A 56,723-nucleotide genomic window follows, 5' to 3' on the forward strand; every position below is an offset into this window, starting at 1 on the left:
GTCTCCGGAGCGAAGACGACGTCCGCGCCCTCCTCCGCGCACAGCCGGGTGTCGCCGGGCAGGTCGCGCGGGTAGCGGTCGAGGTCCTCGTCCGGGCCGAACTGGAGCGGGTTGACGAAGATGCTCACCACCACGGTCTCGGCCCTGGTCCGGGCCAGGCGCATGAGGGAGCGGTGGCCCCCGTGGAGGGCGCCCATGGTGGGGACCAGTGCCACGCGTCCCGTACCGGCCAGGGCCCGGCGCAGTTCCTCAGGGGTGCGGACGACGAGGGGTTCCGCGGCGGTCTCGCGCGGAGCGGGTTCGGTCATGGTCGTACTCTCCTTGCTGGTCTGCCGGGTCGGCATCGTGTCCGGGCCGTGCCCGGTACCCGTGTCGGCCCCGGTGGACGCCGTGGCCGCGGTCACCGGCCGCTGCGGCCGGGGCGCCCCGTGTGCCGGGAGGGGTGGTCCGGGCCGTTCAGCGCCTGAGGACGTCGAGCAGGCGTGCGGCGTCCTCGGGTTTGAGCATCCCGGCGTTGATGGCGCGGTCCGCGGTGAGCCGCGCGAGTTCGACGTAGCTGGCGACGCTCTCGGGCGCGTTCTCCCGCAGCTGCTCGACGTGCCCGGCCACGGTTCCGGCGTCACCGCGCAGGACGGGGCCGCTGAGCCCGTGGATGCCCAGGCGCAGGGCGTTGTCCAGGGCCGCGCCGAGCATGGGCGCGAGCATACGGCCGGGCTCTGCCACCCCGGCCGCGGTGAGCAGGGAGGCGCTGTCGGCGACCAGGGTGACCAGGTGGTTCGCCCCGCCCGCGAGAGCCGCGTGGTACAGGGTGCGCTTGTCCTCGGCGATCCACACCGGTTCCGCACCCATCTCGACCACGAGGGCCTCGGCGATGGGCCGGAGCTGTTCCGGGGCGGTCACCCCGAACGCGCAGTTGGCGAGCCGGTCGAGGTCCTCGTCCCGGCCGGTGAAGGTCATGGCCGGGTGCAGCGCCAGGGGGAGGGCCCCGGCGACGGTCGCGGGGGCGAGGATCCCGTAGCCGTGGGCTCCGCTGGCGTGGACGAGGATCTTCCCCCGCAGGTCGGTGCCGGTGGAGGCGAGCCCTTCCACCAGGTCGGGGAGGGCGTCGTCGGGCACGGTCAGCAGGACGAGGTCACTGGCCTCGGCCACCCGGGCCGGTTCGAGGATCCGGGCTCCGGTCAGGCGTTCGGTGACCCGGGCCACCGAAGCGTCGGAAACCGCCGAGGCCGCCACGACCTTGTGCCCGGCCCGGGCAAGGGCGGCGCCGAGGACGGAGCCGACCCGGCCGGCCCCGATGACGCCGACACGCAGGCGGGCGGGACGCCCCTCTGTCGTCTCCATGTTCCGTGTCCCCTCGTGGTCCCGGCGCGTGCGTTTCTCCCGCGCCGTGGTCTGCGGGCCGTGTCCGGCGGATGCACGCCCTGCTGCGTACCACCCCACCGAAGACGCCCCAGCACACGATAGCCCTCCCGGACCGGTGACCTGCCGCCCTCCCCCGGGGGGAGGGGCCCGGAACGGCGTGGCGGCAGGTCCCGGACACGCGAACGGGGGTGGGCGCCTTCGCCCACCCCCGTGCCCGTCCCGCGGGGCCCGGCAGGGGCTGAGGGCGAAAGGGGTACTGCCCCGCCGGGCGGCCGGCCCTCGGGGAACGGAACCCGGGAGCCGGTACCGGTCAGTTCTGGATGATCACCCCGGAGTTGTAGCAGGAGCCCAGGGACTGGCCCAGGACGGCGCTGGAGTTGCCGCAGCCCTCGTTGCCGGCGTCCACTCCGTTGATGTAGGCGATGTTCCCGCTGACGTCGGAGCCGCCGTGGCCCGAGGTCCAGGCCCCGGCGTGCGCCGCGGCCGGGGCGGCGGAGAGGAGGACCCCGGCGGAGGCGAGGACCACGGCGCCGGCGGCGAGCGTCTTCTTCAGCACTACTTGTCTCCTTCTGTGTCCGGACGGGGGCCGACCGGACTTGCGGTGTCTCTTCGGTGGCACCCGGGGGGTACCGAGACAGAAGCTATCCGCGAACAAGCTCCGTGAACATGCCCTGAGCTGGATTGATCACAGAAAATCCAGCAATGTTCACCCTGGGTGCTGATGCATTCCGGAATCGTTCGGGGCAAAGAACCGGACTTCGCCGCGCCCCCGTGTACGCAGTGTCACCACGGGCCGGGGTTGCAGCCGGGCGCCAAACGGAGTTCCGGACACACGCAAGGACGCCGCCCCGTCATCACGGAGCGGCGTCCCCACACGGAAAGCCCACGGATCCCGGTCCGGGCGGTTCGACCGGGGCTCCCCGGCCGGACACCCCCGCCCGGCCGGGCCGGGAAGTCAGGCTGCTACCAGTTCTTCACCGTGGCGTCGGAGTCGGTGCAGTTGGCACCGGCCACGCCCAGGACGGCGATGGCGTTGCCGCAGACGTTGATCGGCACGTCCAGGTCGGCGACCAGCTGGTTGCCGCCGAGGATGCTGCCATTGCCGGAGGTGAAGACGTTGCTGTTGGCCATGGCAGGAGCGCCGGCGAACAGGACGCTGCCAGCGGCAGCCGCGATGGCCGTGGCGGCGAGAGTCTTCTTCAGCATGTGTTTTCTCCCGTCAGACCGGCGGGCGGGGGCGCCAACCGGTCGATAACGTTGACGATGTGTATGACAGTGAACACTCAACGTGTTCAACCACTATTTAGCCACACTCGGTCGCCCGCCGTGGCCGAAACACGAAAGTGTTTCGCGGCCCTGACCTGGAAGTATCACCATGAGTGGGAAGACATGTCGGACATGAAACCACCAACCGGAACCTCTTCAGCCCCACAATGTGACACACGACACAGTCAAGTCCCGGGGGTGTCTTTCGGAGCACCGATCGTCGGGCTTTCCGGTCCCCCTCCCCCGTCCCGCCCCGGCGCGGGCTCCCCGTGCATGGTCGACCGGGTGGCCCACCGTTCCGTGCCGGCGGAGGGCACCCGCGCCCGCCTCGCACGCTCCACCAGGGCGTCCAGGAACCGGCGGGCCTCGCCCGCCTCCCGGTCCCAGGCACGGGCGGCGACCGGCCCCGGGGGCGTGTCCACGTCGATGGTGGCCCTCCCCCTCAGCTGAGCGAGCGGCCCCGAGGACAGCCTCAGCGTCTGCATCCTCTCCACCGGGACGATCTCCGTCACCCGGCAGAACAGGCCGCGCACGCTCACGAACAACCGCTCGTCCACACCCGCCGCGTTCGCCAGCAGGTCGCGGTTGACCACCAGCGGCACCACCGCCGCATCACTGTCCGGGAACACCTCGTTCACCAGGGCGAACGCCCTCCCGCGCGGCGCGACCGGGAGCAGGTCCGCCGAGTCGCCCTGGCGGGCCCCCGCGTACCCGGCGACCGTGGCCTCCACCCGGGCCACGCCCAGGGCGCGCCACAGCAGGGGCTCGACCACCCGCACGGCCTGCACCCGTCCCGGCGGAACGGTCTGCATACGGCGCTGGAACATCCCGTAGCGCAGCCGCAGACCGTCCGAGGACAGCGAGGCGTAGAAGTCGGTGTAGCGGGCCAGCGGACCCCAGTAGTAGCGCAGGAGCCCCAGGACCAGCGGGACGGCACCACCCAGCGCCCCGGGTTCCAGGAAGACCGCGAACGCCGTGAGCAGCAGGAGCAGCAGGACGAACGACAACAGCACCGGCACCCGGAAGGTCAGCGCGCCGAGCAGCAGCAGGAAGGGGAGCCGGTAGAAGGGCCACTCCGGTGCCTCGGGCGACCGTCCGGACAACCCGGCCGCGTGCGCGAGCACCGCCGCCCTCAGCCTCTCCGCCAGCTTCCGGCGCAGGCAGCGCAGCCGGATGGCGCTTCCGTCGCCGCCCGCCAGTTCGATCCGCAGTTCCGCCAGCCCGAACACCTGCATCAGCAGGGGCTGGACCACGTCCACCGCCTGGAGGCGGCTCAGCGGGATCTCCCTGGAACTGCGCCTGATCAGCCCGCCGTGCACGACCAGATGGTCCTCGCGCAACCCGAAGGAGCCGTACCACCAGGCGGGCAGGGCATAGGCGAGGGAGCCGAACACCACGGCCACGGCCAGCACCAGGACCCAGGCGAAACCGAACTGGGTCAGGATCGGCCCGATCAGCGCGACGAACACCAGGGTGACAGCGAGGACCTGGAACGGGACGAGCAGCCAGTGCGCGCGGAAGACCCCGGTGGTGACGTCGTCCTCCGACCGCGGCCGGGGCGGCGGCGGAGGGGGCGGCGCGCCCCGGACCTGCTGCGGCGGCAGGAACGCGGGGCTCCAGCCGGGCGGCGGTGGCGGCCCGGGCTGCTGCGGCTGTCCGTGCACTTACAACCCCGTTGAGAAGCTCTCGCTGCGCGCCGCGAGCCGGTCGCGCAACTGGACGGCATCGGCGAGCGGGAGGCCCACCACCCGCGTGTCCGCGGTGCTCGCGGCGGTGCGCACACGCACCGTCGCGATACCCAGCGCCTGTTCGAGCAGGTCGGCGGTGACGTCCACGACCTGCATCCGGCCGTAGGGGACGACCACGAGCTGGCGGACCAGCACCCCGTAGGTGAGGTACAGCTCGGCGGGCGCCTCGGCGTACCCCCAGGAGCGCTGGAAGCCGCCGGCCAGGAACCACAGGACGACGGCGGCCGCCAGCGCCGCCCCCGCCCAGACCCCCGCCAGAAGCGGGATGTCCCACAGGAGGAGCGACAGCGCGCCCCCGGCGCCGACGGCAAGGCAGACCGCTCCGGTCACCAGTCGGCGGTACCAGGCCAGCGCCTTGGGTATCCGCCGCCAGGGTGTGCCCTCGGGCGCGGCGAAGGCCGTGTCCACGGCGCGGGGCGGCCGGGAGGCTCCCGTCGCGGGCGGTGGTGTCGGTTCACTGGTGTCCACGACCTCAGTCAACCATCAGCGGGCAAGCCCCGTCCGGAACGGCTCGGCCGGAGCCGGGAAAGGACCGCGCCGCCCCTGCGGCGGCGGAAGGCCCCCGGGACCGGCAGCGAGGACAGGCGGCGGGAACCGCCCCGAGCAGGCACTCCTACCTCGCTCCGGGCGTGTCATCGTCGTCGCCGTCGTCCTCGGGCACCCGGCAGGCGTTTTCCAGGTACAGGGCCGCGGCCAGCAGCAGAGCCGCGGAGGCCGCCGTACCCAGCGCGGTCAGGAACACCTCGCGGTGGCTGGCCAGCTCCAGCCGGTCGGACACGGACAGCGCCATCCCCGCGAAGAACCCCGCCGCCAGTGCGGAGAACAGCGCGCTCGCCTTGGCCAGGGCCAGCAGCCGGGCGGCGCTGAGCGGTTCCATCGGTTCCGTTCCCGGCGCCCGGCGGATCCGGCGCGCGGTGCGTCCGGCCGTGAAGGCCTCCGCGAAGGCCAGCAGCAGCAGCGTGGGAATCGCCGACCACGGCAGGAGCGGAAGACCCGTCACGGAGTTGGCGACCAGCAGCCCGGCCAGGGCTCCGAGGGCCGCCAGCAGGGACGGGACACGCCACCCGGTGGGGGTGAGCGTGCCCCTGCCGTCATCGGACACCGTCCGCCTCCCCGGGCAGCCGCAGTCGCAGGTCGTCCCGGCGCACCAGTTCCTGTTCACCGCCGGTGTCCGCTGCCTCGACCCCGGCCAGCAGCGCGGCGACCGGGGCCCGGCCGGGCAGGACCGCCGCGGGGTCCGTGTCCAACCAGGGGCGCAGCACGAACGCGCGCAGGTGGGCGCGCGGGTGCGGCAGGGTCAGGACCGGGTCCTCGTCGGTCAGGTCACCGAAGGCGATCACGTCCACGTCCAGGGTTCGCGGTCCCCACCGGACCTCGCGGACCCGTTCGAAGGCGCGTTCCGCGGCCTGGGCCAGGTCCAACAGTTCCTTCGGGTGGCCCTCGGTGTCGACGACCAGGACCGCGTTGAGGAAGGCGCCCTGTTCGGGCCCGCCCACCGGAGCGGTCTCGTAGACGGGTGAGACCGCCGCCGGTGTGACGCCCGGTCCGGCCGACAGCAGGTCCACGGCGCCCTGCAGGGTCGCCATCCGGTCTCCGAGGTTGGATCCCAGGGAGAGCACCGCGCGCGTCACCACTGGCCCCGCCTCCCCCGGGTCACGGTGACGGACACGTCCGAGAACTCGTGTTCGATGGGGGCCGACGGCTTGTGCACCGTCAGTTCCACCCCCTCGACCAGGGGCTCGGCCGTGCACTCGGCGGCCAGGCGCTCGGCCAGGGTCTCGATCAGGTTGACGGGCTCCCCCATCACCACCCGGACCAGGCGGTCGGCGAGCAGGCCGTAGTGCACGGTGTCGCCGACGTCGTCGCTGGCCGCGGCGGGCCCGGTGTCCAGGTACAGCACGGCGTCGACCACGAAGTCCTGGCCTTCGCGGCGCTCGAAGTCGAACACACCGTGGTGGCCCCGGGCGCGCAGGCCGCGGAGTTCGATGCGGTCCCGCATCAGCCCTCCGCCTCCGTCTCCTCGTCGTCCTCCATCAGCACCGGGGAGGCGTGGTGCGACCACAGCCGCCAACCCTGGTCGGTGTCGACGAACAGGTTGGTGGTCACCACCTGGCCGCCGGCCACGAACCCGGGGCTGCCGTCCTCGGCGGTCAGCACGTTCTCCTCACAGGTCACCATGGCGATGTCGCCGCCGACCCCGATGTGGGTCTCGGTGAGCACGTACTGGATGTAGGTGACGTTGGCCATGATCAGCGACCAGGCGCGCATGATCTCGGTGCGGCCGCGCAGCAGCGGCCACCCGGGGTTGACGCACACCAGGTCGGGGGCCTCGTGTTCCTCGGCCCAGACGGTGCGCATCAGGTCGATGTCACCGTTCTCGATCGCACTGTAGAACTGCGCGTTGGCCTCGCCGACGCGCTCCATGACTTCCTGGCGCGACTTCACAGGCCACTCCCGATGCTCTGGTCACGGCCTTGGTCGAGGCTGGCGCCGCCGTCGGCCCAGGCGGCCGCCACCCGTACCGCGTCGGCGTTGGGCCGGACGTCGTGTACCCGTACCGCCCAGGCGCCCCGGTGCGCGGACAGCGCGGTCACGGCCGCGGTGGCCGCGTCGCAATCGACGAAGGGCCGGTCCCGGCCCTCGGCGTCGCCGAGCAGGCGGCTGAGGAAGCGTTTGCGCGAACCCGCCACCAGGACGGGCCGGCCCAGTTCGTGGAACCGGTCGAGATGCTGGAGCAGCGCCCAGTTGTGCGCCTGTTCGGGACGCTTGGAGAATCCCAGCCCCGGGTCCAGAACGATCTGCCCGGGGTCGACACCTGCACTGATCATGGCCTCCATACGGTCGCGGAGCTCATCGAGGACCTCCTGGACAACATCCGTGTACACGGCACGGCTCTGCATGTCATGACTATGCCCGCGCCAGTGCATCAACACGTAGGCGACACCGGAAGAAGCGACGAGTCGGGCCATCTCCGGGTCGGCCAGCCCACCACTGACATCGTTGACCAGTACCGCGCCGGCGTCGACCGCCCGCGCGGCGACTTCGGCGCGCATGGTGTCGACACTGACCGCGACCCCGCGCGAGGCGAGTTCGCGCACGACCGGCTCGACCCGGCGCAGTTCCTCGGCGGCCTCGACCCGCTGCGCGCCGGGGCGGGTGGACTCACCGCCCACGTCGACGATGTCCGCGCCCTCCTCGACGAGGCGCAGGCCGTGTTCGACCGCGCGCTCGGGGTCGAACCAGGACCCTCCGTCGGAGAAGGAGTCGGGGGTGACGTTGACGACCCCCATGACCAGGCACCGCCCTCGGTCGGGCAGCCCCGGAAGTGTGTGTTTCGGCGCCATGCGCATCACCCTACGCGCACGCCGAGGGGCCGGGGGCACACGGCCCCCGACCCCTCGTCCGGTGTCGCGGGGACCCGGGCGTGTCCGTCTGACACGCCCGGGCCGACGGCTTCGGCGGCGGTCGGTTCAGCTCCTGCCGAGGATGAGGCTCATGGCCTCGGCCCGGGTGCGGTCGCTGCTCCGGAAGCTGCCCCGCACCGCGGAGGTGACCGTCTTGGCCCCGGGCTTGCGCACCCCGCGCATGGTCATGCACAGGTGTTCGGCCTCGATGACCACGATCACGCCGCGCGGGTCGAGGTGCTCCATGATCGCGTCGGAGACCTGACCGGTCAGACGCTCCTGCACCTGGGGGCGGCGGGCGTAGACGTCGACCAGCCGGGCGAGCTTGCTCAGCCCGGTGATGCGGCCGTGCGCCCCCGGGATGTAGCCCACGTGCGCGACCCCGTAGAACGGCACGAGGTGGTGTTCGCAGGTCGAGTACAGCTCGATGTCCTTGACCAGGACCATTTCCTCGTGGTCGGCCTCGAAGACCGTGGTGAGGACGTCCCCGGGCTTCTGGCCGAGTCCGGCGAACTGCTCCTCGTAGGCCCGGGCGACCCGCTCGGGGGTCTTGGTCAGTCCGTCGCGGTCGGGGTCCTCCCCGATGGCGATGAGGATCTCCCGGACGGCGCGGGCGATGCGCTCGCGGTCCACGGGTCTGGCGGGCAGGTCCTCGCTCACGCCTGGTCTCCTTCGGTGCTGGCGGGCTTGCCCGGGAGTTGGCCGTTGGCGGCGGAGCCCTGGACCTCGGCGCTGTTGAGCATGGCGAGCTCCTTCTTGGAGCGGACCGGGGGCCGCTCGGAGGGCTGGCGCTTGCCGTATCCGGTGTACGACCCGCGGGAGGGGCGCTTGCGGACCGGCGCGAAGATCTCCAGCACCTGGGTCTTGGTGAGCGTCTCCTTCTCCAGCAGCTGCACGACCAGCTCGTCGAGCACGTCCCGGTACTCGACGAGGACCTCGTAGGCCTCGTCGTGCGCGGACTCGATGAGGCGGCGCACCTCCTCGTCGATGATGGAGGCGATCTCCTCGGAGTACTCGCGTGCGTGGGACATCTCCCGGCCCAGGAACGGCTCGGAGTTGGCCGAACCGAACTTCCGGGCGCCCAGGCGCTCGCTCATGCCGTACTCGGTGACCATGTTCCGGGCAAGGTTGGTGGCCTTGTCGATGTCGTTGCCCGCGCCCGTGGTCGGCTCGTGGAAGACGAGCTCCTCGGAGGCGCGGCCGCCGAGCATCATGGCCAGCTGGTCCATCATCTGCGAGCGCGAGGTGAGGAACTTGTCCTCGGTCGGCACCGACATGGTGTAGCCGAGTGCCCGGCCGCGCGGCAGGATCGTGATCTTGTGCACGGGGTCCGCGTTGGGCAGCGCGTGGCCGACGAGGGCGTGTCCGCCCTCGTGGTAGGCGATGACCTTCTTCTCCCGGTCAGACATCACCCGCGACTTGCGTTCGGGGCCGGCCATCACGCGTTCGATGGCCTCCTCCAGGATGGCGTGGGTGATGACCTTGTTGTCCGCCCGCGCGGACAGCAGCGCGCCCTCGTTGATGACGTTGGCCAGGTCCGCACCGGTCATCCCGGCGGTCTGGCGGGCGATCACCGCGAAGTCGACGTCGTCGGCCATGGGCTTGCCCTTGGCGTGCACCTCGAGGATGTCGCGGCGGCCGTCCAGGTCGGGGCGGTCCACGACGACCTGCCGGTCGAAGCGGCCGGGGCGCAGCAGCGCGGGGTCGAGGATGTCGGGGCGGTTGGTGGCGGCGATGAGGATGACGCCGCCCTTGACGTCGAAGCCGTCCATCTCGACCAGCATCTGGTTGAGGGTCTGCTCGCGCTCGTCGTGGCCGCCGCCCATCCCGGCGCCGCGGTGGCGGCCGACGGCGTCGATCTCGTCGATGAAGATGATCGCCGGGGCGTTCGCCTTGGCCTGCTCGAACAGGTCGCGCACCCGGGAGGCGCCCACACCGACGAACATCTCGACGAAGTCCGAGCCGGAGATGGAGTAGAACGGGACCTCGGCCTCGCCGGCGACGGCGCGGGCCAGCAGGGTCTTACCTGTTCCGGGCGGCCCCATCAGCAGGACGCCCTTGGGGATCTTCGCCCCCATCGACTGGAACTTCTCCGGGCTCTGCAGGAACTCCTTGATCTCGTGGAGTTCCTCGATGGCCTCGTCCGCCCCGGCCACGTCGTCGAAGGTGTTCTTCGGGGTGTCCTTGGTGATGAGCTTGGCCTTGGACTTGCCGAACTGCATCACCCGCGAGCCGCCGCCCTGCATCTGGCTGAAGATGAACCAGAAGATGACGATGATGATGATCAGCGGCAGGAGGCTGAACAGGGCCGTCGTCCAGATCGGGGTGGTGGCGACCGAGACCTCGTAGGAGTCCAGGTTCCCGTCGGGGTTCTGGCTGGACTCCTGGAGCATGGTGGCGAGCTCCAGGCCCTGCCCCTCGACCCAGTAGGCCTCGTAGATGTCCTCGTCGACCGTGGTCAGCTGGATGCGCTGGTCCCGGTCGATGATCTCGGCGTTGTCCACCTGATCCTGTTCGATCAGCTGGTAGACGGTCGAGATGTCGGTTTCCTCGGGCTCCGGTCCGGCCCCTACGTCGAACACGCGGAAGCCGATGACGAGCATGAGGGCGACGACCAGGATCCAGATCCACGGGCCGCGGAAAAAACGCTTCAGATTCATGTGAGCGGAACCCTGTCGGGTCCGTCCCTCCTGACCAGGCCGCCCGCCCCAGAGGACTTTCCGAAGCAGGACCTATCGGACACGTGCTCCCTGCGATGACGCCGGGATATTCGACGGTACACCTCGCCGCGCGGAGCGGGCACACCGCTCGGGCCGGACACGGGGCCGTCATGGGGGCAACGACTGCGACCCGTCCGGTTGTTCCCGGTCGGCGCCGTACGGGCCGCAGGGACCCGCACGGCGGCCGTGACGCTACTCCTCGTAGACGTGCGGGGCGAGCGTGCCGATGAACGGCAGGTTGCGGTACTTCTCGGCGTAGTCGAGCCCGTAGCCGATGATGAACTCGTTGGGCAGGTCGAAGCCGATGTACTTGACGTCGAGGTCGACGTCGAAGGCCAGCGGTTTGCGGACCATGGTGCAGATCTCCACGGACTTCGGGCCGCGCGACTTCAGGTTGCCGACCAGCCAGGAGAGGGTCAGCCCGGAGTCGATGACGTCCTCGACGATCAGGACGTCGCGGTCCTTGATGTCGGTCTCCAGGTCCTTGAGGATGCGCACCACGCCCGACGAGGTGGTTCCCGCCCCGTAGGAGGAGACGGCCATCCAGTCCATGGCGACGGGGCTGTGCAGCGCCCGTGCGAGGTCGGCCATGACCATGACCGCGCCCTTGAGCACCCCGACGATCAGCAGGTCCCTGCCCGCGTAGTCCGCGTCGATCCGCGCTCCCAGCTCGGCCAGGCGCGCCTTGATCTCTTCCTCGGTGACCAGGACCTTCTCCAGGTCCTGACCCATGTCCTTAGCGTCCACGCTCACTGTCCTCGCTGCTGGTTTCCCCGTTTGCGGCAACCAGGATAAACGTGTCGAACGAGGCCATGGTGCCCGACACCTGGACCGGAGGCTCAGGTTCGGCGTTCGAAGAGGATCCGTCCGGCGGCCCGGCGGCCCCGGATCCCGCCGGGCAGGTCGATGTGGGCCTGCCCCCGCCACTCGGTGACCAGGCGATCCAACTCACGTACGTGACGTGCGTTCAACGCGCTGGCCGGGCAGCCCGCCCGGAGCGCGGCACGGTGCAGCACCCGGGAGCGCAGGGAGGGTTCGGCTCGCTCCAGCGGTTCCACGGCCAGGTCCTCGCCCTCCCCGCCCGCCAGGGCCCGCCCGTACAGGTCCGCGGCGAGCGCGTCCAGGGTGTCGGCGTCCGCGCGCAGCATGCCCGCGGTCCTGGCCAGGGCGGCGGCGATCCCGGGGCCCAGTGCCTTCTCCAGCGCGGGCAGCGCCTCGTGGCGCACCCGGGAGCGGGCGAAGCGCGGGTCGTGGTTGTGCGGGTCCTCCCAGGGGCTGAGCCCCATCAGGGAGCAGGCCGCACGGACCGTGGCACGGTCCAGGTCCAGCAGGGGGCGCAGGTAGCGGCCGGTGCGCGGGGCCATCCCGGCCAGGGAGCGGGCGCCCGAGCCCCGGGCCAGCCCGAGCAGGACCGTCTCCGCCTGGTCGTCGAGGGTGTGGCCGAGCAGGACCACCGCGGGTGCGTGTGCGGCGGCCGCCTCCCCGAGCGCCCCGTAGCGGGCGCGCCGTGCCGCGGCCTCGGGCCCGCCGCTGCCCCGGACCCGCACCGCGGCGGTCCGGACGGGGTCCAGACCGAGTTTGCGCAGGACGTCCGCCACGGCCTCGGCGCGTTCGGCCGAACCCTCCTGGAGGCCGTGGTCGACGGTGACCGCCCCCGCGGCCACCCCCGACCGGGGGGCCTCGAAGGCCACGGCACCGGCCAGGGCCAGGGAGTCGGCACCGCCGCTGCACGCCACCAGGGCGGTGGTCCCGTCGGGCAGGTCGGACAGCACCCGCCGGACCGCCGAGCGGACGGCGGCCACGGCGGGGGGCGGCCCGCTCACTCGGTGATGGCGGCGGGGCGCACGATCCGCTCGATCCACGTCGAGGGGTTGCGGATCTCCTCAAGCGTGGGCAGCGTCTCGGGCGAGGTCCACACCTTGTTGAACTCGGCCATCCCCACCTGGGCGACGACCTGCCGCACGAAGGCGGCACCCTCCTCGTACTGCTTCATCTTGAGGTCCATGCCCAGGAGCTGGCGCATGATCCGGTCGATGGGGTTGAGGGTCTGGCGCCGCTTCTGGAAGCGCTTCCGGATGGTCTCGACCGAGGGCACGACCTCCGGACCGACGGCGTCCATCACGTAGTCGCCGTGCCCCTCGGCCAGGCTCATGACCGCGGTGACCCGGTCCATGAGCGCCTTCTGCTCGGGGCTCTGGAAGGCGGTGATGAGATTGCCCTCGCCGCCCCGCACCGCGTCGGCCACGGCCTCGCCCGCCTGCCGGAGGCGGTCGATCAGGTCCGAGGCGTCCATCTCCGTGGAGAGCAGGAGTTCCTGCATGAGCTCCTGGACGTACGCCCGCAGCCACGGCGTGGCCGTGAACTGCATCCGGTGGGTCTCCTCGTGCAGGCAGACCCACAGGCGGAAGTCACGGGAGTCGACGTCCAGCTCACGTTCGGTGTTGACGATGTTGGGGGCCACCAGGGTCAGGCGCCCGGTCGGCGAGCTGCCGTCCGGGTCCGGCGGCAGGAAGAGTTCGTACTGGCCGAGGACCCGCCCGGCCAGGTAGGACAGGACCGCCCCGAGCTGCACCCCGGTGATCCGCGAACCGACCGCGCTGGTCAGGTTCCCGGCCGGGCTGTTGTTCAGCCGTTCGGCGCCCATCTGTTGGAGCACGGGTTCGAGCACCACCCGAAACCCGTCGACGTTGGCTCGAATCCAGCCCGGGCGGTCGACGACGACCGCCGGCCCGGAGGGTTCGAGGGGGTTCATTCCGGTGAATTCGCGCACATGCCCGGCCGCCACGGTGGAGAGCTCGCGCAACTGCGCCACGGCCTGCCGCGCGTCGGACAGGTCCACCTGCGGCCCAGGGCGCACGAGGCGGACACCGGTGTTGACGGCTACGTCCCAGTCGATCACAGTCACACGGCCAGCCTACCCACGCCAAGCCCGGCGGCACGGGGATCAGGGCTCTATTTCAGGGCAGGTCCGGGGTTAACCCCGAGAACGGCCGAGGCCCCGGACCCGAAACCCGCTCACCTCAGCCGTAGGGTCCCTCCCGGCTCAGCCACGGGAGAAACACCCTTCCACTCACCTCAGCCCCAGGGGGTACCCCTGCCCGCTTACCTTCGCCCCAGGGGGTGTTCTTTCGTTCGGGCGCGGGAGTGTTCTGCAAGACGAGTCAAGCCGCCAGCGAGGAACGAGCCAGGCGCGGACGAGGATGCTGTGCCTGCTACAACCCGAACACTCCCCTCAGGCGCCCGAACACGGTCCGAAGCGAAGCGGAGGACCCAAGCAAGCAGGAACACGGGCCGAAGCGAAGCGGAGGACCAAAACAAGCACTAAGAACACCCGCACTGGCTGAGCGCGGCCGCCAGGGTGTCCAGTTGGGGCCCGGAGGCGCCCGGGCTGTTGGCCATCAGGGCGAACACGAACACGTTGCCCTCCTGGTCGTGGATGGTCCCGGCCAGGGTGCTCACTCCGTTCAGGGTTCCGGTCTTGCCGCGGACCAGCCCTGCTGCGGGGCTGGAGCTGGAGTACTCGGAGTAGCGCCCGGCGAGGGTTCCGGTGGAGTGGGCGGTGGGCAGGCCCGTGATGGTCGCGTTGAGCCGCGGCTGCTCGGCGGCCGTGGTGACCAGTTCGACGAGGGCGCGGGGTGTGATGCGGTTCTCGGTGCTCAGGCCGCTGTTGTCGGACAGGCTGACCCCGTCGATGCCCAGGGAGTCCATCGTCCGGTGGGTGGCGGCCGCGGCCCCGGAGGCGTCGGGCTCCTCCCCCAGTTCGAGTGCGGCGACCCGGCCGAGGGACTCGGCCATGTTGTTGTCGCTGGCCAGCATCATGTGCTCGACCAGGGCGTGCATCGGCATGGAGTCGACGGCCGCGACCGGGTCGCCTGCGGCCTCCTCCTCGGTCGGGGTGCCCTCGACGGTCAGCCCGGCCTTCTCCAGTTGGTCGGCGAAGGCCTCCGCGGCGGCGAGGGGCGGGTTCGGTGAGCGGGTGGACACGTCCGGGTCCACCCGGCCGCTGTCGATCATCAGCGCGTGGATGGTGGCGGTGCTGCCTTCGGTGACGTAGTTGGGTTTCCAGCCGGGCGCGGTGTCCGGCCCGGTGAAGTGCGAGTCGTCGTACCCGACGGAGACGGTGTCCAGGCCCGGGTCGGCGAGGGCGGAGGCGGTGTCCTCGGCGAGCTCCTCCAGGGTGGCTACCTGCGGGTAAGCTGCGGAGTCGGCGGTCGCGGTCAGCGTCACGTCGCCCTCGCCGCGTAGCACCACGCGGTTCTGCGCCGGGTCGAAGTAGACCTCGGTCCGCAGCACGTGGTCGGGGCCGACGGCGTCCAGGACGGTGACGGCCGTGGCGATCTTCGTGGTCGACGCCGGGGTCACCGGGGCGTCCGCGTCCCGCTCGAAGAGCGTCTGTCCTGTTGCGCCGTCAATCACGTAACCGGAGAGGCCGTCCCCGAGCCCGGAAGCCGACATGGGATCATCAAGAACGTCCGCGATCCGATCCGGGTCCGCCGGGGTCGGGGCCGCGGGTGCAACCGCCGCCACGCCGTCGGCGTGCGTGACGGGGTTGGGCACCGCCGGAAGCGGCCGTGCCTCGATCACGTCCAGGGCGACGAACCCAGTGATCAGCACGAATATGTTGAGCAGGGCCAGCGCGAGGAACGCCTCGCCTCGTACCCGTCGCACCCGGGGCACCTGCCCTTCCTTCGGTGTCGCGGCCTGACGTTGTAGTTATACGGCGACATTAGTCGCATTGGGAGCCGAGATCAGCATGGAATTCGACGTTACGATCGAGATCCCCAAGGGGGAGCGCAACAAGTACGAGGTGGACCACGAGACAGGTCGTATCCGTCTCGACCGCATGCTGTTCACCTCCACGACCTACCCCGCCGACTACGGTTTCGTCGAGGGGACGCTCGGCGAGGACGGCGACCCCCTGGACGCTCTCGTCCTGCTCAAGGCCCCGACCTTCCCGGGCTGCCTGATCCGGGCGCGTGCCATCGGCATGTTCCGCATGCGTGACGAGGCGGGCGGCGACGACAAGCTGCTGTGCGTTCCGGCGACGGACCCGCGCCAGGAGCACCTGCGTGACATTCACCACGTCAACGAGTTCGAGCGCCTCGAGATCGAGCACTTCTTCACCGTGTACAAGGACCTTGAGCCCGGCAAGTCCGTGGAGGGCGCCAGCTGGGCCGGCCGCCACGACGCCGAGCAGGAGATCATCGCCTCGGTGAAGCGCGCCGAAGAGGCCGGCACTCACGGTGACGCATCGCACATCACCAGCGAGGGCAAGTAACCGGCAGCACCACACTCGTCTCGGTGTCTCGTAGGGCCCGGCAGGGGTTTCCCGCCGGGCCTTCGCCGTGCCCGCGAGGCCCGGGGCGACGCCCGGAGCGCCCCCGCCGCCTCCGGGGCCCTGCGGACGGGCCCGGGATCACGGGGCTCCGGCGCTCCGGGAGACCCCCGCCCCCAGTTCCCGCCCGGAGTCCCTGGCCAGCGCGTACCCGGCCAGCGCGAGCACCAGGATCGCGCACAGCACGGCGAGGGCGACGGGCAGCGCGGCCAGCAGTCCGCGTGAGACGTGCGGGGTGTCGGGGGGCAGCGGGAAGCCGTCGCGGCCGAAGCGGTCGGCCCGTGCCGCCACGTGCGTGCGGTAGCCGTCCAGTTCGGGGCCGCACATCGCCTTCAGCACCCGTATCCGGACCAGGTCCGTCCGCTCCGGCAGCGCGAGGTCGGGCGCGTCGTCCGCGGGGGGCATGCGCGCCCGGTGTCGTGCGCACTCCGCTTCGGCCAACGCGTGCAGCCACTCCCCCAGCCGGTCGGCGTCCGGCAGCCGCCGGATGTGCGCGTGGGCGGCGATCAGGGTGTCCCTGAGGACGACGTGCGCGGCGTCCCTGTCGCGGAGAACCAGGATGCAACGCCGGTACAGCTCCTCTCCGTAGGCGTCGAGGAGCCGCACGTAGGCGTCTGCCGACGGGGTCTGGCCGGAGCGCAGGGCGTGTAGAAGATCCTGGTCCGTCATAGCCCTAGAATCTACGCCGCGGACGGGACGGTGCTCTCCGGTTTGTCGAAAGACGCACCGTTCACCCGGAGTGGCTCGGGAGGTGTCTGCGGCACGGGGGCGTCGGGCCCGCCGGGGCCCGGTCGGGTCCGACGAACGGTGCGGCCCGGTGGGCGGGTTCGGTGCGACGGCCGGTTCAGTCCGGCGGGCGCCGGGGGTGCGGCGACCGGGGCGGGCCCTGCGGGGGTTTCGGTCCCCCGGGCGGCTCCTCGGACCCCTCTCCGTCGGCGCCCCGGCCCGGTTCGGGGAACAGGGACCGTGCGTACCTGGAACGCGCCCACAGGAGCACGTAGGTGAGCACGGTCAGGAAGGCCACCAGCAGCGCCGCCTCGGGCCCCAGGAAGCCGAGCGCCATCACGCCGGCGGTGGCCACGACGAGGGCACGCACCAGCACACGTGCCCACAGGCCCTGGGCCTCCGGGGTCAAGGCTGCCCTCTGGGGACGGACGGCTGCACGGCCACTCCTGTCACTACGGCTGTACTGGGGGGTGGGGCCCGGTCCGGCGGACACGCCGTGTTCTCGGGCTCCACATGTCACCACCACCGGACGCCGCCCGCAACACGTTCCGGACGGGCGGGTGAGCGGTACGACACGCACGATTCCCGGCGTTCGCTTGACTCACCACCGGCTTTGCTGGTCTCCTTACCTCCATGTATCCGCACACCCGCACCGACGCCACGGCTCGTACGACCCCCGGGGTCTCCTGCCACCTGGCCCGTGCGGCGTGTCCGTGTTGTCGTCACTGAGTCGTAGCCGAGGGGTCTTCGTCGACCGACCCCGCACGACCTGTCCGTGAGCGGCCTCCACCGTCCGGTGTGAGGGGTCCGCACGCGGCCTCCACCAGGGTGATTCTCCCCTCCGAACGCTCGTTCGGAGCGACTGGCCCTGCCGCCCCGGCGCCCCCGGGGTTCCCTGACGACATCCTCGCGGCCCCCGGCACCAGCCCCGGCCGCGCACACGTGAAGGATCTTCTCACGATGCCCCAGCAGGCCTCCGCCGTGACCGCCGTTCGCCCTGACTCGGCCGAACGCACCCCCCGTCCCCGCGCCACGGCCGTCTCCCTCGACGGGATCGGTGACGTGGTCGACGCCGGACGCCCCTCCGGCTACGCCCACCTGGGCGGCCTCCGGCTGCCCACCACCGGACAACTGGTCGCCGCCGCACGCGGAGCCGCCTCCGCCCTGCGCCGACCGACCCTGTGGCCGACCCGGCGCGGGCGCTGGCAGGCCGCTCCCCGCAGCGCCCGACGACACGCCAGCGGCCGTTTCCGGGTGACCACCGTGGCTCTGGAGCCGAACAGCTTCGTGCCCGGCCCGACGCAGCGCTCCGGCCGCCCGCACACCATGGAGGTCCTGCACCTGGTCAGCGGAAAGGCGCACCTGATCACTTCCGGCCCCGACGGCCAGATGCGCTCGGCCGCCGAGCTGGCCGTGGGACGGACCCGCGTGATGGGCGGCGTCGGCGCCCCCGACCGGGGCCACCACCACCTGGTCAACACCGGCGACGAGGTCGCCGTCCTGGTCCGGGTGACCGCCTGACCCAGGGGCGCACCGCGCCGACCGCTCACTCATGGTCCGACCGTTCCGGTGCCGACGCGCGCAGCGCGCCGTCCACGGCCTCGACGGAGCGCAGGACCCCGGCGGTGCGCCGCCCCTCGGCGAGGTAGGCGTTCATGACCTGGTCGAGGGCGTGCGGTGGCAGATGCTCGCGTAGGTCCACGCGGGCCGTGCGGTACCCCTCCCGGGCCGCCTCCAGCGCGGCGAGGACGTACTGGCGGGCCAGCCGGGAGAGGGCCACGGGGTGGCGCCGCAGAACCCCGTGCAGGCGGTAGTCGGCCGGCACCTGGTCGAACAGCCAGTCCAGGGCCGTCTGTTCGAAGGAGTCCGACCCGGGCGGGTGCACGCTCGCGGGCCAGTCCGACGTCAGGGGCTGATCGGGCATGCCCCACAGCATACCCGCCATTCGAAAGCATGTTCGATACCGAGTGCCGGGCCGCGGAGCCCTCCGGTCGTGCGGGGACGTCCGGTCAACCGGGCCTGTCGGACTCGGCGGAGACGTCGGACCCCTCGACCGGATCGGCCGTGTCGGCTTCCTCTGCCGCCCTCTTCTCCAGTTCCACCCTCAGGGCCTGTTCGGCCGCGTCCACGGCGGCCCGGGCGGTGATCGCGTTGGTGTGCGCCCGGTCCAGCTCCTCCAGCAGGATGCAGTCGAACGAGACCCGCGCATCGTGGATGGCGGCTTCCAGCTGTCGTGATGCCTCTTCCAGACTCATGCCCCTCCCTTACCCCAGAAGTCGGCACCTGCACACACCCGTCCCGGTCCGCTTCGAGCAGGTGGCGGCGGGGTAGGTCACCATCGGACCGCAGCACGCCGACCACGCAGGAGCGCCCATGGTCTACCTCATTCTCGTCCTGCTCGCGATCTGGCTGATCCTCGCCATTCTCGGCATCGTGATCAAGGGGCTGTTCTGGCTCGCGGTCATCGGCGGCATCCTGTTCGTCGCGACCGCGGTGTGGGGCTGGCTGCAGAACCGCCAACGCCTGTGACCCCGCTCCGGTGACCGGCCCGGGCGTCGGCCGGTCACCCGTTCCGCACTCCGGACGGCCCGGCTCCGGGGCTGCTCCGGCTCAGGGATCCAGGGCCGGGCGGCCCCCGCCGCCCAGGCGCCGAACAGCCCTGCGCGCACGCTCCTCGTCGCGGTCCAGGCGGGCGCGGACCAACCCGACCGCCTCGTCGTCCCGCCCCAGCGCGAGCAGGTTGCGCACCCGCGCGCGCAGTTCCTCCGGGATCTCGTCGGGATCCCGTGGAGCGGGGACGTAGCCGCCCACGTGGGGGCCGGTCACCGGCTCGGGGGGCGGTTCCGGTTCCGCCACCGGAACACGCTCCTCCATGTGGGCGAGGACGCGGCGCAGGGCGTAGGAACCGCCCCCGAGAACAATCACGGCGCCCATCAGCGCAAACAGCATGAACATCAGACTCATAACGCCCACCTACCCACACTTCGGACACGGCAGGCGCAACACCGATACACGCAGAGTAATCATTCCGCCAAGGGCGGCCTACTCGGGACCTCCCGCCGGAAGATCCTCGGGCAGCAGGGTCTGGAGCTCCGACACGTCGAGGCCCTCCCCCGCCAGGGCCGCCGCCTCGATCCGCCGTGCCTGCCGGGTCGCACCCGCCTCGAACAGGGAGCGCACCCCGTGCCCGTTGCCCTCCGAGAAGGGTCCGGCGTCCGCGCCGAACAGCACCGACAACCTCTCGCGGGTCTCCCCCGGCACCAGGAAGTCAGCGTCCTCAGCCATCCCCACGAAGATCTCCACCAGTTCCCCTCGGCTGTAGGGGGCGAAATCCACGGTGCGGGAGAACCGTGCGGCCAGCCCCGGATCATCCGCCAACAGCCCCGCCGCGTCCCGGGGGCGACCCGACACGATCACCACGACCTCGTCGCGGTACTCCTCCATCAGCCCGACGAGGGTCTCGGCCGCGCCCGGCTCGCCCCCCGGTCCCCCGGTGGGCCCCCCGTCGAACCCCCGGGCCCCGGTCACGAACAGCACCCCGCCGCGTGCCCGCTCGAACAACGCCCGTGGCCGCGGCACCGCCCTCCCCCGGAGCGCCGGAACCGCGGCCAGGTCCTCCGGGGCCGCCTCCACCACGTGCCCCCGGCCCAGCACCCCCAGGGCGGCCAACAGCTTCCCGTAGATCCGGGCCACCGTGGTCTTACCGGTCCCGGACGGCCCCGAGAACACCAGGTGCGGCGACGGCTCCGGCGCACGCCGAGGGGCCGCCGACAACAGGTCCACGACCGCCCTCAACTCACGTTTGGCCTCCACCAGACCCACCATGCCGTCCAGGTCCGCCAACAGGGCAGCCACCCGGGAACCGCCGGCCCGCCCCCGGTTCCCGCCGCCACCTCACCCTCCAGGTCGGCCGGCAGGACCCGGGTGAGGTCCTCCACCGTCTGGTACGCGCCCGTCACGATCCGGTCGGTCTGGGCCCGGCGCACCTCCTCGAACATCCTCCGCACCTCCCGGGCGTTACCGAAGGCCTCGTCGCGCCGCTGCCCCGCGAAGTGCCGGACCAGGAGCTCGTGCACCCCCTCGCCGAGGAGGTAGCCCTGTTCCCCGGCCACCCCCTCGAAGAGCCCGCTGAGTTCCTCCGGGGAGTAGTGTCCGAACTCGATCATGCGCGCCACCCGTGACCGCAGCCCCGGGTTCTCCTCGAGGAAGGAGCGCATCCGGCCGGAGCCGCCCGCGAGGACGACCACGACCTCACCCCGCAGGTCCCCCATCAGCCTGACGAGGGTGTCGACGGCCTCCTGCCCGCAGGCCCTCCCGCCGTCGGACCCCGCCACCAGCTCATCCGCCCCGGCCACGAACAGCACACCGCCCCGGGCCCGCTCCACCAGGTCCGCGGTTCTGCGTGCCGTTCCGCCCTGGTGCCCAGCCACCAGGTCCGCCCGTGACGCCTCCAGGAACTGGCCCTTGCGAAGCAGCCCCAGAGAACGCAGGATCTCCCCGTACAGCCGTGCCACCGTGCTCTTCCCCGCCCCGGACGGCCCCGAGAACACCAGGTGGCGGCTGACGTTGAGCGCGGGCAGGCCCGCCTCGACCCGTTTCGCGCTCACCTGCTGGAAGTTGACCAGGGAACGGATCTCCTTCTTCACCCCGTCCAGCCCGGTCAACCCCTCCAGCTCGGCCAGCAGCGCCTCCAGGGGACGGGCCCGGGCCCGCAGGGCCCCGTCGCCGGCGTCCGCAGCCGCGGCACCGCCACCCTGGGGTTCGGCCGAACCCGCGTTCCGGGCGGTGACCCGGTCGCCGTCCCCGCCCCGGTTACCGCTGAAAGTGCTGTCCTCCAGGTACACCGACGCGTTGTCGGCCGCCCACAGGCCCTCCTCGTCGTTGCCGGAGACGGTGCACCGCACCAGGCGCAGCCGACCGCCGTCCTCCACCATGAGGCCGTCGCCCCGACAGTCCCGGACCGCGGTGTCCTCCAGGGCGGCGACCCCGCCCTCGCCCACCCGGACACCGCGCTCCCCGCTCCCGCACAGGGTGGAGGAGCGGATCGTGACGTGCCCGCCCTGGACGTAGACCGCGTCCTCGCCGCAGTCGGACAGATCGGCCTGGTGGAGTTGGATCTCGGTGCCGTCGAGGATGTTCAGGCCGTCCTCCCGGGCGTCGCGCAGCACCATGCCCCGCACCGTGATCGTGGCGTCCTCACGGCTGTGGATCCCCGATCCCACGTCGTGGCCGACGATGTCCTCGAAGAACCCCCGGCCGCCCAGCACGATGGCCATCGGTCCGTGCCAGCGGCTGACCCTGAGGTCGCTCACCTCGAACCGGGAGCGGACCGAGGCGATCGCGCCGCGCTCCTCCTCGCTGCTCTGCGAGACGGACATCCCCGCGACGGCGGCCCTGGCCCCGTCCGCGACCAGCAGGGCGGCCTTACCGATCCGCGTACACCGGAGGTCGGTGATCTCCGCCTCGCCACCGTCGACGAACACGGCGTCGGCGGCGATGCCCTGCAGGGTCAGCCCCCTGGCGGTGAGCCTGCCGCCCTCGATCGCCACCCCGGTGCGGGTGGCGTCGGTGATCTCGCAGTCGTTCAACGTGCTCTCGGAGTCACCGTGGACGAAGAAGGCATCGGTGTCCTCCTTGCGGGAGCCCTCCACCACCATGCGGGTGAAGGTCGCCCTGGAGCGCTCGTAGACCCGGACCGGCCAGTCGTAGGACCCGATGATCCGCAGGTCCGTGAACTCCGGCCGCGCCCGGTCCCGGACGTAGACGCCGCCCCCGTCGACCAGGGCGCAGTCGGTGAACTCCGGGGAGGCGCTGGCGACGTAGAGGGTGTGCCAGTCCTCGTGGGCACCGGTGAAGACCGTCCCGCTGATCCGCGGCGAGCAGTCGCCCTGGACGGCGATCACCGCCCCGTCGAAGTAGCAGTCCCGCACACTGCCCTCGCTGCCGTCCCACAGCAGTCCGCTCTCCTCGAACCGGCAGCCGACCACCTCGGCGCGGGCGCCCACCACGTTGACCCTCCTGGAGGCGGTGAAGACGCAGTCGTCCGCCTTGAACCGGGCGCCCTTCTGCACGTACACCGGCGGGTACTCCTTCGAGGAGCTGCGCACCCAGACGCCGTGGAGCTCCAGCTCCCCTCCCGCGTGCACGTTGAACACGTTGGTCTCGCCGGCCGCCACGACCGCCACCGACCCGGCTTCCTCGGCCGGCACCACGACCACACGCCGCTGCACCCCGATGACCTGCGACTCCACGTACTCACCGGGCTCCACGCACAGGCGCAGGTCCGCCCCCGGATAACGGTGTTCCCGGATCGCCTGCCCGAGGGAGGGGCTGGCGGCGGGGTCTGTCTTCGAGACGCGGACTGTGATCATCCATCGGCTCCCAAGGGGGTAGCGGCCCCGGCGCCGCGCCGGAGGGTCTGCGCTATGTACCGTATCCACCTCGTCCGCCGGGAATCCGGGACAGCGCACACGCCTGTGGCCAGGGTCGGTCAGAGCCTGCCCGGGGCGGCGACTCGTCCCCGGTCGTGACACCCCTTCGGTGTCCTCCGGCCCCGGCGCCCGGTTCGCGCACCGGGACCCGCTCAGTCCCCTTCCACCGGGAGGTACGCCCAGTCCTCGCCCCCGTTGTCCCGGAGAAGGAGGTCCCGAGTACCGACGACGGCGTCCGGGTGCACGCGGACGCCGCCCCGCGCGTTGCCGGTGACCCGGGAACGGGCCAGCGTCGCCCGGCTCCCGGCGTCGAGCACGCGGAGCCCGGCGTTGCGCCCGTCCCGGATCACGGTGTCCTCCAGGGTCAGCTCGCCGTCCCCCAGAACCGCGGCGCCGGTCCCGGTGGAACCGCTCACCGTCACCGAGGTCAGGGTGATGGAGGCACCGTCGGCGTACGCGGCCTGGTGTCCGGTGCCGGAGACGAGCGCGTCCACCACCTCCACGACCGCACCGGTCCGGGCACCGAAGGCCTGGCCCAGGGTCCCGGTGGCCTCCGCGCCGTGCACTCTCACCGTGCTGTCCTGATGAGCCGACACCACCATGTTCACGCGCTCGGCGGTCACCGAGGCGAGGGTGGCCCGGGAGCCCCGGCTCAGCACCGCCACATCGTTCAGGTCCGCGGCCCTGACCCCGTCCGCCTCCAGGCGGCTGTCGCTCATGAAGAACCCGCCACCGAGCGAGTCAGGGCCGGGGAGCGTGCCCCGGAACTCGACGTCGGACAGCTCGAACCGGCTCCCGGCCCCCGAGACCGCCGACGCGCCCAGCTGCCCGAAGACGAGCCTGCGGCCGAAGAAGCGGCCCTCCTGGACGTGGACGCCGTGCGACCGGACGTTCTCGACCGTCAGGTCCTCGGCGTTGAGCGTTCCCCTCGCCACCACCACGGCCCTGGAACCGGAGCTGGAGCCGGAGCCGTCGATCCGGCAGGAGGTGAAGGCGGCCTCGGCTCCCAGACCGACACCGACCCCGTAGCCCTCATCAGCCCATCCGGTCAGGTCGAGTCCGGTGAAGGCCGCGCGGGTGCCCTCTCCCAGAACGGAGATCGCGTGCCCGGGGCTGCCGCTGATCGAGAGGCCGGTGAACCGGGCGTCGCTGCCCTCCTTCACCAGGACCGCCGCACCGTCAGCCCGCCCGAAGCCGGACATGACGCAGTCGGTCACCATCACACTGGTTTCGTAGGCGACAAGGCCGCCCCGGTCGTAGTCGCTGAACCGCACCGAACTGACGGTCGGGTTGACCGCCCGCCAGAAGTACAGGGACGCCCCCCGGAAGAAGGTGTCGCGGACGAAACCACCGGTCCCCCGCTTCCAGTAGAGCCCGCAGCCGTCGAACCGGCAGTTGACGACCTCGGTGCCGTCCCCGCTGACCTCCACCTCGGCACCAGACGTGAACACGCTGTCGACCGCCTTGAACCGGGTCCCCTGGTCCGCGCGGATCGTCGGGGAGTCCGGTGCGTCCTGCGCGCCCCGGACGTGGATGCCGTAGAGCTCCAGCGCGCCCCGCTCACCGGTCACGACGAACACGCTGTCCGCCGTCGAGACGGAGATCTCCACGGTGCCGGGCCCGGCGACCGGAACGATCATGACCCTGGTGGAGATCTCCAGGAAGTAGTGCTCCGTGTACCGGCCGGGTTCCACGTGGAGGTACAGGTCCGTGCCGGCGTACCGGGCGTCCCGGAGGACTGACCTGAACGAGGGGAACGCGTGGGGGTCGGTCTTCGAGACTCGGGCGGTGTACATCCGGAGGCTCCCGGTTCGGGGACTGTGTGCGCTTCGTACCGTAGCGCCAGCCCCCGTCAGGGAGCGCGTACCCGCCCCGGATGCGCGGGACCGGGAACCGCGAGGACCCCGGGAACGCGTCAGGCCCGCCCGGGTGGACCGGACGGGCCTGACGTGGCTGAGCCGCCTATCGGAATCGAACCGATGACCTATTCATTACGAGGCCTTTCCGGCACTCAACAACCAGCCTGAACCACTCGCTTGACCTGCACATACGGTCCTTCAGGGTTCCCAAGAGTCCGCGAGAGTTCGCCACGGGTGGCCACCTACTTGGCCCCCTCAGACGGCCCGTGAACGCTGGGCTTCCAACCGCATTGGCTTAGCAGAGCGTCAAGTTCGCCAGTCCTCGGGCATCTGGCGACGCCCCCGTCCCTGTGCTCCCAGGCGCCCTCGTCAGTTCATCTAGAGATCTCCCGAGGCACCCGAGGTGCTGTTGTCTATTCCATCGCTCTGGCGCCAGAAATCTTCATTTTGGATGGCGTCACCAGGCCTAGCGCCACCCTTAAGCAGCATTTGCACCTGATCGACAAACAACACCACGCGCTCCCCATTAACTTTTGTCACGATTGGACTTATCTCTGCTTCCGCAAATTTTCCTAAAAATTCAGCATCCCCCCATACTGAATTAAGAGAACTCGACAGACGCTCCAACAGGGCGGTGGTAGACCTCGTCGTGAAGTACATCCCTTGCGGGAAATTTGTCGCACCATGCGCAACAAAGTTTCTCAGCCCCACATAATTTTCCACCGAATGAGGAAGCTCCAAAAAATCTTCCCCGATCCCTTTCTCTAGATAGCGAAGCCCAATACGGAGACGGTCGGTCGCCCTACCCCGGCCCCTGCAACCACCTGCACACCGGCCAAGCAGCTCTGCGGCACTCAACGAGACAGAGAGTGCACTGAGATGGTTGTCCTCCTTGAGCGCGAGCCCTGAGCCTGAGATTAGCTCACGCATCACCCCACATACATAGGATGATCTGCAAACATAAGTTGACAGACCCAAGGAGTCAGCAAAAGGCTTCCATTCGGCTTCATCTTCACCATGAGCCAGTCGATATTTTCCATTAACAAGGAGTGGCCGTTGATCCATTCGCATAGCTTGACACAGCTCCACTCCCTTGCCAATATGAATCGCCGAAGATTCTCCTGTAGAAGTTCTTTTTCGGCACTCGACAGCCAGGCCAAACCAACCGCCTGGCCTGTACAGACGGTTCTGTTGGCTGCCCAAGAGTCCGCGCGAAGGCGCTCGTCGCCTCTGTCGGAGTCCAAACCGGGTGTCCAAACCCGTTCCACACCCTGTCCAAACCAGGTGTCCACACCCTGTCCAAACCGGTTTGGACACCCGCTGACCTGTAACACCACGCCGGGGTGTCCAGACCCGTTCCAGCCCGGACGTGACCGGCCCCCGGGAAGTCCGCCACATCCGCCACAGCCGACACCGCGCAGGCCAGCGGCGTGTTCTGTGTGGCAGCATCGTGGCGTGTGGCGGATACGTGCCCGCCACACTCCCCCACTGGCTAGCCAGGGTGAGGGGGGCTCAAGAGCACTCGGGCGAGAACCGCCATGTCGGTCACCACGATGTCAGCACCGAGTTCGCTGAACCTCTGAGCCTTTCCAGGGCGGTTCGCGTACCCCACCGACGCCACCCCGACCACCTGCGACACCTCGATGTCGGTCACTGAGTCCCCAATCATCAAAGCCTGCTCTGGGCTCACAGACAGGCCTCCCAGAGCCTTCTCCAGCAAATAGGGGTTCGGCTTCATGAGGTGGGGAGAGGTCTTGTCACGGCCGACGACAGACACCACAAACCCGTCGAGCTTCTGGTTTTCCAGGAAGGCCTGTACCGCTTCGGAGGAGTTGTTGCTGACGACAGCGACAGGGGTGTCGACCTCACGAGCGGCTTCGAGGAACTCGACAGCACCACTGGTGGGAACCGACTGCTGTACCGAGCGGACCTCTGCGGAAGTCAGGAAGGATTCCGCCCGCCCGTGATTCCGTGGTCCGGCTTCGTAGAGAAGTTCAAGGACCCTCATGGGATCGGTCTCAGCCTTCATCTCAGACGTGGCTGGAGTTCCTGCCTTGACCCCGTCATCCAAGAGGTCTCTTGCGACCTCAGGTGCCGGATATCCAGCGAAGGCACTACACACGGGCCCGTCGAAGTCCAAGAGGAATGCTGCTGCCCCACGTAGGAGGCCGACCTGTTCGGGACTCATTCGTCTCGGTCCTTCGCGATCGTTGACCAAACACTGTCGAACCACATCTGAGACTGCGCGACGTACTGAGAGCCGGTCGACTCGGGATCTTCATCCTTAGCCTGGTGAAAGAGGACGGTGTCTCTTCCCAAAAGGTCGTAAATCTCGGCTTTCTCCTTGCCCAGCAGAACAGTGTTGGGGGCCACCGGATAGTAGCCGAAGAAGGTCTCAGTGCTGTTCAGGATGTATAGCTTGAACTGCGGTATCACGGCATGCACGCGCGTCTCGACAGTGGCTTTTTCGACCAGCCCCAGCATTCCCAGCTCATGCACAGCATCCTCGATGCTCTGAGTGTGCCGCTGCATGATGCGCGCCATTCGCTTTCGCGCTTCGGGGTCGTCTCCCGGCAGATCAATCCTTCGGGGGACCGTCATGGGCTGCGTGGTGTCGGGCACGAGCAACCGGATGTGGATGCGCTGTGGAGTCAGGCGCCCATGCCGGACCTTGTCCAGCGGCTCCTGTAGCGCGCCGTGAAGGGTCTCGCCACCGAAGCCTGCGAAGTCGATGGTGACAGCGTCTTCCTCGAAGCATCGTTCGATGTGAGGGCGCAGCCCGACCGGGCGGGAGGTTCGCTCGCGCACAAAGACACCGCTCCCCTGGCGGGACACCACCAGGCCTTCCTCGCGAAGGGTGCGGACGGCTTGCTGGACCGTCATGCGGGCGACCCCGTAGGTCTTGGCCAGTTGGGGACCTGAGGGCAGTTTCTCGCCGGGCTCGAACTTCCGGGTGAGGATCGCCGCTCGCAGGGAGTTGGCGACCTGGACGTAGGGCGGGCGCGGGTCATCTGGATCGAGTGCCATGCGAACACGTTACCGCAGGTTGGCTAGGCAACCTAGAAAAAACTCCATGGACGGCTTGACTTGGCTAGCCAAGCTAGCAATGATGGCCAAGCAAGTGAACGGTTCTGAACTGATCCGGACGCAGAAACCCCGACACGACCTGTTTCTTTGGCGAGAGCGGTCGTGCCGGGGCGCACCACCAGAACGAAGCAAGCCCCGAACTGGAGGAACCCCCATCATGCCCCAGACCACGAACCCCCAAGCCCCCGCCACCACCCCGATCATGCTTCCCCACCAGGGACGCGACCTGGAAACCCTCCTGGCCAACACCCCGACCGAGGAACTGCGGCAGATGGTCCGCGAACTCTCCGCTGAACTGGACTGGGCCCTGCGCTCCTTCGCCCCCGCCGGCCGTCTGGTCGAAGCCGACGCTCACGAGCTGGTCACCCTCTACAAGGCCGCCCCCTTCAGCGACGCCATGCACGGAGTCCAGGTCACCCGCGCCCAAGCACGCGACTTCGCCAACGCCCACCGCCAGGACCTGACCCCGTTCGCGGACGGGCTGACCCTGGCCTGCTGGGCACACGGTGCCTTCCCCGCCGACTCGAGCTTGGACCACGCCTGAGTCCCCAAGCCCTGGCCAGCGAGGAAGGAACCCACCTGACATGAACACCCCCGAACACCGCCGTGTGCGCTCCTACCGCCGTGAATGGGCCCGTCGCCTCATCAGCCGCGGCAACGCCCCCACCGCACCGCCGCCCCGCTACGGGTCCGAAGAGTGGTGCAACCTGCCCGACTCCCACCCCGCCAAGATCGCGGCCGTGGTGCTGGCCGCTGAGTCCTGGGCCTGGGGCAACGACGTCCTGGCCGCACGAGACCGCGTCAAGAACGCCCGCCACCCCGCCCCCGGGGACGCCGAGGAACTCCAGGGTCCCCTGTGCTGGGACTGGAACCACGCCCTGCACCACGACCACCCCCAGGCAGCGGCCGAAGCCGACCAGACACCACACCTGCGCGCGGTCGACGGGCGAGAGGACACCTGATGCCCGCGACCACCACCAACGTCTGGGACACCGGCATGGGAACCATCCAAGAAGGCGCGCAGCTCCTCGACGAAGCCGAGGCGTTCCTACGCCGCTTCGTGGCTTTTCCCTCCGAGGCCGCCGCCGTGGCCACCACCCTGTGGGCCGCCCACGCCCACCTGCTCGACGGGTTCGACTCCACACCCCGCCTGGCGTTCTTGTCCCCCGAACCCGGTAGTGGGAAGACCCGGGCGTTGGAGATCATCGAAACCCTGGTCCCCAACCCCATGCTGGCCGTCAACGCCACCCCGGCCGCGCTGTTTCGCGCCATCGGTGACACCGAGCACGCACCCACCGTCCTCTTCGATGAGATCGACACCGTGTTCGGCCCCAAGGCCAAGGACAACGAGGACCTGCGCGGGCTGATCAACGCCGGACACCGACGCTCCGGGGTGGCCTACCGGTGCGTGGGGGATGGCTCCTCCCAAGCCGTGGTGGCGTTCAAGTGCTACGCCGCTATCGCCCTGGGCGGACTCGGGGAGCTGCCCGACACCGTGTTGACCCGCTCAGTCATCATCCGCATGAGGCGCCGCGCCCCGCACGAGAAGGTCGCCCCCTACCGGGCACGGCTGAACGAGCCCGAAGGACACGCCCTGCGGGCGCGACTGACTTCCTGGGCCAAGACCGTGGCCGACGTCGTGCGGGAGACCTTCCCCGAGATGCCTGAAGGCGTCAACGACCGCCCCGCCGACGTGTGGGAACCGCTGCTGGCCGTCGCGGACGCCGCCGGGGGCCAGTGGCCCGAGCGGGCACGCGCGGCGTGTGTGGAGCTGGTGGCCGGGTCCACCGACCCCACCAAGGTGTCGTTGGGCGTGCGGCTGCTGGCCGACCTGCGCGCCGTCTTCACCCAGGCCGGGCAGGACAAGCTTCCTTCCGGGGTGATCATCGAGCAGTTGGCCGAACTCGATGACGCTCCCTGGGCTGAACTGGGGGGCAAGGGGTTGGACTCCCGGGGTCTGGCGCGGCTGCTCAAGCCCTACACCACCGCCGAAGGGGAGCCCATCAAGCCCCGCACGGTGCGCACCCCCACCGGCACCCCCAAGGGCTACCACGCCGCTGATCTGGCCGACGCTTGGGCGCGCTACCTGCCCGCCGCTGCCCCCGCCCCGGGGCAGGGTGGCGGACCCGTATCCGCCACACGCCACGAACCCGCCACACCCACCACCCTCACTGAACAGGCACAACACCCGACCGTGTCGGCTGTGGCGGATGTGGCGGACTTCCCGCAAGCCGACACGCGCGCGGTGGAGAGGGGGCCGTGCCTGGTGTGCGGTGCCAGCTTCCAGCGCTTCGAGGCCACCGCTCACCCGGGCACCTGCACCACGTGCCACACCCAGGGCCGCACCCCGACACAACCCCAGTTCAGCCGTGCGAGCGCCCACGTGGCCCCGTCTGAGCGCTCACACCAGCCCGTGTGAGCACTCCGTGCGAGCGCACCCGCTCACACGGAGTGGCCAACCCCGGACCTGACAGAGAGGTCGCAGGTCAACCCGTGTGAGCGCCCCTGAGCGCCCGTGCGAGCACACCCCTGAGCGACCGGACCGAAGGAGCCCCGTGTACACCGAGCACACCCACCCGCCCGGACAGGTCCTGGCCACCCAGACCTTGCTGGTGCTGACCGCCCCCGACCCCGAACAGGCCCTACGCGAAGCCGCCACCACCCTGGCGCCGCTGCTGCTGTGCGGCCACCTCACCGAGGACCAGATCACCGGCGCTTTGGAAGAGGCCGCGCTCGACCGGGGAGTGGACGGCGACGACACCGCCACGATCCTCTACGCCCGCCTGAGCGCGCTCTTCAACTGAACAAGAAGAACCGCACGCAAGACGGCCCCGGGACCGCCTGCCAGCTAACCCCCGAGGCCGCACCCCTTCGAAAGGAGCACCACCCATCATGACCGTTCAGGACCTGCCCAAGCGACTGTTCACCCTCACCGAGGCCGCGCACGTGCTGTCGATGGGACGCACCCGCCTGTTCGCCGAGATCCGCACCGGCCGAATCGCCACCGTGGGCACCGGCAAGAACCGGCGCGTAACCGCCCACGCCATCGACGCCTACATCGACCTGCTCACGACCGAGGCCAACGCCGCCTGACACCTCCCCTGGCCGCTCCCGAACGGGAGCGGCCACCCCACCCTCTGAACCAGAACAGGAGAGCAGACAGCACATGGGGAGCAAGGAACCCAAGCCGAAGAAGCCCAAGGGCCACTCTGGGCAGGGCACGGTCTACTGGGACAAGACCAAGGGGTGCTACCGGGGGGAGATCTCCCTGGGCTACACGCCCTCGGGGAAGCGGCGTCGCCCGAAGGTGTACGGGCAGACCAAGGAGGAGGTCCGCGAGGCCCTGCAAGAGCTCCGGCAGGAGCACGAGACCGGCATCCGGCCTTCTCCCGGGTACACGGTGGCCGACACCGTGAACGACTGGCTCAAGCGCGGGCTGAAGGGCCGTAGCGAGGGGACCGTGATCAAGTACCGGTCGCTGGCCGCGAACAACGTCATCCCCCAACTGGGCAAGGCGAAGTTGAGGAAGCTGACCGCCGATGACGTGGACGACTGGCTGGACGAACTGGCCGAACGTCTGGCCACGTCATCCCTTAAGCAGTGCCTTGACCTGCTGCGTCGGTCGATTGCTCACGCGCAACGCCGCAACAAGGTGCTTCGCAACGTCGCTGATCTGGTGGATCTGCCCGAAGGCCGCGTAGGGCGCCCCAGTAAGGCGCTCAACCTCGACCAGGCGAAGGCTGTCCTGACGGCTTCCCAGGGGCGGCGACTGCACACCTACCTGGTGTTGTCGCTGCTGACCGGCGTGCGCACCGAGGAAGCGCGGGAACTCACCTGGTCGCACGTCCACCTGGACCCGCCCAAGGGCACGCCACCGCACGTGGCGGTCTGGCGCTCCGTTCGCAAGGGCGGGGACACCAAGACACGGAAGAGCCGCCGGACGCTCGCCCTCCCCGCCCCGGTGGTGACCGCGCTCCGGGCGCATAGAAAGGCACAGGAGACCGAACGGCAGGCGGCCGGGCCCCGCTGGCCGGACACCGACCTCGTGTTCCGCACGCGGAGCGGCGAGAAGCTGGACGTGAACAACGTGCGTAGGGACTTCCAGTCCATCGTGCGGGCCGCCAAGGTGGAGGGCTCCTGGACGCCCCGGGAGCTGCGCCACAGCTTCGTGTCGCTGATGTCCGCCGAAGGTGTGCACCTGGAGGACATCGCGCGCCTGGTCGGTCACAGCAGCACGAGCACGACCGAACTGGTCTACCGGAAGGAGCTGCGCCCGGTGATCACTGAGGGGGCTGAGGTCATGGGCAACCTGTTCGCCGAGTAGGCCGCTGGCCCCCTTTTTGGCCCCCAACGCGAAAACGCCACCCCGGTCCGGGGTGGCGTTTTCGCTGGAGCCGCCTATCGGAATCGAACCGATGACCTATTCATTACGAGTGAATCGCTCTACCGACTGAGCTAAGGCGGCACATCACCACGCGGTGCGCGTGGCGAAGCAGGAACCAGTCTAACGCCTTCGCCGAGTGGCGCGTACCGGTTTCCCGGGCGCCCCGCCGCCGCGCCTACCCGGCCGCCTCCGCCAGATGGTCAGCGCAGGCCATACCGTCCTCGGGCACCGCCAGCTCCAACAGGTACTCGTCGACCATCGTGTCCACGCACTGGTCACCCATCCGGTAACCGGTGTGGCCGTCGCCGTCGCGGGTGACCAGGAAACCCGAGTCCAGCTGGGAGGCGAGCGCCTCGGACCAGGCGTAGGGGGTGGCGGAATCACGGGTGGTGCCCACCACCATGATCGGATCGGCGCCCGCGGCGTCGAGTTCACCGACCGGGACCACCGCCTCCTGCGGCCAGAACGCACAGGCCAGCGCACTCCAGGCGAGCATCGGACCGAATGTCGGCGATTGTTCGGCGGCTTCGGCCGCCGCCTCCGCGTAGGCATCGACGTCCCGGGGCGCGGCCGAGTCGGAGCAGTTCACGGCGGTGAGCGCGGCGGTCGAGTTCTCGTACTTGGCGGTGTCACCGCGCCCGTACAGCTCGTCGCCGAGCAGCAGCAGGCCGGTGCCGTCGCCGCCCTCCATCGCGTCGGTGAGCGACTCCCGTACCAGGGGCCACCGGTTCTCGGTGTACAGGGCGGCAAGCACGCCCAGTTCGGCGCGGGCCCGGTTGACCTCGCGGCCGTCACCGGTGGTGTTGTCCAACGGATCCTGTCCGGCCGCCGCCAAAAACTCCTCCAGCGCGGCGATCCCGTCGTCGACGCTGTCCCCCGGGCCGCCGAGCGGGCAGTCCGGCTTGGTCAGGCAGTCCCGGACGAAGGAGCGCAGCGCCGTCTCGAATCCGGTGGCCTGTTCCACGCTCGCACTCAGCTGGCCCTGGCTGGGGTCGACCGCGCCGTCGAGCACCAGTGCCCGGACCCGTTCCGGGAACTGCTCGGCGTACCGCGCGCCGATGTGCGTGCCGTAGGAGGCGCCGAAGTAGCTGAGCTCCTCGTCGCCGAGCAGCCCGCGCAGCACGTCCATGTCGCGGGCGACGTCGGCGGTGCCGACGTTGCGCATCAGCTCGGGGGCGTTCTCCTCACAGGCCTCGACGAAGGCCCTGTTGGCGGCCTCGATCTCGGCCAACCCCTCGGGGCCCAGGTCGGCCAGGTCGTCGGCACCCTGGCCAACGCCGTAGTCCGCGCCGAGGAACTCGTCGATCTCCTCGGCGTCCAGACAGGTCAGCGGGGTGCTGCGGCCGACACCGCGCGGGTCGAACCCGACCACGTCGAAACTCTCCCGGACCGCTTCGCTGAGCTTGTAGGGGGCGTGGTCGACGAAGTCGTAGCCGGAGCCGCCGGGACCGCCGGGGTTGATCAGCAGGGAGCCGATGACGTCGTCCCCGGTAGCGGGGAGCCGTTTGACCGCGATCTCGATCCGTTCGCCGTCGGGGTCGTCGTAGTCCAGCGGCACCTCGAAGGCCGCGCACTCGCTTCCGGGCAGGCCGCTCTCGCACTCCTCCCAGACGAGTTCCTGCTCGGTGGAGTCCGCGCGGGCCCCGTCCCCACCGCCCTCGGGCGCGTCCTCACCCGCCGTACACCCGGAGACCAGCACCGCCCCGGCGAGCAGTACCGCCAACGGACCCCGAACCCTCGTGCCCACCCGTAACCGCCTTCGCTCGAATCCCGTAGCCGGACCATTCTCCCGGAGCCGGGCCCCGGCCGTGCCCCGGCCCCTAGCCGGTCAGGAGTGCGGAGGTCATCGCCTCCATGGCGATCTGCGGATGGACGTTGGCCGCGATCCGCTCCCGGCAGGTCATGATCGCGTCGATCCGGCGGAGCGTGGACTCCGGCGTGCCGGAGCGGGCGATCCGGTCCAGATCACCGGAGCGCTCGGCGGTGGACAGCTCCACCGTCGCACCCAGCTGGAGGGCGAGCACGTCCCGGTAGAAGGCGGCCAGGTCGAGCAGGGCCCGGTCGTAGGAATCCCGTTTGATCCGGGTGGCCCGGCGCTTGTGCCGCTCGTCCAGGTCCTTGAGCGCCCCCGCCGCCCCACGGACCGCCCTGGCCACGCCCTTGCCCGTCGAACCCTCGCCGAAGGCCGCCTTGAGCTCGCTCTTCTCCTTCTCGTTGAGGGCCGTGGTGAGCGCCTTGGACTCCTCCTCGGCGATCTCGTACAGGCGCGCGGCCGCGGTGACACAGGCGCCGAGGCCGTCGAGCCGGGCCGGGATGGACAGGACCTCCTCCCGGCGGCGGCGCGCTTCCGGGTCGGTGGCCAGCTGCCGGGCCCGGTCGACCCGTCCCGCGGCGGCGCGGGCCGCGGCCCCGGCCTCGGCGGGGTCAACCCCCTCCCGCTGCACGAGGGCGTCGACGATCTGCCGGGTGCCGGGGGTGGCCAGGGTGACCAGGCGGCAGCGGGACCGGATGGTGATGAGGAGGTCGTCGGGGGTGGGCGTGCACAGCAGCCACACGGTCCGCGGCGAGGGTTCCTCCACCGCTTTGAGGAGGGCGTTGGAGGCGGCCTCGGTGGCGCGGTCCGCGTCCTCGAAGAGCACGATCCGGAAGTTGCCGCCGGAGGGTTTGGAACCGGCGCGGAGCACGAGGTCACGGGTGGCGGCCACGCCGAAGCTCAGGCCGCTGGGCCGCACGTAGAGCATGTCGGGGTGGGTGCCGGTCAGCACCTGGTGGCAGGAGTCGCAGTGCCCGCAGCCCCCGTCCCGGCACTGCAGGGCGGCGGCGAAGGCCCGCGCGGCCTCCTCCCGCCCGGACCCCGGGGGTCCGGTGAACAGCCAGGCGTGGGTCATCCCCGCGCCGGTTCCGCCGGCGAGGAGGTCGGACGCGCCGGCGACGGCGCGGTTCAGCTGTGCGCTCGCCGCATCCTGGCCGACGAGGTCGTCGAAGACCGTCAAGCTTGCCCCCCGAGCCGCGTGGAATGTCTGCTCCCAGGATAGGAGCCCCCGATGACACCCGAACCGTTTTCCACAGGCCCCCTTCAACGCTGATCGCGCCGCCCCCGGACGGTCCGGCGGCGGGGCGATGAGTTTCGCCCCCTCGGCGGGTCAGTTCCCGTGGAAGGAAGGAGTCCCCATGAGCGAACCGACGCCCGTGACCGACGTCTGCCCGGATTTCAGCAGCAGCGGAGCATCCCCGGTCCCCTGGGACCGGGCCCGAGCGGTCCTGACCGAAGCACCCCTGTACTGGGTGACGACCGTGCGCCCCGACGGCCGGCCCCACGCCGCACCCCTGCTGGGCGTGTGGGTGGACGGCGCCGTCTGCTTCTGCACCGGACGGGAGGAACGCAAGGCGCTCAACCTGGCGGCGAACCCGCACTGCGCCATCAGTACGGGGGACAACCGGCTGGAGGGCGGACCGGACGTCATCGTCGAGGGCACCGGGGCCCCGGTGGACGATCCGGCCGGACTCGACCGGATCGCCGGGGCCTACGAACGCAAGTACGGCACCGCAGTCACCGCCGAGGACGGTACCTGGTACGGGCTCGGCGACTCCGTGCGGGGGAACGCGGTCCTGGCCGTCCGGGTCACCCCGGTGAAGGCCTTCGCCTTCGGCAAGGCGCCCGTGTACAGCCAGACCCGCTACACGTTCCCCTGAGCGGCGGAACCGCACCGGCGCGTACGGCGTGAGGGGCCCTCCCCTGGTGGGAAGGGCCCCTCACGCCGTCGAACGGGTAGTGCCGGGTCCTACTCGGGCCTGATCACCGGAATCATGCCGGTGACCGCCTCGGAGCTGGAGTCGACCGGGTCGGGCAGCAGCGGACGCATCCGCCGCTGGATCTGCCTGGTGATCCTCTCCTGCGGTTCGCGGGCGTCGAGCACCAGGTAGCGGTCGGGGTTCTCCTCGGCCAGCGCCCGGAAGCCCCTGCGGACCCTGTTGTGGAAGTCCACCGACTCGGCCTCGATGCGGTCGGCCGGTCCGCCCAGACGGGACAGGCCGTCCTCGGGCCGCACGTCGAGCAGCACTGTCAGGTCCGGGACCAGGCCCTGGGTGGCCCACGAGCTGATCGTGCGGATCTCGTCCACCTCCAGAGAGCGCCCGGCCCCCTGGTAGGCGAGCAGGGAGTCCACGTAGCGGTCACTGATCACCACGGCGCCGCGGCGCAGCGCCGGAAGGATCTCCTGTTCCACGTGGTCGGCCTTGTCCGCGGTGTACAGGAGCACCTCGGCGCGGTCGGTGATGTGCGAGTTCTCCCTGTCCAGCAGGATGCCGCGCAGGCGCATGCCGAGCTTGGTGGCGCCCGGCTGGCGGGTGCCCACCACCTCGAAGCCCTGGTCGCGCAGCCACACCGTCAGTTCGCGCACCTGGGTGGACTTGCCCGCGCCCTCACCGCCCTCGATCACGATGAAGGCCCCGGTGATCGGGGAGTCCTCCTCTTCCTCCTCGACGGCGGGGGTGACGCCGCGCAGGGCCGCGAAGAGCTCGGGGAGCAGGCCGGGACCGGCCTCCGGGTCCTCCCGGTTGGCCTGCGTGTAGGCGACGACGGCCGCGACCAGCGCGACCAGTCCGCCCGCCATCAGCACCAGGCCGCTGCCGTGCAGGTCGTAGGTGAGCGGACCGCCGAGCGGGATCTCGTGGTCACCGGCGAACCCGGCGGCCAACGGGGCCAGGACGGCGCCCAGGAGCACGGCCAGCCGACCGGTGCCGTGCAGCAGGGAGAACGCGGCGTCGCGCTGGTCCTCCTCGACCTCCACTCCGATCAGGGAGGTCCCTGTCACCCAGGCCAGGCCCGCGCCCAGGCCCAGCAGGAGGACCAGGACCGCGGAGAGCACCATGTCGGCGATCGCGCCGGTGAAGAGCAGTGCCAGGGCGGTCAGGACGGCGGCCAGGCCGAGGAGCCGGCGGCGGCTGAACTGCTTGAGGACCCGCGGCCCGGAGACCAGGCCCAGACCCAGGCCCAGGAAGAGCGCGGCGACCAGGACGCCGAAGCCCGCGTTGCCCGCGCCGAGGTCCTCCACGTGCGGTCGGCCCGCACCGAGGACGAGGCCGCCCGCAGCCGCGGTGGCCGCGAGGCCGGTGACCACGCCGCGCACGAGTGGTCCGCCGCCGACCGCGGTCCGCCCGGCGAGGACCGCGCTGAGGATGTTCGCGTCCCGGCTGGGGCTCAGCGAGTCCCTGGACACCGTGTGCTTGGGCAGCGGCAGCCCGGCCGCGACGATCGCCGCGACGAAGAAGGTGAGGGCGTTCAGGTAGAGGGAGACGTCGGCCCCGGGGTTGGCCATGGACGGCACCAGCGCGCCCAGCAGGTTGCTGACCGAGGCGAGCACCGCGAACAGCAGGGCGGCGACCGGAGCCGCGCCGTAGGTGGCAAGCAGGGTCAGCCTGTCGGCCTGGCCGAGCATGCGCTTGGGCACGAGGCTGGGGATCGCGGCGTCCCGGGCGGGCGTCCAGAAGAGGGCGGTGATCTCCGCGAGCAGGCTCGCGATCAGCAGCCACTGGAGCGCGAAACCGGAGGCCAGCAGTCCCACGACCGGGATGGAGGCGTAGAGGAGGCCCCGCAGGACATCGCCGCCGACCATCGTCCACCGCCGGTCCAGGCGGTCCGCCACGGCCCCGGTGAGGGGACTCAGCAGGACCGAGGGGGCGAGCTTGACGGCGACGACGCCGGTCACGGCGAGGTACTGGACGAGGGTCGGGCTCTCGGCGGTGAAGACGGCCGCGAGGGACACCAACGCCAACAGGCTCAGCCAGTCCCCCAGGCTGGAGAGGGAAAGCGAGATCCACAGCCTTCTGAAGGGTGTGATCGCGAGGACGTTCTGCGCCTCGGCCGGCGCTCCCAGGGGTGCAGATCTGCTCATAGCGCTCAAGATTATCGATGAGGGGGATAGGAACTGACAGGCGTCGGTCGCCCATCCAGGGAATCGGGGGACACGTCCAAGGGTCACACACGATTCTGTGTCCCCAGCCGTCACGCACAGACTAGTACGGAAGATCATCCCCGAACAGGGGGTGAGGCGGCGTATCCGCCGTGGTGCCCCGGAACACTCACCTGGGCGCCCCCGTGTGGGAACGCCCAGGTGAGAAAGAGGGTCCGCGGCCCGCGACCGCCCGGCCCGAACGGCAACGGAGACCGGACGGGCACCGTGACCGCCGGCGCCGGAGGGCTCAGTCGGACTTCTTCGCGTCCGTCTTCGGCTCTCCGGTCTTCTTGGCGGCGGTCCTGCGCGCCGTCGTCGCCTTCTTGGTGGCCGCGGTGGTCGTGGTGCTCTTCTTCGCCGCGGGCTTCTTCGCCGGCGCCTTCTTCTTGGCGGGAGCCTTCTTCTTGGCGGGGGCCTTGGCCCGGCGGTCGGCCAGCAGCTCGGCAGCGCGCTCGTCGGTGATCGACTCGACCTCGTCGCCCTTGCGCAGGGAGGCGTTGACATCCCCGTCGGTGACGTAGGGGCCGAAGCGGCCGTCCTTGACGACCATCTTGGCGCCCGAGGCCGGGTCCTCCCCGAGCTCGCGCAGCGGCGGGGCGGCCGCACGACGGCCGCGCTGCTTGGGCTGGGCGAAGATCGCCTGCGCCTCCTCCAGGGTGACCGTGAACATCTGCTCCTCGGTCTCCAGGGAGCGGCTGTCGGTGCCCTTCTTCAGGTACGGGCCGAAGCGCCCGTTCTGAGCGGTGACGTCCTCGCCGTCGAGCTGCCCCACCACGCGGGGCAGGGACAGCAGGCGCAGCGCGTCCTCCAGGGTGACCGTGTCCAGGTCCATGCTCTTCAGCAGCGAGCTGGTGCGCGGCTTGACCTTGGCCTTCTTCGACTTGCTCTTGGCCCCGCCCTCGGCCTCCTCCGGCTCCGGGACGACCTCGGTGACGTAGGGGCCGAAGCGCCCGGACTTGGCCACGATCGTGCGGCCGGTCTCCGGGTCGACGCCGAGCTCCCGGTCGCCGCTGGGCTGGGCGAAGAGCTCCTCGGCCTTGGCCTCGGTCAACTCGTCCGGGGCCAGGTCCTCCGGCACGTTCACCCGGACGCCGTCGCGGTCCAGGTAGGGGCCGTAGCGCCCCACCCGCAGCACGATGTCGGTTCCGGGCAGCGGCAGGGAGCTGACCTCCTTGGGGTCGATCTCGGAGAGGTGGTCGCCCACCAGTTCCTTGAGGCCCGTCTCCTGGTTGCCGTCGACGTCCTGGCCGCCGAAGTAGAACCGGCGCAGCCAGGGCAGGCTCTCGGCCTCGCCCCGGGCGATGTCGTCGAGGCTGTCCTCCAGGCGGGCGGTGAACTCGTAGTCCACCAGGTTGCCGAAGTGCCGCTCCAACAGCTGCACCACGGCGAAGGCCAGGAAGGACGGCACCAGCGCCGTGCCCTTCTTGAACACGTAGCCGCGGTCGAGGATGGTGCCGATGATCGAGGCGTAGGTGGAGGGACGGCCGATCTCCCGCTCCTCCAGCTCCTTGACCAGGGTGGCCTCGGTGTAGCGCGCGGGCGGCCGGGTGCTGTGCCCCTCGGCCTCCAGGTTCTGCGCCTTGACCGGGTCCTCCTCCGCCATCGCGGGCAGACGGCGTTCGCGGTCGTCCAGGTCGGCGGCCGGGTCGTCGGACCCCTCCACGTAGGCCTTGAGGAAGCCGTGGAAGGTGATGACCTTGCCGCTGGCGCTGAACTCGGCGACCTCGCCGCCGGTGGAGGCGCCCTCGATACGCACGGTGACGGACTCGCCGACCGCGTCCTTCATCTGGGAGGCGACGGTGCGCTTCCAGATGAGCTCGTAGAGCCGGAACTCGGGGCCGGACAGCCCGGTCTCGGCGGGGGTGCGGAAGCTCTCGCCCGCGGGGCGGATCGCCTCGTGCGCCTCCTGCGCGTTCTTGACCTTCTTGGCGTACACGCGCGGCTTGTCCGGCAGGTAGTCGCCGCCGTACAGGCGCCGCACCTGGTTGCGGGCGGCGTTGACCGCGCTGTCCGACAGCGTGGTGCTGTCGGTACGCATGTAGGTGATGTGACCGTTCTCGTACAGCCGCTGGGCGACCTGCATGGTCTGCTTCGCGGACAGGTTGAGCTTGCGGGACGCCTCCTGCTGGAGGGTGGTGGTGCGGAAGGGGGCGTAGGGCGAGCGGCGGTAGGGCTTGCGCTCCACCGACCTCACCGCGAACCCGGCCCCGGCGAGGCGCTCGGCCAGGCCCCGGGCCGCCGCCTCGTCCAGGTGGCGTACGTCCCGGTCGGCGCGAATGGTGCCCTGGGAGCTGAAGTCGCGTCCGGCCGCGATCCGCTTGCCGTCCACGGACACCAGGGTGGCGGGGAAGGTGGCGGGACCGTCGGAGACACCGGCCTCGGTGGCGTCGAACACCGCCTTGAGGTCCCAGTACTCGGCGGAGGTGAACGCCATGCGCTCGCGTTCGCGCTCGACCACCAGCCGGGTGGCCACGGACTGCACACGGCCCGCCGAGAGCTTCGGCATGACCTTCTTCCACAGCACGGGGGAGACCTCGTAGCCGTAGAGGCGGTCCAGGATGCGCCGTGTCTCCTGGGCGCTGACCAGACGGGTGTTCAGGTCGCGCGTGTTGTTCGCGGCGTGCTGGATGGCGTCCTTGGTGATCTCGTTGAAGACCATCCGGCGGACGGGGATCCTGGGTTTGAGTTCCTCGCGCAGGTGCCAGGCGATGGCCTCGCCCTCGCGGTCCTCATCTGTGGCCAACAGGAGTTCGTCGGCGTCCGCCATGAGCTCCTTGAGCTTCTTGACGTGCGCCTTCTTGTCGGTGTTGACGACGTAGAGCGGTTCGAAGTCACCGTCCACGTCGACACCGAGCCGCGCCCAGGGCTGCCCCTTGTACTTGGCGGGGATCTCGGCGGCCTTGGTGGGCAGGTCACGGATGTGGCCGATGCTGGACTCCACGACGTAGCCGCGACCCAGATAACCGGCGATGGTCTTCGCCTTGGCAGGCGACTCGACGATGACGAGGGCGGTACCCGCCCCCTGGCTTCCGCTGTCCTTCGAGCCGTTCTTGCCGGCGCTGCCCTTCTTGGGTGGCACGCTGTTTCCCCTACGTCTAGCCTTACGTGTTCTGTCGGCCTCGGTCCTTCGGCTCCCGTGGGAACCGACAGTAACCGAACTACAGGCACTCCCCCGTCGGTGAGCGGGTCCGTTCCCCCGTTCGGGGAGGACCCTTCCCGGGATCCGGACCGCCGTCCACCGGCACCCGCAGAATAAGCGCTACCCCGACCGGTACCGGCCCGTAACGTGCGCTCCCGGCCGTGGCGGCGCTCTCCTTCGGGCCGTTACCGACTCTGACGAGCACCTCTAACACCTCGTCATGGTGACTTGCCTCACACTTAGGGGCTCAGGGTGTCTGTGCCTCCAGAATGCGGCGAGTCCTCCCGGATATTCCCGGGAGGACTCGGCTCACGTCCTGAGCTCGGCCGTCACCTCCACCCTCCCGCAGTCCACCGCGTTCCATAACGGAACGGGAGCGCGGAGGCGACCCACCGATCTCGGCTCCGGACGCACACGGCACCTCGGTGCCGGTCGCGGGGACACAGTCCCGGCCACGGCGTCCGCCTCACCCGGGAGTCCGGCTTCCCGCAGTCCACCGCGTTCCATAACGGAACGGGAGACCGCACTCCCCTGGTCCGGCGGGCGTCCGTGAACGGGCACGCCCCCGCTCAGGTCCTCTCGGACCCGTGCTGGCCCCTACAGGCCGACGCCGGCAGCGCCCAGCAGGTCACCGACGGGGTCGACGGAAGGCATCTCGGCGGCCTCGGGCAGCTCGTCGGCGCGCTCCGGAGCGTGCTCCTCCACCGACTGGGCCGCGGTCTCGCTCAGGTCGTAGCTGACCGGCAGCATCTCGGAGACGGGAACCTCGGGCAGCTCGCCGACCACCGGCGCACCGTCGAGGGCGGAGCTCTGCGCCTCGGTCCCGGCGCTCTGGTGGACGACCTTGGAGTCGCTGCCGGTGGAGGAGGCACCCGCCACACCCGCCACGGCGCCGACCGCGTTGCCCGCGACGTTCACCGGGACGTCGGCGTCGCCCACGAGCTGGTTGCCGCCGACCAGCGAACCGTTGCCGGAGGTCGCGATGTCGTGCTCGGCCTCCTTGACCACGGCGTCGCTGTCGGTGGCGGCCGCGCCCGCGACCCCGCCGACGGCACCGACGGCGTTGCCGGCCACGTTCACGGGCACGTCCAGGTCCAGGACGGCCTGGTTCCCGCCGAGCACGGAGCCGTTGCCGGAGGTCGCGATGGACTGGTGCTCACGGACCGGGGCGGACTGGCGCAGGACGCCCGCGTCCACACCGGAGGTGTCGGGCAGGAGCGAGGCGTTCTCGACCGCCTCGGTGACCACGTCGGTCGCGGTGAGCTGACCTGACTGGTGCTCGACGGGAGCGCTCTGGTGCTCACGGACGATCGCGTCGGCGTCGGTGGCGGCCGCACCCGCGACCCCGCCCAGGGCACCGATCGCGTTGCCGGAGACGTTCACGGGCACGTCCAGGTCGCCCACGATCTGGTTGCCGCCGATGAGCGAGCCGTTGCCGGAGGTCGCGACCTCGGGGTCGTCGTGCTTGTGGTGCTTGTGGCCGTGCCCGTCGCGCAGGACCTTGGAGTCGCTGCCGGTGGCGGAGGCGCCCGCGACGCCGCCCACGGCGCCGACCGCGTTGCCCGCGACGTTCACCGGGACGTCGCCGTCGACGACCAGCTGGTTGCCGCCCAGGACCGAGCCGTTGCCCGAGGTGTGCACCTCGTCGTGGTGGTGGTCGATCACCTTGGCGTCGGATCCGGTGCTGGAGGCACCCGCCATCCCGGCCACGGCGCCGACGGCGTTGCCGGTGACGTTGACGGGGACGTCCGCGTTGAGGACCGCCTGGTTGCCGCCCAGCACGGAACCGTTGCCGCTGGTGGCCGCGTCGGTGTCGGCGAAGGCGACGCCGCTGCCCAGGGCGACGAAGCCGGCCGCCATGAGCACGGACTTCGCGGAGGTGCTAGCCCACTTACGCATGTGGGAAGTCCTTTCGAAAAACGAGTTGATGAGAAGGTGTCGTGCACGGGCCACAGGCCGTTCCGCACCCCTGGGTGGGGCGCGGGCCTTCGGCCGGGGCCGGGGATCATCCGGTCGGCTCCGCACCTGGTCGGTACGTGGTCTGCCGGTCTGTCGGGTGCGGTCTCGTCACGTCTGCGCTGGCTGCGTACGGACGCTCACACCCCGTCGATCAGCTCCGCTCTGGTTGAGCGGCGGCTGACGTGAACCCCGAGCACGTGGCCTCGGCCGGTGCTGCGGGACTCGCGTCAACCCCCGGGCCGCACGGCCCGGGCGGCTGATCAGGCCCGGTTCCTGCGGCGCCTGCCGAAGAGCAGGAGCCCGGCGCCGGCGGCGACCGCGAGGACGGCGGCGGCGACCAGCCCGACGAGGGCGCTCTGGTCGGCACCGGTGACCGCGAGGCGGCTCTCGTCGGCGGGCGGGGCGGACGGGGAGGCGGACTCGGAGGGCTGTTCGGAGCTCTCCTCCTCCGGCTGCTCCTCGCGGTCCTCCTCTTCCTCCTCCGGGGCCTCCTCCTCGGGGCTCTCCTCGGGAGCCTCCTCCTCGGGGGACTCCTCGGGGGCCTCCGGCTCCTCTTCCTCCTCGTCCTCCTCGGGGTCGTAGCCGTCGTAGCCCGGGTGGGGGTCGGAGGGGGCGTCGGTCACCTTGGCGTCGCTGCCGGTGCAGTCGGCGCCGGCCAGACCGAGTACCGCGACGGAGTTCCCGCAGGCGTTGACCGGGGCGTCGAGGTCGAGCTCTACCTGGTTGCCTCCGCCGATCGACCCGTTGCCGCTGGTCGTGGTGTCGGCGTGGGCGATGCCGTGGGTGGTGGCGATCAGACCTGCGGCCACGAGGGTGGCGACTCGGAGATGGGTTGACTGGGTCATCGGCTGTCCTTTGGTCGACGAGGAGGTCTACTGGCTACTCGTGTGACCGCGGACGGATTCCCGGCATGGGAGCCAAGGGAAGGAGAGCACGCCCACCGAGAAGGGGTGAGGCGGCTGTGCGCAGGGCGCACGGACCGGCCGCGGTCTGGAGCGCGACTAGTCGGGGGAGAAGGAGGGGTCGTCCGCGGCGTCGCGGACAACCAGGGTGGGGTCGCCGGGCAGGGCGACCCGCTGGGCCCGGAGCGCCATGTGACCGGCGCGGGCCATCAGGAACCCGGCTGCGCCGGGTGTCGGGAAGGACGGGGCGGAGGCACCAGTGGTGTCCGGCCCGACCTGGTGGTGGGAGCCACCGCCGATGAGGCGGATGCGCTCGGCCGAGTCGTCCCCGGAGTCCGCGCGGTCATCGCTCTGGGCGGCCTCGTTGGCCACCCGCCAGGAGGTCTCGGCGACGTGGGCGGCGACATCTCCGTCGACGCGCACCACACGACCGTCCCGGTCGCCGCTGTCCCGCTCGTCCCGTTCCCGGTCGCCGAGCTCGTCCTCGTCCGCCTCGGCGTCGGAACGCTCGTCGGCGGGCGCGGCCGCGGACTCCTGCGCGGAGCCCAGGATCGGCAGACCCAGGGGGCCGCCGGACTCGGTCGCGGACTCGATCCCGTCCCGGCCGACCGTTTCGGTCAGGCCCTCGGTGACGCCGTCGACCAGTGTGGTCTCACGCAGGGACTCGTCCGTGGACTCGACCACGCCCTGCCCGGTGCGGGCGACCCCGGTGACGAGGCCGGTGGCCCCGCGCGCCGTGTGGTCGACGGTCTGGCCGGTGTCGTGGACCACCTCGTTGGCGACCGTGCCGACCGTGCTCTCCTCGATGGTGGAGGTGGCTCGGGACGCGGTCTCGGAGATCCGGGCCTGGCGGAGTTCTTCGGCGGCCTGACCGGTGCGTTCGGTGATCTCACCGACGCCCAGGACGTCGCTCCGGAGTCCGCTGGGCTCGGGGGAGGTCTCGCTGTGCGCGACACCCACTCCCCCGGCCAGCCAGGCCACGGCGACGATGCCGGACAGGAGCAGCAAGCGGGCGTAGAAGCCACGGGCGTCACGAGCAGCGCGGCTGGAGGAAACCAACCACCCTCGGCTCGCGAGCACCATGGATGCCCCTTCGTTTCGCTACTGCTGGACGGTCCCGTGCGGCGGCGCCGCTGACGGTCGTACGACGGAGCCCCGAAAAGAGGAACGCCGTCGAACCCAAAGCAACCGTAGCATCACGTTGGGTTATCAGGTGTCGAAAAACAAACCGCGCCGAGAGTTTCTCAGCGCGGTTCGTCCGGTTCTGTAGTACTTGCCCCGGAAGATTCGGCCGGGTTTTCGGTCAGCCCGGTCGGTCAGCTCATGCCGACGAAGCGGTCCAGCACACGGACCCCGAACTGGAGCCCGTCCACCGGAACGCGCTCGTCGACACCGTGGAACATGCCGGCGAAGTCCAGCTCCGGCGGCAGCTTCAGCGGGGCGAAACCGTAGTTGCGCACCCCCAGGCGGGAGAAGCTCTTGGCGTCCGTACCGCCCGACAGGCAGTAGGGGACGGCCTTGGCGCCCGGGTCCTCGGCCAGCAGGGACTCCGACATCGCGTTGACCAGGCCGCCGTCGAAGCCGGTCTCCACCGCGGGCAGGTGGTGGATGAACTCGCGGCTGACCTTCGGACCGAGCAGCTCGTCGATCCTGGCGAAGTACTCCTCCTCGGTCCCGGGCAGGAAGCGCCCGTCGACCTGGGCGGTGGCCTCACCCGGGATGACGTTGGCCTTGTACCCGCCGCCCAGGACCGTCGGGTTGAGGGTGTTTCGCAGCGTGGCACCGATCATCTTGGCGATCGGGCCCAGCCTGGCCACCGTGGCGTCCACGTCCCCCTCGTCGAAGGGGATCCCGAACTCCTCGCAGATCTCCTCCAGGAAGGTCCGCACGGTCGGGGTGAGCTGCACCGGGAAGTCGTGCCGGCCCAGCCGGGCGACCGCCTCGGCCAGTTCGGTGACGGCGTTGTCCCGGTTGGTCATCGAACCGTGCCCGGCGGTACCGCGCGCGGTGAGCTTCATCCACGCGATGCCCTTCTCCGCGGTCTCCACCAGGTAGAGGCGCCGGTTCTCGTTGACCGTGAAGGAGAAACCGCCGACCTCGCTGATCGCGGAGTCGCAGTCGGCGAACAGTTCGGGGTGCTCGTCCACCAGGTACTGGGCTCCCCAGGTACCGCCCGCCTCCTCGTCGGCGAGGAAGGCCAGCACGATGTCCCTGGGCGGCCTGCGCCCCTCGCGCAGCCGCTGGCGCAGCATCGCCAGGACCATCGCGTTCATGTTCTTCATGTCGACCGCGCCGCGGCCCCACACACAGCCGTCGGCGACCTCGCCGGCGAAGGGGTGGTGCGTCCAGTCCTCCGGTGCCGCCGGGACCACGTCGAGGTGGCCGTGGATCAGCAGCGGCGGCCGCGAGGAGTCCTCGCCCGTGATCCGCGCCACCACGTTGCTGCGTCCGGGGTGCTTCTCGTAGATCCGCGACTCCACCCCGACCTCGTCGAGCCTGCCCGCGACGTACTCCGCGGCCTTGCGCTCCCCCGGCCCGGAATGGTCGCCGTAGTTGGAGGTGTCGATCTCGATGAGCTCCCGGCACAGGTCGGCGACCTCAGCCTCACCCGCGCTCGGACCCCTGTCTGGTTCCACCATCTGGCTCTCCCGTCTCCGGCCGCACCTTTCGACCTAGACACTGCCACGAGCACCCCCCACCGGAAAACTGGTTCGGGCGCCCCCAGACCTTTGCTATGGTTAAACCTGTTCGGCGCAACAGAAGCCGAACGACCCGGTCCGGGTGGCGGAATAGGTAGACGCGCTAGCTTGAGGTGCTAGTGGCCGTTAAGGCTGTGGGGGTTCAAGTCCCCCCTCGGACACAGGATGAAGGCCCCGCAGCGCGGGGCCTTTCTTCGTTTCCGGAGGCCGTCCCCGAACGGTTCAGGCCAACCGGGAGGCCAGTTCGCGCAGGGCTCCGGTACCGATGGGCTCCCGTCCGGTCAGGGCCAGTTCGACGGTGCCCTGTTCCCCGAAGCGTTCGCGGACCTGGTCGAGGACGTCGGGGTCGGCGTCCGCCGGGACCTGGTTGACCACCACGGTCCCCATGCGGAAGCCCGCGCCCGCGAGCTCGCCGGCGGCGCGGTCGGTCTCGGCGAGGACCATCCGGCGGGGCACCAGGACCAGCCTGACCTCGGCGTCCTCCCGCAGCCGCCGCGCGGCCCGGTCCAGTTTGCGGCGCCTGGCGTGCAACCTCTCCAGCAGGGGGTCGTCCCCGTCCTCCTGGGGGCCGCCCACCACACCGACGGCGAGGCGGTCGGCGTCGACGGCGCGTTCGCGCTGGCGGACCAGCCCCTGGACCCAGGGGGCCAGGAGTTCGGGCAGGTGCAGCAGGCGCAGCAGGTGGCCGGTGGGCGCGCTGTCCACCACCAGGCGGTCCCACGTGCCGGGGACCTCCTCCATGGCGTCCATGAGCAGGTCGGCCAGGGCGGACTCGGCCATCCCCGGTCCGGCGGCCGCGTGTTCGAGGTGCCGGGAGACGGCGGGCAGGATCTCGCTGGGGAGGGCGGCGCCGGCGTCGTCGCTGATCTGCCGGACCCGGCGGCGCAGGGCCGCCTCCGCGTCGGGCTCCCGGGCCCAGAGGTTCTCGACGACCCGGACCGGCCGGTCCCCGAGGGGGACGTCGAGGGCGTCACCGAGGGAGTGTGCGGGGTCGGTGGAGACCAGCAGGGTGCGCAGGCCCTCGTCGGCCAGGCTCAGTGCGTACGCGGCGGCCATGGTGGTCTTGCCGACACCGCCCTTGCCGCCGAAGAACACGATGGGCGGCGGCCCGCTCGGGCCCCGGGGCGGCTCCTGGCGCCGTCTGCCGAGCCTCAACAGCACACCCCCGGCCCGCCGAAATCGTCACTCCCCATGCGCTGATGCCATTCGTGCAGGTCAGCAACCATGTAGGGGATGAGGTCGAGGGTCTCGTAGGAGACTGGCCCCTCCACGCCCAGGGTCTCCAGGAGCAGCAGGGCCCGCAGGGTGTCCTCCTGGGTACGTGCCTCCCGGCGCAGTTCCCGACGCCACCGCGAGGCGAAGACCTCGTCGTGGAGGGCCTCCGCCCGTTTCCAGGCCTCCCGTGCGCGGGAGAGCACGCCCTGCGGATCCACGGTCCTGCTCCTCCTTCGGGTTCGGGGTGCCGACAGCCACCCGCCCCTCGGGTGGCGGGTTCCGAGCGCCGCCATGATCCCGTTTCCGCGCTCGTCACCCGGCGGGATCGCGGTCGAGGAGGATGGGTTAGGGTCAGCAGAAATTAACATGCGGCATTCCTCACACATAAGGCCCGGCCTTGACTGACCTCATCACGGTTTGGCAGCGGTCAACCGTCGCCGAACTCAGTTGGACCACCGCATCCGGCCCTTCGGGGATCCCCGTGGTCCCGCTGGTGTGGCGCGGCAGACCGTGTGCCGCCCTGCCCTACTCCATGGCCGGAACCGCCCTCTCCCTGCGTGGCCGACGCGTCGCCTTCAGCGTGAGCGCCGAGGACGCGGGGGGCCGGACCGCGGTGGTCGGTACCGGCCCCGTGGAGGTGTTCGAGGACGTCGAGGGAACCGAGTTCGTCGAGCACATGGTGGAGCAGGAGGCGGTCAAGCACCCGCCCACCCGGCTGCGCGCGGACAGCCTCATGGCCCGCCGGGAGAACTGGTGGTGGGTGCCCCGCCTGCTCGTGTCCCTGGTCTCGGTCGAGGAGCAGCACGAACCGCATCCGAGAACGCGCGCCGGTGACGCCCTGTTGGTGCGCGACCGGGCGGGCTCCCCTGAGGTCGGGGTGGTCACGGCCGAGGACTGGTCGGACCGCTCGGCACGGAGCGTCGGACTGTGGTCCCGGGAGGGCGGTCTGCTGGAGGGTGCGCAGGAGCCGGTCTTCGTGTTCTCCCACCAGTACAGTCCCGACTTCGAGCGGTGGGAGCGGTGGTCCCGGTCGGGTCGGCTCGACGGGGAGACCCTGGTCGTGGACGGTGCCGAGGGCGCCCCGACCGGAACGGCCCCCTCGGGCCCGCTACAGCCGTACCGGCTGCTCGAACGCCTCTCGAACCACCGTTCCCTGGCCCGGGCCTGTCGGTCGGGTATCACCGCGGCGGAGTCCCGCCTGGCTCCCTGACCCCCGGGACCAGGGGGAACGGGCGGATAGAATGCCCCGGTACCGCCGGACGGGAAGAAACGCGCATGGGGAATCTGAACAGCGAGCTCTTCGCGGCGATCGACAGCGTCGCGGACGGGGCCGAGGAACACGAGCTGGCCGCGTCCGTCCGGGAGCTCATGCGCCAGTACCGGAGCAGGGTCGACCCCCGGGACCAGGTTCTCGCCTCGGACACCGACGTCGTCGCCTACGCCGCCTACCGGCTCCCCGCCACCTTCTCCGCCGCGCGGTCCGCCTTCGAGTCGGCGGCGTCCTCGATGCCCGGGTTCGCCCCGGACACCCACCTCGACGTCGGCGGGGGTATGGGGGCGGCCGTGTGGGCCGCTTCCTCGGTCTGGCCGTCCCTGCGCTCCACCACCGTCCTGGAGCAGTCGGCCCCGGCGATCAGGCTCGGCAGACGGATCGCCCGCAGGTCCACGGCCCCCGCGGTCAGTGGTTCGGAGTGGGAACGCTTCCGGCTCACCGGCGCCGTACCCGACGGCCCCCGCGTGGACCTGGCCACCATGTCCTACGTGCTCAACGAGCTGCCCCCGCAGGTCCAGGAGGACGTGGTGCGCTCCCTGGCCCGGCGCGCGGGGACCGTCGTCCTGGTCGAGCCCGGCACCCCTGAGGGCTACGAACGCATCATCGCCGCCCGGGCGGTGCTCACGTCGGAGGGCAAGTCCGTCGCCGCGCCCTGCCCGCACGGGCACGCCTGCCCCATCACCCCGGGCGAGGACTGGTGCCACTTCTCCGAGCGGCTCAACCGCTCCGGGATCCAGCGCAGGCTCAAGTTCGGCACCCTGGGCTTCGAGGACGAGAAGTACTCGTTCGTGGCCGCCACGTCCGAACCCGTCGAACGCCCTGCCGGCCGGGTCCTGCGCCACCCCCACAAACGCAAGGGCCTGGTCTCGCTGAATCTGTGCACCGATGCCCCGGGGGTCGAGGAACGGCTCGTGTCCAAGCGCCAGGGCCGGACCTACCGCGCGGCCCGCAAGACCGAGTGGGGCGACGGCTGGCCGCCGCCGGAGGAAGCCGGGCACTGACCTGCCCCCGGGGGGACATCCGTTACGCTTCGGCAGGAATCCCCGAGTCTGGAATCGGACCCCCGTGGAACCCCTGCACCCCGACGATCCCCGCGAGCTCGGGCCCTACCGGCTGCTGCGCCGGATCGGCTCGGGCGGTATGGGCGTGGTCTTCCTCGCGGTCGCCGTCGACCGCACCGACGGGGACGGGGACGACCTGGCCGCGGTCAAGGCCATCCGGACCGAGTACGCCGAGGACCGGGAGTTCCGCGCCCGGTTCACCGGCGAGGCCGACCTCGCCCGACGGGTGCGCGGCCCCTACACCGCCCGGGTCCTGGCCGCCGACACCGACGGCCCGCGCCCGTGGCTGGCCACCGAGTACGTCCCCGGACCGGCCCTGCACGAAGCGGTACGCGAGAGCGGACCCTTCCCCGAGCACTCGCTGCGCGCCCTGGCCGCCGGCCTGGCCGAGGCACTGACGGCCATCCACTCGGTGGGGCTGGTCCACCGCGACCTCAAACCCGCCAACGTCCTGCTCTCCCCACGCGGACCCCAGGTCATCGACTTCGGCATCGCCCGCGCCACCGACGCCACAGCCCTGACCCGCACCGGGCAGACCCTGGGCACCCCCGCCTACATGTCACCCGAACAGGCCACCGGCGCCCACCTGGGCCCGCGCAGCGACCTGTTCGCCCTCGGCGGCGTGCTGCTGTTCGCCGCCACCGGCCGCCAGCCCTTCGGCACCGGAAGCGCCCCCGCCCTGCTCTACCGGGTCGTCAACGAGGAACCCGACCTGGACGGGCTGCCCGACGGCCTCCGCCCCCTGGTCACCGCCTGCCTGGCCAAGGACCCCGGCAACCGCCCCGCACCGGGAGCGGTACTGACCGAACTGGCCGGCACCGCACTGCCCCGAGGCGACGACGACCCCACCGAATGGCTGCCCGAAGCCGTCGCCACCAGGGTCCTGCACACGGTCACAGCGACCCGGGTCGTGCCGACCCTCGCCGTGACCAGCAGGATGGTGCCCGGGGAGACGGCCGAGAAGGCGCCCGGGGACGCCTCCGGGGAAGCGGCCGAGGACACGGACCACACCGGGGACGACCCCGCTGATGTGTCCCACGACAGGGCGGCCCCCGAGGAGGAGCTCTCCGCGGACAGCTCGCCGGAGCTTCCCCGGCCGGGCACCGCACGGGGCGCCGCCGAGAACGCCGCCCATCCGGAGCCTGCACGTCCCGAGGCGTCCCCGGCCCCCGGCCAGGTCCCCGGCCAGGCCTCCGGGCCCGAACAGTCCCGGCCCGCCGGTACGAGGACGTTCTGGGTACTGCTGGCCGCGTCGGCGGCGGTCCTGGTCGTCCTGGCCCTGCTGACGGACTCCCCGGACGGGACGAACCTGCCGTCCGGGGCCCGGGCGGACTCCCCCGCCACCTCCGACCCCTCCCCGTCCCGGGCCCCGTCCGAGGACTCCTCGCCCAGTGTGCGTACACCGAGGATCAGGGACATCGTCTTCCTGGGCGAGACCGGGCGCTTCGCGACCCTGTCCACGGGCGGGGTGGACGTCTTCGAGGCCGACGGAGCCGAAGCGGTGGAACGACTCACCGACCCGAACGAGGCCTTCGTCTTCAGTTACTCGGAGTTGGCCACGACCCCCGACGGGTCCGTGCTGGCCGGCAAGGCGGTCAAGTCCGCCAACGACGGGGTGGCCGCGATCCACGTGTGGGACCTGGAGACCTCGGAACGGCACGTCCTCGAACTGCCGGACGCCGGTGACGGCGGATACTTCGCCCTCTCCCCCGACGGCGGGACCGTGTACTTCGCCGAGAGCCGGTCGGGCGAGTCCGCGGTGAGCGCCTACCGCCCCGACACCGGTGAGGAGCTCTACACCGTCGACGTCCCGGCGGAACCGCGGCCCGACAGCGTGAGCGACCGGCCCCGGCAGGGGGGCGTCAACGGGGTGGGCACCACCCCGGACGGGGAACTCCTGGTCGCGGCGCTGGACACCGGGCTGGCGGTGTGGGACGCCGCCTCGGGGGAACCGCACCCCTCTCACCCGGAACTGCGCCAGTGGCCCGGTGAGATCATCGGTCCGGCGGTGATCAGCGACGGTGCGGTCGTCACCGCCTCGGCCGACTCGGTCCTGTACTGGGACATCCGGTCCGACGCCGGACCCCTGGAGCTCCCGCTGCCGCCGGAGGTACGCGGCACGCGCGTGCGCCCCCAGGAGGTCGCGCTCGGGGACGGCGGGGAACGGATCATCGCCACCGGACGCGACACCGACCGCGACCACAGCTTCCTCACCGTCTGGAACACCTCGGGGGAGGTGCTCGCGACGGGGGATCCCGAACGGGAGTACGTCTCCCTCGCCGCCGCGCCCGGCGACAGCCGTGTACTCGCCTCCTCCTACCCGCTCGACCAGTCGGGGGCCGAGACCCTCGCGTCCCTGGACGAAGACCTCCGGTCCGCGGAGGAGTTCCGGATCCCGGCCCGCTGACCCGCGCCCGCTGACCCGCCGGGGCGGCGCCGTCCCGGGCGTGCACCGGGAACTACGCCCAGGCCGCCCGGTCGGTGCCCCAGCGGGTGGCGGGGGCGGCCCAGTCCCCGGGCCCGCCCTCGTAGCGCACCGGCGGAAGGGCGTAACGCAGCGGACCGTAGGGGGACGCGGTCCCGGTCAGCCAGGCCTCGGCGTCGTAGCCGCCCGTCGCGGCCGGTTCCGGGGCGATACCGTTCAGCAGCCACCCGGCGGTGCCCGCCAGGGAGAACCGCAGCCGCCGTCCGCGGCCGTCGGTCTGGCGTTCGGTGAGCGCACGCAGGACCCCGGCGGCCAGCAGGTAGCCGGTGCCGTGGTCCAGGGCCTGGGCGGGCAGGGCGCCGGGGCGGCCGTCGGGTCCCGCCTCGATCGCGGCGATCCCGCTCGCCGCCTGCACCAGGCTGTCGAACCCCCGCCGCTGCGCCCAGGGGCCCGACCAGCCCCAGGCGCACAGCTGAGCGACGACCAGGCCGGGCCGACGGGCGATCAGCTCCTCCGCCACCAGCCCGTGGCGGTCCAGCGCACCCGGCCGGTAACCGGTCACCACCGCGTCGGCGGTGTCCAGCAGCGCCTCGAAGGTGCTCCGCCCCTCGTCCGTGGCCAGGTCCAGCAGGGCGGAGCGTTTGCCCATCCCGGTGTCGGTGTGGCTGTCGGGGTCCTCCGGCAGGCCCGGGGCGTCCACGCGCAGCACGTCCGCGCCCAACAGGGCCAGTGTCCGGGTGGCCACCGGCCCGGCGATGACCCGGGTCAGGTCCAGCACCCGGACCCCGGACGCGGGCAGTGCCGCCGGGGGCAGCCGGCGGTCCCCGACCCCGCCCGACGCCTCGAACCCGGCCAGCGGGAGCCCCGCCGCCGTGAAGTCCCCCGCCCCGCCGGGCTCCCCTCCCGGACCGGGCGCGGGGGCCACGGCGACCGCCAGACCGCCCTCGGCGTAGACCTCCTCCTGGATCTGGTGCGCGGTCCGGGACAGGAGTTCCTCGGCGAGCCCGTCGGGGCCCGTCCCCGTACCGAGTCCCAGGGCGGACAGCAGCCGGGCCCGGTGGTGGGGGTAGTTCGCGTGGGTGCGCACCCAGCCGTCGGCGGCCCGCCAGAACCCGGACAGCGGTGCGAAGGAGGTCGGCTTACGGCCGTCGACCAGCAGGTGGCGTTCGCTGACGAAAGCGGTGGCCACCGCGCCCTCGTCGACCGGCGCGCCGGGGACCGGACCGCCGTTGCGCGCGGCCAGCAGTTCGGCCGCGGCCAGCGAACACGCCCCGACGGTGGCGCGGGCCAGCTCACGCACCGGCAGCGCGGCCGGGAGCACCTCCCCCGCGCCCCGGTAGGAGACCCGTTCCACCAGGTCCGCCGCCCCACCGATCGCCTGCCATGCCCGGGCCGTCGCCCTGTCCGGTCCGCTGCCGCGTTCGTTCGCCATGGCGCCATTGTGCACACCCGCCCCTCGACCCCTCTGACCGGTCCCGGCCAACCCGGCGCCCTGCGACAGTCGCCGACACCCGACCCCCGAGGCACGGGGGGACATATCATCACCAAGCGCAGGAGTCCCCCGACACGCCCCCCGAAGGAGTCCGTTTGCCGGCCGTCCGCCTGCCCGAACACCTGGAGCCGATCCTCACCGACGAACCCGTGCTGGACGTGTACGAGTACGGGCCGTGGCGGGTGCCCGGCCAGGTCACCGAAGAGCTGACAGAGCTCCTCGACGGGGTGTTCCACGACCCCCGTGCGGCGCGGATCGCGCCGGACCGGGTCCGGGGCCGCGAACGGGACCTCCGCTCCTGGTGGCCCTGGGCCGTGGCCGACATGGTCATCGCGGTCTCCGGGCCGCTGCGCGTGGTAGGCGGCAGCCACCAGGCGCTGCCCCTGCTCCTGACCGAACGCCACCTGCCCCGGGACCACCGGCCCGCCAGGCCCCACCAGTGGGTCCTCGACGACCTCCGCCGACCGCCCGGGGAACTGATCCCCGACCGGTTCGACGATCCCGAGCACACGCGCCTGGCCGCCGACCTCTTCGGAGAGGTCGTGGACGCGCTCGCCGGGATCGGCCCGTGGGAGGAACGCCGACGGGCCTGGCGGGACCTGCTGGACAGGAGCACGGCCGGGAGGGCCGCCGAGGAGGCCGAAGCCGAGGCCGTGCTCAGGACGGCGGAGGGGATCCCCCGCCTCCGGTCCCGCTGGGCGCGGGAGATGCACCGCGAGCACTTCCCCGTGATCCCCGAGTACGCCGGGCCCGCCCCCTACTTCGGTTGGGCCTTCGAGCGGTTCACCGAGGCGCACACCCGGCTCTCGGAGATCGCCTCCGGAGTCCCGGACCGGTACGAGACCCTGGTCGACATCTGCCTGGGGTCACCGATGACCCGGATGAGCACGGTGGCCGCGCAGGCGCTGGGCACCGAGCGCTTCGAGGCGCTGAAGGACGACTTCGAGCGCCGCGTGTACCAGTTCGAACCCCTCAGGTGGTCCTTCCGGGCCCGGGAGTGGCTGTGGGAGTGCGTGACGGCCGGGGAGGCCGACGTCGCCCGTTCCTGGCTGGACGCCGGGACCCGGACGGCCCTGGCGCTGCTCTCCGACCCGGGCGAGGGGTTGCGTGTCCGGTCGGACTTCGGCACCCCGCTACCGGTCAGCGGTTTCCAGGAGATGCTGCGCCGCCGCTGCGAACCGCCGAACCGCGGCGTGTCGGTACCCGGTGTCCCCGGAACCGGTGAAGCGAACGCCGGGCACGGGAGCGGCGGCGCGGACACCGGGAACCGGACCGCCGGCGGGGACGGTGAACAGCCGGTCCCCGCACCCGCCCCCGAACCGGCCCCGGCACCGCGGCAACCCCCCGTCCCAGGTGTGCCGGCGGAGCAGGTCTCCGCGCAGGACCTGCTCGACGGGCTGGTCGGTCTGGACGAGGTCAAGAGCGAGGTGCACGCCATCGCCTCCGAGGTCACGGCTCATCTGCAGCGTGAACGCTCCGCGCTCGCTCCGGCCTCCGCGCCCCGGCACATGGCCTTCACCGGCGGCCCCGGAACCGGCCGGTCGACCGTCGCCCAGGCCCTGGCGATCCTGTACTCCTCGTTCGACATCCTGGAATCGCACCAGGTCACCGAGGTGGGCCCCGCCGACCTGGTGGCCGAGAACGCCATCAGTGTGACCGAATGGGTGGAGCAGACCGTGGACCGGGCGCTGGGCGGCGTCCTGTACGTCAACGAGGCGGGCTCACTGATCGGCCCCGAAAGCAGCCGGACCCTGGGGCCGGACGCGGTCGCGGCGCTGATCCGGAAGATGGATCGGCACCCCGACGACCTGGTGGTGGTCCTCGCCGACACCGAGGACCGGATCAACCGCCTGTTCACCGCGGTCCCCGGCCTGTCCGTGCGGATACCGCACCGGCTCCGCTTCACCGCCCCCGACCGCGACCGGCTGGGCGAGGTCTTCGGCGCCATGGCCGCCGCGCACGGTCTCGAACCCGCCCCCTCGGCGGTGGCCAAGGCCGGCGAGGTGCTGGGCCGCGCCTTCGGCGGGTCGGGGTTCCTCGGGGCCCGATCCGTCCGCTCCCTGTTGGACCGCACCCTGTCCCGGCAGGCCCGACGGCTCGACCTCCCCATACCCCCCGGCCACCATCCGCCCTCGCCGTCGCTGGCGCCCGCGGAGAAGGAGCCGTCCGGCATCCGCGACATCCGGTCCGAGGACGTCCCCGACAGCCTCCACCCGGCCGCCCCGGCTCTCCGGGGCCCCGGCGGCACGGCGACCGGACCGCCCGGGGACCCCATGGCCGCT

53 protein-coding genes and 2 tRNA genes (2 of these 55 only partly in view) are annotated in these 56,723 nt (G+C 71.2%); 15 read left to right on the forward strand and 40 right to left on the reverse strand.

Annotated elements, in window-relative coordinates; all coding sequences use genetic code 11:
• The 17 genes from panC to dacB form a co-directional block, all read right to left on the reverse strand.
• Positions 1-308: the 5' end (the start) of a pantoate--beta-alanine ligase gene (gene panC, locus AC0VYD_RS23670; protein WP_475477531.1), read on the reverse strand. 568 nt of this gene lie to the left of the window's left edge; the window shows 308 of its 876 coding nt (coding positions 1-308); its start codon is at positions 306-308; its stop codon lies beyond the left edge, outside the window.
• A gap of 148 nt (positions 309-456) precedes the next feature.
• Complete coding sequence (locus tag AC0VYD_RS23675) at positions 457-1,341, reverse strand: Rossmann-like and DUF2520 domain-containing protein (RefSeq protein ID WP_475477532.1); 885 nt, start codon at positions 1,339-1,341, stop codon at positions 457-459.
• Between the two features lie 331 nt (positions 1,342-1,672).
• Positions 1,673-1,918, reverse strand: coding sequence for a hypothetical protein (locus AC0VYD_RS23680; protein WP_473037913.1), 246 nt, complete (start codon positions 1,916-1,918; stop codon positions 1,673-1,675).
• 407 nt (positions 1,919-2,325) lie between these two features.
• The gene (locus AC0VYD_RS23685) at positions 2,326-2,568 is read right to left on the reverse strand and encodes a chaplin family protein (protein WP_191267004.1); all 243 of its coding nucleotides are present in this window, start codon (positions 2,566-2,568) and stop codon (positions 2,326-2,328) included.
• A gap of 245 nt (positions 2,569-2,813) precedes the next feature.
• Positions 2,814-4,292 (reverse strand): PH domain-containing protein, encoded by a 1,479-nt coding sequence (locus AC0VYD_RS23690; protein WP_475477533.1) that lies wholly within the window; start codon positions 4,290-4,292, stop codon positions 2,814-2,816.
• Positions 4,293-4,739 (reverse strand): PH domain-containing protein, encoded by a 447-nt coding sequence (locus AC0VYD_RS23695; RefSeq protein ID WP_475480356.1) that lies wholly within the window; start codon positions 4,737-4,739, stop codon positions 4,293-4,295.
• Between the two features lie 250 nt (positions 4,740-4,989).
• Positions 4,990-5,478, reverse strand: coding sequence for a DUF3180 domain-containing protein (locus AC0VYD_RS23700; protein WP_475477534.1), 489 nt, complete (start codon positions 5,476-5,478; stop codon positions 4,990-4,992).
• On the reverse strand, positions 5,468-6,007 hold the full coding sequence (gene folK / locus AC0VYD_RS23705) for a 2-amino-4-hydroxy-6-hydroxymethyldihydropteridine diphosphokinase (protein ID WP_473041118.1): 540 nt from the start codon (positions 6,005-6,007) through the stop codon (positions 5,468-5,470). Before folK ends, AC0VYD_RS23700 begins: the two co-directional genes overlap by 11 nt.
• Positions 6,004-6,375, reverse strand: a complete 372-nt coding sequence (gene folB, locus AC0VYD_RS23710; protein ID WP_475477535.1) for a dihydroneopterin aldolase — start codon at positions 6,373-6,375, stop codon at positions 6,004-6,006. The genes folK and folB overlap by 4 nt, the downstream gene beginning before the upstream one ends.
• Positions 6,375-6,821, reverse strand: coding sequence for a nuclear transport factor 2 family protein (locus AC0VYD_RS23715; protein ID WP_475477536.1), 447 nt, complete (start codon positions 6,819-6,821; stop codon positions 6,375-6,377). Before AC0VYD_RS23715 ends, folB begins: the two co-directional genes overlap by 1 nt.
• Positions 6,818-7,720: a dihydropteroate synthase gene (folP, locus tag AC0VYD_RS23720; RefSeq protein WP_475477537.1), complete on the reverse strand. Its 903-nt coding sequence runs from the start codon at positions 7,718-7,720 to the stop codon at positions 6,818-6,820. The genes AC0VYD_RS23715 and folP overlap by 4 nt, the downstream gene beginning before the upstream one ends.
• Before the next feature lie 126 nt (positions 7,721-7,846).
• Entirely contained in the window at positions 7,847-8,440 is a 594-nt protein-coding gene (gene folE / locus AC0VYD_RS23725; RefSeq protein WP_473037904.1) for a GTP cyclohydrolase I FolE, read from the reverse strand.
• Positions 8,437-10,440: an ATP-dependent zinc metalloprotease FtsH gene (gene ftsH / locus AC0VYD_RS23730; protein WP_475477538.1), complete on the reverse strand. Its 2,004-nt coding sequence runs from the start codon at positions 10,438-10,440 to the stop codon at positions 8,437-8,439. The genes folE and ftsH overlap by 4 nt, the downstream gene beginning before the upstream one ends.
• 252 nt (positions 10,441-10,692) lie before the next feature.
• Positions 10,693-11,247, reverse strand: coding sequence for a hypoxanthine phosphoribosyltransferase (gene hpt / locus AC0VYD_RS23735; protein ID WP_191267020.1), 555 nt, complete (start codon positions 11,245-11,247; stop codon positions 10,693-10,695).
• A 92-nt stretch (positions 11,248-11,339) separates the two neighbouring features.
• Positions 11,340-12,323: a tRNA lysidine(34) synthetase TilS gene (tilS, locus tag AC0VYD_RS23740; RefSeq protein ID WP_475477539.1), complete on the reverse strand. Its 984-nt coding sequence runs from the start codon at positions 12,321-12,323 to the stop codon at positions 11,340-11,342.
• Positions 12,320-13,399: a zinc-dependent metalloprotease gene (locus AC0VYD_RS23745; RefSeq protein WP_475480357.1), complete on the reverse strand. Its 1,080-nt coding sequence runs from the start codon at positions 13,397-13,399 to the stop codon at positions 12,320-12,322. The genes tilS and AC0VYD_RS23745 overlap by 4 nt, the downstream gene beginning before the upstream one ends.
• A gap of 422 nt (positions 13,400-13,821) precedes the next feature.
• Positions 13,822-15,177 carry a D-alanyl-D-alanine carboxypeptidase/D-alanyl-D-alanine endopeptidase gene (dacB, locus tag AC0VYD_RS23750; RefSeq protein ID WP_475477540.1) on the reverse strand — a complete coding sequence of 452 codons (1,356 nt, stop codon included), beginning with the start codon at positions 15,175-15,177 and terminating at the stop codon, positions 13,822-13,824.
• A 76-nt stretch (positions 15,178-15,253) separates the two neighbouring features.
• On the opposite strand from dacB, the gene AC0VYD_RS23755 reads away from it, so the two are divergent.
• On the forward strand, positions 15,254-15,778 hold the full coding sequence (locus AC0VYD_RS23755; RefSeq protein ID WP_191267028.1) for an inorganic diphosphatase: 525 nt from the start codon (positions 15,254-15,256) through the stop codon (positions 15,776-15,778).
• A gap of 138 nt (positions 15,779-15,916) precedes the next feature.
• On the opposite strand, the gene AC0VYD_RS23760 is transcribed toward AC0VYD_RS23755, so the two are convergent.
• Together AC0VYD_RS23760 and AC0VYD_RS23765 are read right to left on the reverse strand one after the other, a co-directional pair.
• Complete coding sequence (locus tag AC0VYD_RS23760; RefSeq protein WP_475477541.1) at positions 15,917-16,504, reverse strand: RNA polymerase sigma factor; 588 nt, start codon at positions 16,502-16,504, stop codon at positions 15,917-15,919.
• Positions 16,505-16,679: 175 nt separating this feature from the next.
• Positions 16,680-16,970, reverse strand: a complete 291-nt coding sequence (locus tag AC0VYD_RS23765; protein WP_475477542.1) for a hypothetical protein — start codon at positions 16,968-16,970, stop codon at positions 16,680-16,682.
• A gap of 551 nt (positions 16,971-17,521) precedes the next feature.
• Between AC0VYD_RS23765 and AC0VYD_RS23770 the strand changes: the two genes are divergently transcribed.
• Positions 17,522-18,082, forward strand: coding sequence for a hypothetical protein (locus AC0VYD_RS23770; RefSeq protein WP_475477543.1), 561 nt, complete (start codon positions 17,522-17,524; stop codon positions 18,080-18,082).
• A 25-nt stretch (positions 18,083-18,107) separates the two neighbouring features.
• On the opposite strand, the gene AC0VYD_RS23775 is transcribed toward AC0VYD_RS23770, so the two are convergent.
• Together AC0VYD_RS23775 and AC0VYD_RS23780 are read right to left on the reverse strand one after the other, a co-directional pair.
• Positions 18,108-18,497, reverse strand: coding sequence for a hypothetical protein (locus AC0VYD_RS23775; protein WP_475480358.1), 390 nt, complete (start codon positions 18,495-18,497; stop codon positions 18,108-18,110).
• A gap of 73 nt (positions 18,498-18,570) precedes the next feature.
• Positions 18,571-18,816 carry a hypothetical protein gene (locus tag AC0VYD_RS23780; RefSeq protein WP_475477544.1) on the reverse strand — a complete coding sequence of 82 codons (246 nt, stop codon included), beginning with the start codon at positions 18,814-18,816 and terminating at the stop codon, positions 18,571-18,573.
• A 118-nt stretch (positions 18,817-18,934) separates the two neighbouring features.
• On the opposite strand from AC0VYD_RS23780, the gene AC0VYD_RS23785 reads away from it, so the two are divergent.
• The gene (locus tag AC0VYD_RS23785) at positions 18,935-19,090 is read left to right on the forward strand and encodes a hypothetical protein (protein ID WP_475477545.1); all 156 of its coding nucleotides are present in this window, start codon (positions 18,935-18,937) and stop codon (positions 19,088-19,090) included.
• Positions 19,091-19,171: 81 nt separating this feature from the next.
• Here the strand turns inward: AC0VYD_RS23785 and AC0VYD_RS23790 are convergent, their stop codons facing one another.
• The 7 genes from AC0VYD_RS23790 to AC0VYD_RS23820 form a co-directional block, all read right to left on the reverse strand.
• Positions 19,172-19,525, reverse strand: coding sequence for a hypothetical protein (locus AC0VYD_RS23790; protein ID WP_475477546.1), 354 nt, complete (start codon positions 19,523-19,525; stop codon positions 19,172-19,174).
• Positions 19,526-19,603: 78 nt separating this feature from the next.
• Positions 19,604-20,416 (reverse strand): P-loop NTPase family protein, encoded by an 813-nt coding sequence (locus AC0VYD_RS23795; protein ID WP_475477547.1) that lies wholly within the window; start codon positions 20,414-20,416, stop codon positions 19,604-19,606.
• Positions 20,353-22,932, reverse strand: a complete 2,580-nt coding sequence (locus AC0VYD_RS23800) for a right-handed parallel beta-helix repeat-containing protein (protein WP_475477548.1) — start codon at positions 22,930-22,932, stop codon at positions 20,353-20,355. Before AC0VYD_RS23800 ends, AC0VYD_RS23795 begins: the two co-directional genes overlap by 64 nt.
• Positions 22,933-23,144: 212 nt before the next feature.
• Complete coding sequence (locus tag AC0VYD_RS23805; protein WP_475477549.1) at positions 23,145-24,788, reverse strand: right-handed parallel beta-helix repeat-containing protein; 1,644 nt, start codon at positions 24,786-24,788, stop codon at positions 23,145-23,147.
• A 441-nt stretch (positions 24,789-25,229) separates the two neighbouring features.
• Positions 25,230-25,916 carry a hypothetical protein gene (locus AC0VYD_RS23810; protein ID WP_475477550.1) on the reverse strand — a complete coding sequence of 229 codons (687 nt, stop codon included), beginning with the start codon at positions 25,914-25,916 and terminating at the stop codon, positions 25,230-25,232.
• A gap of 427 nt (positions 25,917-26,343) precedes the next feature.
• Positions 26,344-27,039, reverse strand: coding sequence for an HAD family hydrolase (locus tag AC0VYD_RS23815; RefSeq protein WP_475477551.1), 696 nt, complete (start codon positions 27,037-27,039; stop codon positions 26,344-26,346).
• On the reverse strand, positions 27,036-27,878 hold the full coding sequence (locus tag AC0VYD_RS23820; protein WP_475477552.1) for a GntR family transcriptional regulator: 843 nt from the start codon (positions 27,876-27,878) through the stop codon (positions 27,036-27,038). Before AC0VYD_RS23820 ends, AC0VYD_RS23815 begins: the two co-directional genes overlap by 4 nt.
• 217 nt (positions 27,879-28,095) lie before the next feature.
• Between AC0VYD_RS23820 and AC0VYD_RS23825 the strand changes: the two genes are divergently transcribed.
• The 6 genes from AC0VYD_RS23825 (at position 28,096) to AC0VYD_RS23850 (ending at position 32,262) form a co-directional block, all read left to right on the forward strand.
• Positions 28,096-28,482: a hypothetical protein gene (locus tag AC0VYD_RS23825; protein ID WP_475477553.1), complete on the forward strand. Its 387-nt coding sequence runs from the start codon at positions 28,096-28,098 to the stop codon at positions 28,480-28,482.
• Positions 28,483-28,522: 40 nt separating this feature from the next.
• Entirely contained in the window at positions 28,523-28,900 is a 378-nt protein-coding gene (locus AC0VYD_RS23830) for a hypothetical protein (protein WP_475477554.1), read from the forward strand.
• Positions 28,900-30,357: a DUF3631 domain-containing protein gene (locus AC0VYD_RS23835; protein WP_475477555.1), complete on the forward strand. Its 1,458-nt coding sequence runs from the start codon at positions 28,900-28,902 to the stop codon at positions 30,355-30,357. Before AC0VYD_RS23830 ends, AC0VYD_RS23835 begins: the two co-directional genes overlap by 1 nt.
• Before the next feature lie 136 nt (positions 30,358-30,493).
• Positions 30,494-30,742: a hypothetical protein gene (locus AC0VYD_RS23840; RefSeq protein ID WP_475477556.1), complete on the forward strand. Its 249-nt coding sequence runs from the start codon at positions 30,494-30,496 to the stop codon at positions 30,740-30,742.
• Between the two features lie 88 nt (positions 30,743-30,830).
• Positions 30,831-31,031 (forward strand): hypothetical protein, encoded by a 201-nt coding sequence (locus AC0VYD_RS23845; RefSeq protein WP_475477557.1) that lies wholly within the window; start codon positions 30,831-30,833, stop codon positions 31,029-31,031.
• Between the two features lie 73 nt (positions 31,032-31,104).
• The gene (locus AC0VYD_RS23850; RefSeq protein ID WP_475477558.1) at positions 31,105-32,262 is read left to right on the forward strand and encodes a tyrosine-type recombinase/integrase; all 1,158 of its coding nucleotides are present in this window, start codon (positions 31,105-31,107) and stop codon (positions 32,260-32,262) included.
• Positions 32,263-32,327: 65 nt separating this feature from the next.
• On the opposite strand, the gene AC0VYD_RS23855 is transcribed toward AC0VYD_RS23850, so the two are convergent.
• From AC0VYD_RS23855 to AC0VYD_RS23865, 3 genes are all read right to left on the reverse strand, one after another.
• Positions 32,328-32,403, reverse strand: a tRNA-Thr gene (locus tag AC0VYD_RS23855).
• 94 nt (positions 32,404-32,497) lie between these two features.
• A complete protein-coding gene (locus AC0VYD_RS23860; protein ID WP_475477559.1) occupies positions 32,498-34,045 on the reverse strand; it encodes an alpha/beta hydrolase in 1,548 nt (515 codons plus the stop codon).
• Positions 34,046-34,142: 97 nt separating this feature from the next.
• Entirely contained in the window at positions 34,143-35,315 is a 1,173-nt protein-coding gene (locus tag AC0VYD_RS23865; protein ID WP_475477560.1) for a DNA polymerase III subunit delta', read from the reverse strand.
• Between the two features lie 178 nt (positions 35,316-35,493).
• Here AC0VYD_RS23865 and AC0VYD_RS23870 point away from each other — a divergent pair, with 178 nt between their 5' ends.
• Positions 35,494-36,015: a pyridoxamine 5'-phosphate oxidase family protein gene (locus AC0VYD_RS23870; protein WP_475477561.1), complete on the forward strand. Its 522-nt coding sequence runs from the start codon at positions 35,494-35,496 to the stop codon at positions 36,013-36,015.
• Between the two features lie 89 nt (positions 36,016-36,104).
• On the opposite strand, the gene tmk is transcribed toward AC0VYD_RS23870, so the two are convergent.
• From tmk to AC0VYD_RS23900, 6 genes are all read right to left on the reverse strand, one after another.
• Positions 36,105-38,216, reverse strand: coding sequence for a dTMP kinase (gene tmk, locus AC0VYD_RS23875; protein ID WP_475477562.1), 2,112 nt, complete (start codon positions 38,214-38,216; stop codon positions 36,105-36,107).
• A 307-nt stretch (positions 38,217-38,523) separates the two neighbouring features.
• A complete protein-coding gene (topA, locus tag AC0VYD_RS23880; RefSeq protein WP_475477563.1) occupies positions 38,524-41,355 on the reverse strand; it encodes a type I DNA topoisomerase in 2,832 nt (943 codons plus the stop codon).
• Between the two features lie 657 nt (positions 41,356-42,012).
• The gene (locus tag AC0VYD_RS23885) at positions 42,013-43,314 is read right to left on the reverse strand and encodes a hypothetical protein (RefSeq protein WP_475477564.1); all 1,302 of its coding nucleotides are present in this window, start codon (positions 43,312-43,314) and stop codon (positions 42,013-42,015) included.
• Positions 43,315-43,634: 320 nt separating this feature from the next.
• The gene (locus AC0VYD_RS23890) at positions 43,635-44,219 is read right to left on the reverse strand and encodes a chaplin family protein (protein ID WP_475477565.1); all 585 of its coding nucleotides are present in this window, start codon (positions 44,217-44,219) and stop codon (positions 43,635-43,637) included.
• A gap of 156 nt (positions 44,220-44,375) precedes the next feature.
• Positions 44,376-45,359 (reverse strand): hypothetical protein, encoded by a 984-nt coding sequence (locus tag AC0VYD_RS23895; protein ID WP_475477566.1) that lies wholly within the window; start codon positions 45,357-45,359, stop codon positions 44,376-44,378.
• Positions 45,360-45,592: 233 nt separating this feature from the next.
• A complete protein-coding gene (locus tag AC0VYD_RS23900; protein ID WP_475477567.1) occupies positions 45,593-46,915 on the reverse strand; it encodes a M20/M25/M40 family metallo-hydrolase in 1,323 nt (440 codons plus the stop codon).
• A gap of 136 nt (positions 46,916-47,051) precedes the next feature.
• Between AC0VYD_RS23900 and AC0VYD_RS23905 the strand changes: the two genes are divergently transcribed.
• A tRNA-Leu gene (locus AC0VYD_RS23905) sits at positions 47,052-47,136 on the forward strand.
• Between the two features lie 61 nt (positions 47,137-47,197).
• Here the strand turns inward: AC0VYD_RS23905 and AC0VYD_RS23910 are convergent.
• Positions 47,198-48,136 carry an ArsA family ATPase gene (locus AC0VYD_RS23910; protein WP_475477568.1) on the reverse strand — a complete coding sequence of 313 codons (939 nt, stop codon included), beginning with the start codon at positions 48,134-48,136 and terminating at the stop codon, positions 47,198-47,200.
• Complete coding sequence (locus AC0VYD_RS23915) at positions 48,127-48,408, reverse strand: cory-CC-star protein (RefSeq protein WP_475477569.1); 282 nt, start codon at positions 48,406-48,408, stop codon at positions 48,127-48,129. Before AC0VYD_RS23915 ends, AC0VYD_RS23910 begins: the two co-directional genes overlap by 10 nt.
• A 179-nt stretch (positions 48,409-48,587) precedes the next feature.
• On the opposite strand from AC0VYD_RS23915, the gene AC0VYD_RS23920 reads away from it, so the two are divergent.
• The 3 genes from AC0VYD_RS23920 to AC0VYD_RS23930 all read left to right on the forward strand — a co-directional run bounded on the left by AC0VYD_RS23920 (position 48,588) and on the right by AC0VYD_RS23930 (position 52,931).
• Positions 48,588-49,400: a hypothetical protein gene (locus tag AC0VYD_RS23920; protein ID WP_475477570.1), complete on the forward strand. Its 813-nt coding sequence runs from the start codon at positions 48,588-48,590 to the stop codon at positions 49,398-49,400.
• Positions 49,401-49,465: 65 nt separating this feature from the next.
• Positions 49,466-50,464, forward strand: coding sequence for a small ribosomal subunit Rsm22 family protein (locus tag AC0VYD_RS23925; protein WP_475477571.1), 999 nt, complete (start codon positions 49,466-49,468; stop codon positions 50,462-50,464).
• Positions 50,465-50,528: 64 nt separating this feature from the next.
• Positions 50,529-52,931 carry a WD40 repeat domain-containing serine/threonine protein kinase gene (locus AC0VYD_RS23930; protein ID WP_475477572.1) on the forward strand — a complete coding sequence of 801 codons (2,403 nt, stop codon included), beginning with the start codon at positions 50,529-50,531 and terminating at the stop codon, positions 52,929-52,931.
• A gap of 52 nt (positions 52,932-52,983) precedes the next feature.
• Here AC0VYD_RS23930 and AC0VYD_RS23935 read toward each other — a convergent pair whose 3' ends face one another.
• Complete coding sequence (locus tag AC0VYD_RS23935) at positions 52,984-54,381, reverse strand: CoA transferase (protein WP_475477573.1); 1,398 nt, start codon at positions 54,379-54,381, stop codon at positions 52,984-52,986.
• A gap of 155 nt (positions 54,382-54,536) precedes the next feature.
• Here AC0VYD_RS23935 and AC0VYD_RS23940 point away from each other — a divergent pair, with 155 nt between their 5' ends.
• A protein-coding gene (locus tag AC0VYD_RS23940; RefSeq protein WP_475477574.1) for an AAA family ATPase crosses the window boundary here: on the forward strand, positions 54,537-56,723 show its 5' portion. It continues 1,662 nt past the right edge of the window; the window shows 2,187 of its 3,849 coding nt (coding positions 1-2,187); the start codon lies at positions 54,537-54,539; its stop codon lies beyond the right edge, outside the window.

Source organism: Nocardiopsis sp. iso_40 (genome assembly GCF_056173285.1).

What these genes read in the sequence shown, in the direction of transcription:
- AC0VYD_RS23685 (WP_191267004.1), bottom strand. Translation starts at nt 2,568, where the DNA reads ATGCTGAAGAAGACTCTCGCCGCCACGGCCATCGCGGCTGCCGCTGGC.
- AC0VYD_RS23760 (WP_475477541.1), bottom strand. Translation starts at nt 16,504, where the DNA reads ATGACGGACCAGGATCTTCTACACGCCCTGCGCTCCGGCCAGACCCCG.
- AC0VYD_RS23890 (WP_475477565.1), bottom strand. Translation starts at nt 44,219, where the DNA reads ATGACCCAGTCAACCCATCTCCGAGTCGCCACCCTCGTGGCCGCAGGT.
- AC0VYD_RS23800 (WP_475477548.1), bottom strand. Translation starts at nt 22,932, where the DNA reads ATGATCACAGTCCGCGTCTCGAAGACAGACCCCGCCGCCAGCCCCTCC.
- AC0VYD_RS23895 (WP_475477566.1), bottom strand. Translation starts at nt 45,359, where the DNA reads ATGGTGCTCGCGAGCCGAGGGTGGTTGGTTTCCTCCAGCCGCGCTGCT.
- AC0VYD_RS23815 (WP_475477551.1), bottom strand. Translation starts at nt 27,039, where the DNA reads ATGAGTCCCGAACAGGTCGGCCTCCTACGTGGGGCAGCAGCATTCCTC.
- AC0VYD_RS23810 (WP_475477550.1), bottom strand. Translation starts at nt 25,916, where the DNA reads ATGGATCAACGGCCACTCCTTGTTAATGGAAAATATCGACTGGCTCAT.
- AC0VYD_RS23675 (WP_475477532.1), bottom strand. Translation starts at nt 1,341, where the DNA reads ATGGAGACGACAGAGGGGCGTCCCGCCCGCCTGCGTGTCGGCGTCATC.
- AC0VYD_RS23900 (WP_475477567.1), bottom strand. Translation starts at nt 46,915, where the DNA reads ATGGTGGAACCAGACAGGGGTCCGAGCGCGGGTGAGGCTGAGGTCGCC.
- AC0VYD_RS23935 (WP_475477573.1), bottom strand. Translation starts at nt 54,381, where the DNA reads ATGGCGAACGAACGCGGCAGCGGACCGGACAGGGCGACGGCCCGGGCA.
- AC0VYD_RS23870 (WP_475477561.1), top strand. Translation starts at nt 35,494, where the DNA reads ATGAGCGAACCGACGCCCGTGACCGACGTCTGCCCGGATTTCAGCAGC.
- AC0VYD_RS23785 (WP_475477545.1), top strand. Translation starts at nt 18,935, where the DNA reads ATGGTCTACCTCATTCTCGTCCTGCTCGCGATCTGGCTGATCCTCGCC.
- AC0VYD_RS23925 (WP_475477571.1), top strand. Translation starts at nt 49,466, where the DNA reads ATGGGGAATCTGAACAGCGAGCTCTTCGCGGCGATCGACAGCGTCGCG.
- AC0VYD_RS23775 (WP_475480358.1), bottom strand. Translation starts at nt 18,497, where the DNA reads ATGCTGTGGGGCATGCCCGATCAGCCCCTGACGTCGGACTGGCCCGCG.
- AC0VYD_RS23780 (WP_475477544.1), bottom strand. Translation starts at nt 18,816, where the DNA reads ATGAGTCTGGAAGAGGCATCACGACAGCTGGAAGCCGCCATCCACGAT.
- AC0VYD_RS23845 (WP_475477557.1), top strand. Translation starts at nt 30,831, where the DNA reads ATGACCGTTCAGGACCTGCCCAAGCGACTGTTCACCCTCACCGAGGCC.
- AC0VYD_RS23790 (WP_475477546.1), bottom strand. Translation starts at nt 19,525, where the DNA reads ATGAGTCTGATGTTCATGCTGTTTGCGCTGATGGGCGCCGTGATTGTT.
- AC0VYD_RS23885 (WP_475477564.1), bottom strand. Translation starts at nt 43,314, where the DNA reads ATGCGTAAGTGGGCTAGCACCTCCGCGAAGTCCGTGCTCATGGCGGCC.
- folB (WP_475477535.1), bottom strand. Translation starts at nt 6,375, where the DNA reads ATGCGGGACCGCATCGAACTCCGCGGCCTGCGCGCCCGGGGCCACCAC.
- ftsH (WP_475477538.1), bottom strand. Translation starts at nt 10,440, where the DNA reads ATGAATCTGAAGCGTTTTTTCCGCGGCCCGTGGATCTGGATCCTGGTC.
- folP (WP_475477537.1), bottom strand. Translation starts at nt 7,720, where the DNA reads ATGGCGCCGAAACACACACTTCCGGGGCTGCCCGACCGAGGGCGGTGC.
- AC0VYD_RS23830 (WP_475477554.1), top strand. Translation starts at nt 28,523, where the DNA reads ATGAACACCCCCGAACACCGCCGTGTGCGCTCCTACCGCCGTGAATGG.
- AC0VYD_RS23805 (WP_475477549.1), bottom strand. Translation starts at nt 24,788, where the DNA reads ATGTACACCGCCCGAGTCTCGAAGACCGACCCCCACGCGTTCCCCTCG.
- AC0VYD_RS23825 (WP_475477553.1), top strand. Translation starts at nt 28,096, where the DNA reads ATGCCCCAGACCACGAACCCCCAAGCCCCCGCCACCACCCCGATCATG.
- AC0VYD_RS23850 (WP_475477558.1), top strand. Translation starts at nt 31,105, where the DNA reads ATGGGGAGCAAGGAACCCAAGCCGAAGAAGCCCAAGGGCCACTCTGGG.
- tmk (WP_475477562.1), bottom strand. Translation starts at nt 38,216, where the DNA reads ATGAGCAGATCTGCACCCCTGGGAGCGCCGGCCGAGGCGCAGAACGTC.
- AC0VYD_RS23755 (WP_191267028.1), top strand. Translation starts at nt 15,254, where the DNA reads ATGGAATTCGACGTTACGATCGAGATCCCCAAGGGGGAGCGCAACAAG.
- AC0VYD_RS23835 (WP_475477555.1), top strand. Translation starts at nt 28,900, where the DNA reads ATGCCCGCGACCACCACCAACGTCTGGGACACCGGCATGGGAACCATC.
- AC0VYD_RS23820 (WP_475477552.1), bottom strand. Translation starts at nt 27,878, where the DNA reads ATGGCACTCGATCCAGATGACCCGCGCCCGCCCTACGTCCAGGTCGCC.
- AC0VYD_RS23770 (WP_475477543.1), top strand. Translation starts at nt 17,522, where the DNA reads ATGCCCCAGCAGGCCTCCGCCGTGACCGCCGTTCGCCCTGACTCGGCC.